55 protein-coding genes, 4 tRNA genes, 1 pseudogene and 1 riboswitch (1 of these 61 cut by a window edge) are annotated in these 55,831 nt (G+C 57.0%); of the genes and pseudogenes, 28 read left to right on the top strand and 32 right to left on the bottom strand.

Annotated elements, in window-relative coordinates; translation table 11 throughout:
- From flgD to BK658_RS00280, 5 genes are all read right to left on the bottom strand, one after another.
- Window positions 1-374, bottom strand: partial view of a flagellar hook assembly protein FlgD gene (flgD, locus tag BK658_RS00305; protein WP_123580158.1) — the 5' portion only. Its footprint begins 355 nt before the window's first position; only the first 374 of its 729 coding nucleotides appear in the window; it begins with the start codon at window positions 372-374; its stop codon lies beyond the left edge, outside the window.
- 15 nt (window positions 375-389) lie between these two features.
- Complete coding sequence (gene flgC / locus BK658_RS00300; RefSeq protein ID WP_054593596.1) at window positions 390-833, bottom strand: flagellar basal body rod protein FlgC; 444 nt, start codon at window positions 831-833, stop codon at window positions 390-392.
- A gap of 3 nt (window positions 834-836) precedes the next feature.
- On the bottom strand, window positions 837-1,244 hold the full coding sequence (gene flgB / locus BK658_RS00295) for a flagellar basal body rod protein FlgB (protein ID WP_123580157.1): 408 nt from the start codon (window positions 1,242-1,244) through the stop codon (window positions 837-839).
- A 373-nt stretch (window positions 1,245-1,617) separates the two neighbouring features.
- Complete coding sequence (gene cheR, locus BK658_RS00285) at window positions 1,618-2,445, bottom strand: protein-glutamate O-methyltransferase CheR (protein ID WP_123580156.1); 828 nt, start codon at window positions 2,443-2,445, stop codon at window positions 1,618-1,620.
- Window positions 2,446-2,490: 45 nt separating this feature from the next.
- Complete coding sequence (locus tag BK658_RS00280) at window positions 2,491-3,423, bottom strand: chemotaxis protein CheV (protein WP_103318704.1); 933 nt, start codon at window positions 3,421-3,423, stop codon at window positions 2,491-2,493.
- Window positions 3,424-3,504: 81 nt separating this feature from the next.
- Between BK658_RS00280 and flgA the strand changes: the two genes are divergently transcribed.
- From flgA to BK658_RS00260, 4 genes are all read left to right on the top strand, one after another.
- Entirely contained in the window at window positions 3,505-4,266 is a 762-nt protein-coding gene (gene flgA / locus BK658_RS00275) for a flagellar basal body P-ring formation chaperone FlgA (protein WP_123580155.1), read from the top strand.
- 151 nt (window positions 4,267-4,417) lie between these two features.
- Window positions 4,418-4,744: a flagellar biosynthesis anti-sigma factor FlgM gene (gene flgM, locus BK658_RS00270; protein ID WP_123580371.1), complete on the top strand. Its 327-nt coding sequence runs from the start codon at window positions 4,418-4,420 to the stop codon at window positions 4,742-4,744.
- Window positions 4,745-4,792: 48 nt separating this feature from the next.
- Window positions 4,793-5,260 (top strand): flagella synthesis protein FlgN, encoded by a 468-nt coding sequence (locus tag BK658_RS00265; protein WP_123580154.1) that lies wholly within the window; start codon window positions 4,793-4,795, stop codon window positions 5,258-5,260.
- 95 nt (window positions 5,261-5,355) lie between these two features.
- Entirely contained in the window at window positions 5,356-6,102 is a 747-nt protein-coding gene (locus BK658_RS00260) for a flagellar brake protein (protein WP_123580153.1), read from the top strand.
- Window positions 6,103-6,159: 57 nt separating this feature from the next.
- Here BK658_RS00260 and BK658_RS00255 read toward each other — a convergent pair whose 3' ends face one another.
- The 4 genes from BK658_RS00255 to BK658_RS00240 all read right to left on the bottom strand — a co-directional run bounded on the left by BK658_RS00255 (window position 6,160) and on the right by BK658_RS00240 (window position 11,383).
- Window positions 6,160-7,548, bottom strand: a complete 1,389-nt coding sequence (locus BK658_RS00255) for an MFS transporter (protein WP_123580152.1) — start codon at window positions 7,546-7,548, stop codon at window positions 6,160-6,162.
- Window positions 7,549-7,619: 71 nt separating this feature from the next.
- Window positions 7,620-8,861: a glutamine synthetase family protein gene (locus BK658_RS00250; RefSeq protein WP_185019759.1), complete on the bottom strand. Its 1,242-nt coding sequence runs from the start codon at window positions 8,859-8,861 to the stop codon at window positions 7,620-7,622.
- A 228-nt stretch (window positions 8,862-9,089) separates the two neighbouring features.
- On the bottom strand, window positions 9,090-9,782 hold the full coding sequence (locus tag BK658_RS00245) for a sensor histidine kinase (protein WP_123580150.1): 693 nt from the start codon (window positions 9,780-9,782) through the stop codon (window positions 9,090-9,092).
- Window positions 9,779-11,383, bottom strand: coding sequence for a tetratricopeptide repeat-containing response regulator (locus tag BK658_RS00240; RefSeq protein ID WP_123580149.1), 1,605 nt, complete (start codon window positions 11,381-11,383; stop codon window positions 9,779-9,781). The genes BK658_RS00245 and BK658_RS00240 overlap by 4 nt, the downstream gene beginning before the upstream one ends.
- Before the next feature lie 247 nt (window positions 11,384-11,630).
- Here BK658_RS00240 and BK658_RS00235 point away from each other — a divergent pair, with 247 nt between their 5' ends.
- The 5 genes and pseudogenes from BK658_RS00235 to BK658_RS00220 all read left to right on the top strand — a co-directional run bounded on the left by BK658_RS00235 (window position 11,631) and on the right by BK658_RS00220 (window position 15,040).
- On the top strand, window positions 11,631-11,963 hold the full coding sequence (locus tag BK658_RS00235; protein ID WP_123580148.1) for a hypothetical protein: 333 nt from the start codon (window positions 11,631-11,633) through the stop codon (window positions 11,961-11,963).
- A gap of 113 nt (window positions 11,964-12,076) precedes the next feature.
- The gene (locus tag BK658_RS30200) at window positions 12,077-12,202 is read left to right on the top strand and encodes a hypothetical protein (protein WP_259740031.1); all 126 of its coding nucleotides are present in this window, start codon (window positions 12,077-12,079) and stop codon (window positions 12,200-12,202) included.
- Window positions 12,203-12,685: 483 nt separating this feature from the next.
- Window positions 12,686-13,180 carry a hypothetical protein gene (locus tag BK658_RS00230; RefSeq protein WP_123580147.1) on the top strand — a complete coding sequence of 165 codons (495 nt, stop codon included), beginning with the start codon at window positions 12,686-12,688 and terminating at the stop codon, window positions 13,178-13,180.
- Between the two features lie 716 nt (window positions 13,181-13,896).
- Window positions 13,897-14,199 carry a hypothetical protein gene (locus tag BK658_RS00225; protein ID WP_123580146.1) on the top strand — a complete coding sequence of 101 codons (303 nt, stop codon included), beginning with the start codon at window positions 13,897-13,899 and terminating at the stop codon, window positions 14,197-14,199.
- Between the two features lie 224 nt (window positions 14,200-14,423).
- Window positions 14,424-15,040 (top strand): annotated as a pseudogene (locus tag BK658_RS00220) (recombinase family protein).
- Here the strand turns inward: BK658_RS00220 and BK658_RS00215 are convergent.
- A complete protein-coding gene (locus BK658_RS00215) occupies window positions 15,012-15,755 on the bottom strand; it encodes a hypothetical protein (protein WP_123580145.1) in 744 nt (247 codons plus the stop codon). The pseudogene BK658_RS00220 and the gene BK658_RS00215 overlap by 29 nt on opposite strands.
- A 377-nt stretch (window positions 15,756-16,132) precedes the next feature.
- On the opposite strand from BK658_RS00215, the gene BK658_RS00210 reads away from it, so the two are divergent.
- The 4 genes from BK658_RS00210 (at window position 16,133) to BK658_RS00195 (ending at window position 18,915) form a co-directional block, all read left to right on the top strand.
- Window positions 16,133-17,464, top strand: a complete 1,332-nt coding sequence (locus tag BK658_RS00210) for a tyrosine-type recombinase/integrase (RefSeq protein WP_123580144.1) — start codon at window positions 16,133-16,135, stop codon at window positions 17,462-17,464.
- Window positions 17,457-18,104: a hypothetical protein gene (locus BK658_RS00205; protein WP_123580143.1), complete on the top strand. Its 648-nt coding sequence runs from the start codon at window positions 17,457-17,459 to the stop codon at window positions 18,102-18,104. The genes BK658_RS00210 and BK658_RS00205 overlap by 8 nt, the downstream gene beginning before the upstream one ends.
- A gap of 120 nt (window positions 18,105-18,224) precedes the next feature.
- Window positions 18,225-18,479 (top strand): helix-turn-helix domain-containing protein, encoded by a 255-nt coding sequence (locus BK658_RS00200; RefSeq protein ID WP_123580142.1) that lies wholly within the window; start codon window positions 18,225-18,227, stop codon window positions 18,477-18,479.
- A 181-nt stretch (window positions 18,480-18,660) separates the two neighbouring features.
- Window positions 18,661-18,915 (top strand): hypothetical protein, encoded by a 255-nt coding sequence (locus BK658_RS00195; protein WP_123580141.1) that lies wholly within the window; start codon window positions 18,661-18,663, stop codon window positions 18,913-18,915.
- A 465-nt stretch (window positions 18,916-19,380) separates the two neighbouring features.
- Here the strand turns inward: BK658_RS00195 and BK658_RS00190 are convergent, their stop codons facing one another.
- From BK658_RS00190 to BK658_RS00150, 9 genes are all read right to left on the bottom strand, one after another.
- Window positions 19,381-19,680, bottom strand: a complete 300-nt coding sequence (locus BK658_RS00190; protein ID WP_123580140.1) for a hypothetical protein — start codon at window positions 19,678-19,680, stop codon at window positions 19,381-19,383.
- A complete protein-coding gene (locus tag BK658_RS00185; protein WP_123580139.1) occupies window positions 19,681-20,040 on the bottom strand; it encodes a hypothetical protein in 360 nt (119 codons plus the stop codon).
- Between the two features lie 1,353 nt (window positions 20,041-21,393).
- The gene (locus BK658_RS00180) at window positions 21,394-21,657 is read right to left on the bottom strand and encodes a PAAR domain-containing protein (protein ID WP_123580138.1); all 264 of its coding nucleotides are present in this window, start codon (window positions 21,655-21,657) and stop codon (window positions 21,394-21,396) included.
- 82 nt (window positions 21,658-21,739) lie between these two features.
- A complete protein-coding gene (locus BK658_RS00175; RefSeq protein WP_123580137.1) occupies window positions 21,740-22,108 on the bottom strand; it encodes a hypothetical protein in 369 nt (122 codons plus the stop codon).
- 158 nt (window positions 22,109-22,266) lie between these two features.
- Window positions 22,267-22,650, bottom strand: coding sequence for a DUF2750 domain-containing protein (locus BK658_RS00170; protein ID WP_123580136.1), 384 nt, complete (start codon window positions 22,648-22,650; stop codon window positions 22,267-22,269).
- Window positions 22,650-27,278 carry an RHS repeat-associated core domain-containing protein gene (locus BK658_RS00165; protein WP_259740030.1) on the bottom strand — a complete coding sequence of 1,543 codons (4,629 nt, stop codon included), beginning with the start codon at window positions 27,276-27,278 and terminating at the stop codon, window positions 22,650-22,652. Before BK658_RS00165 ends, BK658_RS00170 begins: the two co-directional genes overlap by 1 nt.
- Window positions 27,279-27,286: 8 nt before the next feature.
- Window positions 27,287-30,199, bottom strand: coding sequence for a type VI secretion system Vgr family protein (locus BK658_RS00160; protein WP_123580135.1), 2,913 nt, complete (start codon window positions 30,197-30,199; stop codon window positions 27,287-27,289).
- 134 nt (window positions 30,200-30,333) lie between these two features.
- Complete coding sequence (locus tag BK658_RS00155; protein ID WP_148049693.1) at window positions 30,334-30,747, bottom strand: hypothetical protein; 414 nt, start codon at window positions 30,745-30,747, stop codon at window positions 30,334-30,336.
- A gap of 45 nt (window positions 30,748-30,792) precedes the next feature.
- Window positions 30,793-31,122 (bottom strand): hypothetical protein, encoded by a 330-nt coding sequence (locus BK658_RS00150; protein ID WP_148049692.1) that lies wholly within the window; start codon window positions 31,120-31,122, stop codon window positions 30,793-30,795.
- A gap of 963 nt (window positions 31,123-32,085) precedes the next feature.
- Between BK658_RS00150 and BK658_RS30195 the strand changes: the two genes are divergently transcribed.
- From BK658_RS30195 to BK658_RS00125, 6 genes are all read left to right on the top strand, one after another.
- Window positions 32,086-32,214 carry a hypothetical protein gene (locus BK658_RS30195; protein ID WP_259740029.1) on the top strand — a complete coding sequence of 43 codons (129 nt, stop codon included), beginning with the start codon at window positions 32,086-32,088 and terminating at the stop codon, window positions 32,212-32,214.
- A 317-nt stretch (window positions 32,215-32,531) separates the two neighbouring features.
- A complete protein-coding gene (locus BK658_RS29770) occupies window positions 32,532-32,720 on the top strand; it encodes a helix-turn-helix domain-containing protein (RefSeq protein WP_148049691.1) in 189 nt (62 codons plus the stop codon).
- On the top strand, window positions 32,704-33,129 hold the full coding sequence (locus BK658_RS00140; RefSeq protein ID WP_123580131.1) for a hypothetical protein: 426 nt from the start codon (window positions 32,704-32,706) through the stop codon (window positions 33,127-33,129). The genes BK658_RS29770 and BK658_RS00140 overlap by 17 nt, the downstream gene beginning before the upstream one ends.
- The gene (locus BK658_RS00135) at window positions 33,126-35,918 is read left to right on the top strand and encodes a VapE domain-containing protein (protein ID WP_123580130.1); all 2,793 of its coding nucleotides are present in this window, start codon (window positions 33,126-33,128) and stop codon (window positions 35,916-35,918) included. Before BK658_RS00140 ends, BK658_RS00135 begins: the two co-directional genes overlap by 4 nt.
- 796 nt (window positions 35,919-36,714) lie before the next feature.
- Window positions 36,715-37,272, top strand: coding sequence for a hypothetical protein (locus tag BK658_RS00130; RefSeq protein WP_185019754.1), 558 nt, complete (start codon window positions 36,715-36,717; stop codon window positions 37,270-37,272).
- Window positions 37,269-37,751 (top strand): hypothetical protein, encoded by a 483-nt coding sequence (locus tag BK658_RS00125; RefSeq protein WP_123580129.1) that lies wholly within the window; start codon window positions 37,269-37,271, stop codon window positions 37,749-37,751. Before BK658_RS00130 ends, BK658_RS00125 begins: the two co-directional genes overlap by 4 nt.
- Window positions 37,752-37,766: 15 nt before the next feature.
- Here BK658_RS00125 and BK658_RS00120 read toward each other — a convergent pair whose 3' ends face one another.
- The 3 genes from BK658_RS00120 to BK658_RS00110 all read right to left on the bottom strand — a co-directional run bounded on the left by BK658_RS00120 (window position 37,767) and on the right by BK658_RS00110 (window position 39,625).
- On the bottom strand, window positions 37,767-38,408 hold the full coding sequence (locus tag BK658_RS00120) for a recombinase family protein (protein ID WP_123580128.1): 642 nt from the start codon (window positions 38,406-38,408) through the stop codon (window positions 37,767-37,769).
- Between the two features lie 314 nt (window positions 38,409-38,722).
- Window positions 38,723-39,154, bottom strand: coding sequence for a hypothetical protein (locus BK658_RS29890; protein WP_185019753.1), 432 nt, complete (start codon window positions 39,152-39,154; stop codon window positions 38,723-38,725).
- 48 nt (window positions 39,155-39,202) lie between these two features.
- Window positions 39,203-39,625 (bottom strand): hypothetical protein, encoded by a 423-nt coding sequence (locus BK658_RS00110; RefSeq protein ID WP_123580127.1) that lies wholly within the window; start codon window positions 39,623-39,625, stop codon window positions 39,203-39,205.
- A 114-nt stretch (window positions 39,626-39,739) separates the two neighbouring features.
- Between BK658_RS00110 and BK658_RS00105 the strand changes: the two genes are divergently transcribed.
- From BK658_RS00105 to BK658_RS00080, 6 genes are all read left to right on the top strand, one after another.
- The gene (locus BK658_RS00105) at window positions 39,740-40,543 is read left to right on the top strand and encodes a hypothetical protein (RefSeq protein ID WP_123580126.1); all 804 of its coding nucleotides are present in this window, start codon (window positions 39,740-39,742) and stop codon (window positions 40,541-40,543) included.
- A gap of 10 nt (window positions 40,544-40,553) precedes the next feature.
- Window positions 40,554-40,820 (top strand): hypothetical protein, encoded by a 267-nt coding sequence (locus BK658_RS00100; protein ID WP_123580125.1) that lies wholly within the window; start codon window positions 40,554-40,556, stop codon window positions 40,818-40,820.
- 217 nt (window positions 40,821-41,037) lie between these two features.
- Entirely contained in the window at window positions 41,038-41,379 is a 342-nt protein-coding gene (locus BK658_RS00095) for a hypothetical protein (protein ID WP_148049690.1), read from the top strand.
- Entirely contained in the window at window positions 41,376-42,884 is a 1,509-nt protein-coding gene (locus tag BK658_RS00090) for a hypothetical protein (protein WP_123580123.1), read from the top strand. The genes BK658_RS00095 and BK658_RS00090 overlap by 4 nt, the downstream gene beginning before the upstream one ends.
- A 508-nt stretch (window positions 42,885-43,392) precedes the next feature.
- A complete protein-coding gene (locus BK658_RS00085; RefSeq protein ID WP_123580122.1) occupies window positions 43,393-43,764 on the top strand; it encodes a hypothetical protein in 372 nt (123 codons plus the stop codon).
- Window positions 43,761-44,684 carry a hypothetical protein gene (locus BK658_RS00080; protein WP_123580121.1) on the top strand — a complete coding sequence of 308 codons (924 nt, stop codon included), beginning with the start codon at window positions 43,761-43,763 and terminating at the stop codon, window positions 44,682-44,684. Before BK658_RS00085 ends, BK658_RS00080 begins: the two co-directional genes overlap by 4 nt.
- Before the next feature lie 67 nt (window positions 44,685-44,751).
- On the opposite strand, the gene BK658_RS00075 is transcribed toward BK658_RS00080, so the two are convergent.
- Window positions 44,752-44,828 (bottom strand) — tRNA-Arg (locus BK658_RS00075).
- Between the two features lie 123 nt (window positions 44,829-44,951).
- Window positions 44,952-45,536 carry a phosphonate metabolism protein/1,5-bisphosphokinase (PRPP-forming) PhnN gene (gene phnN, locus BK658_RS00065; RefSeq protein WP_123580120.1) on the bottom strand — a complete coding sequence of 195 codons (585 nt, stop codon included), beginning with the start codon at window positions 45,534-45,536 and terminating at the stop codon, window positions 44,952-44,954.
- Between the two features lie 389 nt (window positions 45,537-45,925).
- Here phnN and BK658_RS00055 point away from each other — a divergent pair, with 389 nt between their 5' ends.
- A complete protein-coding gene (locus tag BK658_RS00055; protein ID WP_003178899.1) occupies window positions 45,926-46,252 on the top strand; it encodes an Arc family DNA-binding protein in 327 nt (108 codons plus the stop codon).
- A gap of 165 nt (window positions 46,253-46,417) precedes the next feature.
- Here the strand turns inward: BK658_RS00055 and mgtE are convergent, their stop codons facing one another.
- On the bottom strand, window positions 46,418-47,860 hold the full coding sequence (mgtE, locus tag BK658_RS00050) for a magnesium transporter (RefSeq protein ID WP_123580118.1): 1,443 nt from the start codon (window positions 47,858-47,860) through the stop codon (window positions 46,418-46,420).
- A gap of 319 nt (window positions 47,861-48,179) precedes the next feature.
- Between mgtE and BK658_RS00045 the strand changes: the two genes are divergently transcribed.
- Window positions 48,180-48,692 (top strand): cell envelope protein SmpA, encoded by a 513-nt coding sequence (locus BK658_RS00045; protein WP_123580117.1) that lies wholly within the window; start codon window positions 48,180-48,182, stop codon window positions 48,690-48,692.
- 19 nt (window positions 48,693-48,711) lie between these two features.
- On the opposite strand, the gene BK658_RS00040 is transcribed toward BK658_RS00045, so the two are convergent.
- From BK658_RS00040 to ltaE, 7 genes are all read right to left on the bottom strand, one after another.
- A tRNA-Arg gene (locus BK658_RS00040) sits at window positions 48,712-48,788 on the bottom strand.
- Window positions 48,789-48,860: 72 nt separating this feature from the next.
- Window positions 48,861-48,937 (bottom strand) — tRNA-Arg (locus BK658_RS00035).
- 108 nt (window positions 48,938-49,045) lie between these two features.
- Window positions 49,046-49,136: transfer RNA gene (locus BK658_RS00030), tRNA-Ser, on the bottom strand.
- Window positions 49,137-49,198: 62 nt separating this feature from the next.
- Window positions 49,199-49,387, bottom strand: a complete 189-nt coding sequence (gene csrA / locus BK658_RS00025; protein WP_003178872.1) for a carbon storage regulator CsrA — start codon at window positions 49,385-49,387, stop codon at window positions 49,199-49,201.
- Window positions 49,388-49,571: 184 nt separating this feature from the next.
- Window positions 49,572-50,813 (bottom strand): aspartate kinase, encoded by a 1,242-nt coding sequence (locus BK658_RS00020; RefSeq protein ID WP_054593612.1) that lies wholly within the window; start codon window positions 50,811-50,813, stop codon window positions 49,572-49,574.
- A 90-nt stretch (window positions 50,814-50,903) separates the two neighbouring features.
- Window positions 50,904-53,525 (bottom strand): alanine--tRNA ligase, encoded by a 2,622-nt coding sequence (alaS, locus tag BK658_RS00015; RefSeq protein ID WP_123580116.1) that lies wholly within the window; start codon window positions 53,523-53,525, stop codon window positions 50,904-50,906.
- 146 nt (window positions 53,526-53,671) lie between these two features.
- Window positions 53,672-54,676: a low-specificity L-threonine aldolase gene (gene ltaE, locus BK658_RS00010; protein ID WP_123580115.1), complete on the bottom strand. Its 1,005-nt coding sequence runs from the start codon at window positions 54,674-54,676 to the stop codon at window positions 53,672-53,674.
- Window positions 54,677-54,891: 215 nt separating this feature from the next.
- A riboswitch (FMN riboswitch) is annotated at window positions 54,892-55,062 on the top strand.
- Window positions 55,063-55,182: 120 nt separating this feature from the next.
- On the opposite strand from ltaE, the gene BK658_RS00005 reads away from it, so the two are divergent.
- A complete protein-coding gene (locus tag BK658_RS00005) occupies window positions 55,183-55,692 on the top strand; it encodes a 6,7-dimethyl-8-ribityllumazine synthase (RefSeq protein ID WP_019693156.1) in 510 nt (169 codons plus the stop codon).
- Window positions 55,693-55,831: the final 139 nt, after the last annotated feature.

Below are 55,831 nucleotides of genomic sequence, written 5' to 3'. Positions count from 1 at the left end.
TCGCTGATCTGGGCGGTGCCGGTTTGCGCAATGACCGAACGGCCAACCAGCGAAGAAGCCTGCAAGGCCTGGGAAGAGCTGAAATTACTGGCCATGGAACTCACAGTCGTATTGAGGGACGTGATCCCTTCAAGACTGCTGAACTGCGCCAGTTGAGCCACGAATGCGCTGTTGTCCTGCGGCGAAAGCGGGTCCTGGTTCTTCAGCTGGGTCACCAGCAATTGCATGAACGCATCCTTGCCCAGCGCCTTGCCGCCGGTCACGCTACTGGTTGCCGCGGAAAGGCCATTCGCGGCCGTACCGGTGCTCTTGACCGAAGAGTTGGCCAGAAGATCGGTCATGCTCAGGGTACTGGTGGTATCGGTAACACTCATTGAAGTCGCCCCTTATCACTGACCGAGGGTCAGGACCTTCTGCATCATGGTTTTGGCGGTGTTCATCATTTCCGCGTTGGTCTGAAACGAACGACTGGCAGAAATCATGTCAGCCATTTCCTCCACCACGTTGACGTTGGGGTAATACACATAGCCCTTGGCGTCAGCCGCCGGATGGTTCGGCTCGTAGCGTGCTTCGAGGTTGCTTTGATCTTCGACTACGCCGAGTACCTGCACGCCCTGCCCCGCGGCATCCTGATTCTGGAACAGCGAATTGCTGCCACCGGACTGACCGCCCTGGAACATGGTGGCAAACACCGGGTGACGGGCACGGTAGGTCTGATCGATGCTCGAAGAGACGGTCTCGGCGTTGGCGATGTTACTGGCGACGGTGTTCAAGCGAGTGGTTTGAGCACTCATGCCGCTACCGGCAATGTTGAATACACTGGACAGAGACATGGATTACTCCCCGCGCAGGGCTGATACCAGCCCTTTGAATTTGCTGTTGAGCAGCGTGAAGCTGGCCTGGAAGTTGACCGCGTTTTCCGCGTAGTTCGACTGTTCCAGTTGGGCGTCCACGGTGTTTTGGTCAATCGACGGTTGCATCGGCGTGCGATACAGCAACGACTCCTCACCACTGCTCATACCCTGGGCTTCGATATGACGGCTATTGGTCATGTTCAAAGCAAAGGTGCCGTTCTTGTTCTTGTCGTTCTGGGCGGCCAGCACCGACGAGAAGTCCAGATCCCGAGCCTTGTAGTTCGGGGTATCGGCGTTGGCAATGTTGTTGGCCAGGACTTCGGCGCGCTGAGCGCGGAAGCCCAGGGCTTGTTCGTGGATACCGAGCGCTTTATCGAAGCTGATGCTCATGTCGGAAACCTTTGGGTGACCTGATTTTTCGTAACAGGGGTATAGCAAGCCCCGTGCCAGCTTCTCAAACCCCGTAAACCGGGGCTTTGCGGGCGACGGCAAAGCGGCAATGCCAGAAAAGCGGCAACGGATTTCCGGCGCCTGCCGCTTTTCTGCCGCTTATCTCGATCTGAAAGAACAACACCGCCCCCCCCTGTGGGAGCGAGCCTGCTCGCGATGGCGTCGTGTCAGTCGACATCAATGCAACCTGCCACACCGCTATCGCGAGCAGGCTCGCTCCCACAGGGGGGCAGGTACCGGGAGAATTGGTGGACAAAAAAACGGGAGCCCGTTAGGGCTCCCGTTTTTTTATGCAGTACCGACTACTGGCCAATCACTTCGCCTGGTAGATGATCCCCGGGCTGCACTGAACCATCTGATAGTGATCCGGCAAACCGTTCAATGCTTCGGAAGCCCCCAGGAACAGATAACCGCCCGGCTTCAGCGTGCTGTGAATCCGCAGCAGGATGTCTTTCTTCACTTCGGCAGAGAAGTAGATCAACACGTTGCGGCAGAACACGATGTCGAACTTGCCGAGACTGGCGTAGCTGTCCAACAGGTTGAACGAGCGGAACTCCACCCGACTCTTGATCGGCGCCTTGACTGCCCAACGCCCCGGCCCTTTCGGATCGAAGTAGCGTTGCAGACGCTCCGGCGAAAGGCCGCGACCGATCGCCAGGCTGTCGTACTCGCCGGTCTTGCAGTTGGTCAACATGGTCCCGGACAGGTCGGTGGCAACGATCTGCACCCCCATCTTCAACTGCCCCATATTGACCCGCTCGAACTCGTCGATCGACATCGACAGCGAATACGGTTCCTGCCCGGACGAGCACGCCGCCGACCAGATCCGCAGGCGCTGCCCGGGACTGGCCTTGATAGATTCAGGCAGCACTTTGTTCTTCAAGACTTCAAACGGATAGGTGTCACGAAACCAGAGGGTTTCGTTCGTCGTCATCGCGTCCACCACCGTCTCGCGCAAACCACTGCGCGGTTGGGTCTGCATCCGCTGCACCAACTCACCCAAGGACTTGATGCCTTGCTGTTCCATCAGTTTGTTGAGACGGCTCGACACCAGATACTGCTTGTTCTCACCGAGCAAAATGCCACAGGCTTTTTCCAGGAAGACCCGGAACTGTTCGAAATCCAAATTACCCGTAGACAATGATGCCGCCTCTTAAATCGTGTTGACCGCCAGGAGCGAAGGCCACTAGCTGATATCTGCTGCTTTGATCCGGTCGACTACCCGGGATGCCAGGTCATCAGGACGGAATTTGGCAAGGAAGTCATCGGCACCGACTTTCTTCACCATCGCCTGATTGAACACACCTGACAACGAAGTATGCAGGATGATATGGAGCTTTTGCATGCGAGGGTCGCTGCGGATCTCGCTTGTAAGGGTGTAACCGTCCATTTCGGGCATTTCGATGTCGGAAATCATCATCAGAAACTCTTCTTCCGGCTTCTTGCCCTCATCGACCAGTTTGCGCAGGTAATCCAGCGCTTGCCGACCGTCGTTCAACGAAACGACTTCAACTCCCACCGTCTGCAGGCAACGCGTGATCTGCTTGCGCGCCACCGACGAGTCATCGACCGTGAGCACTCGCAACGAAATCGCCTTGTGTTGGGTATCGGCATCGATCACGCCAACCGAAATCGCATCCGACGTCGGCGCAACTTCCGCCAGGACCTTTTCCACGTCGATGATTTCGACTAACTGATTGTCGACTCGAGTCACAGCGGTCAAGTAATGATCGCGACCCGTGCCCTTGGGCGGCGGATGGATCTCTTCCCAGTTCATATTGACGATCCGCTCGACCGACCTCACCAGAAAACCCTGAGTCTTGGTGTTGTACTCCGTGATGATCACGAAGGGATTGCTTTGATCCTGCAACCCGCCTGAGCCGGTCGCCATTGCCAGATCCAGAATCGGAATGGTTGCCCCACGAATATTCGCCACACCGCACACGACAGGACTGGACTTGGGCATCAGGGTCAGTTTGGGGCATTGCAGCACCTCCCGAACCTTGAACACGTTGATCCCGTAAAGCTGCTGGCCGTCGAGACGGAACAACAACAGCTCCAGGCGATTCTGCCCTACCAGTTGCGTGCGCTGGTTAACCGAATCCATTACACCAGCCATGCCCAGACTCCTACACCAACGCTAAGTGTGTTGCGACGCACATTCATCACTAAACGGCACGGCGCTTGCTTTTTAACTGCCATGAACACAAAAACGACATTTTCCCGACGCCTGACATCAATGTGCCGTAAATTCCTCGGCGCCCTGTCAGCCGTATGCCTGTTGAACGTTGGCAGCCCTGCCTTTGCTGACCCGGTTACCTTGCCTGATCTACTTATCGGCGTCACTCAGGGCTTTCTTGAATTCACCGTAGAAGACTATCTGGCCACCAGTCAAACCGCAGGGCGTTACGAAATCGAAGTCAACAAGCTCGACCCGCGCATGCACATGCCGGCGTGCGACAGGGAATTGACAGCGACATTGGAGAGCCCCGCGATACCTCTGGGCCGGGTTACGGTGAAAGTCCGTTGCGATGGCGCCTCCCCCTGGACGGTCTTCGTACCCGCTCAAGTCCGCCTGTTTCGCGAGGTCGTCACGACCACCCGCCCCCTCAAACGAGCCGGAATCATCGACCCTTCCGATGTCATGTTGCGTGAGCGCGATATCAGCCTGATCAATCAGGGATATCTGACAAACGTCGATCAAGCCATCGGACAAAAACTTGTCCGACCAATGGTCAGCGATCAAGTGATTACGCTTGTTCATCTGGAGCAGGCAGAAGTCGTGCGCAAGGGCGATCAGGTGGTCATCACCGCCCGCAGCGGCACACTGAGTGTGCGAATGCCGGGTGAAGCGCTGTCCAATGGCGGCCTGAGCGAGCAGATCAGAGTCAAGAACCTCAACTCACAACGAGTCATCAAGGCGCAAGTCACGGCACCGGGCCAGGTGGAAGTCTCCATGTAGATAACTGGCGCACAACCGTCCTGTTCCCTAAACTGTGCCTCACGCAGGGCAAATACCGACGCGCCTGGACTCATGGACTATTAGGCCTAAAGTTTTTCCGGGTATGGCCGAAAACATGGCAAGCGTCCAAATTCCCAGAGGTTTTTTTATCATGGTCATCGATTTCAGCCGTTTAAACAGCTCCCCCACGCTCGCAAGCAGCACGCGGACCAGCGTCAGCAAGGACACCGGCGATGCCGGCAAATCCGCGCCGCTGAGCACCTCGACCGAACAGGTCGGTGCAACCCAAAGCGGGGAATCGGTACATCTCAGCAATGAGGCTCAACAGTTGCAGAAGATCACTGACAAGCTGCGCGATCAGCCTGCCGTCGACAACGCCCGCGTGGCCGAGTTGAAAGCAGCGATTGCCGATGGCAGCTATAAGGTCGACAGCAACCGTGTAGCCAGCAAACTGCTCAACTTCGAAGCCCAGCGCTAGCCAAAGGCCTGCGCCAGGCTTTTGGACGCTTAAAACCCAAGGCCAGCCATGCACGACACTAATTTACTGCAACTGATCACCGATGACTTTGCTCCAGCTCAACAATTGCTGGAGCTGCTGAAGACCGAATCCCTCGCCCTGCACGGCCGTGACATGCCACTGCTCGAGGATATTCTGGCGCAGAAACAGGCACTGATCATTCTGCTGGAACAGCATGGCCGCAAACGCAGCGAAATTCTCGCGAGCCTGAACCTTCCTGCCAATCGCGCAGGTCTGGAGCAGTTCGCCGCTCACTCAAGTATCGGCGATCAGCTGCTGACCCAAAGCGATACGCTGACCCAACTGCTTACAGATTGCCAAGCCGCCAACGAGCTCAATGGCCGCTCGATCCAGGTGCAACAAGCCACTACCGCCAATCAGTTGAAAATCCTTAACGGTGGCGAGCCACCAGCGCTTTATGACGCCCGTGGATCAACCTCCATGCTTGTGAAGCCCCGCGCGCTCAGTCAGGCTTGAACTCATAAATAAGCGTGCTCTATCAAGGCACGAAACATGCTGGCAGAATGCTGGCTCTTGCGTGTGATCGTATTCTGTCTGGAGATTGATAAACCGTGTTCAACGCCTCAAGCGCGGAAGATGCTCCGCAGCCACCCAAGGTGCTCAGCACCCCGCTGGAAATCACCGGCAACCTGCGGATGCTGCAAGAGAGCCATGATCCCCTGATCATCACGTTCCATGAACGCAGCCAACGATTTCAGAGCTACCTGATCGATATCGATCGCGACAGCAACATGATCGCCCTGGACGAAATGATCCCCCGCGATGGTGAACGCTTCCTGCTTGCCGGCGAAGCTTTTCGGGTTGAAGGCTTTCATGATGGCGTACGCATTGCCTGGGAAAGCAACGGCACACTGACCATCGACGAGTCCAACGGTGGCCGCTGCTACCGTGGCACGCTGCCCGATGAAGTGGTTTACCACCAGCGTCGCAATGCGTTTCGCGCAGCCTTGAAACTGGCACAACTGGTAAACATCGAACTCGGTGGCGAAAAGCTCAAGACGCCCGTCAAAGGCAAACTGCTGGATATCTCTGCGACAGGTTGCAAGCTGCGCTTTGAAGGCGACATTACCAGTGGGCTTCAACTGGGTCAGGTTTATGAACGCTTCATCGCCGCCCTGCCCTTCGGCAGCATGACCGCACCGGTCGAGCTGCGTTATCTGCACCACGAAGAGAAAATCGACACCACTTTCGCCGGCGTACGCTTTCACAACATGAGCGGGCTGGTGCAGCGTCAGGTCGAGCGCTTCGTCTATCAGTTGCAACGCGAAGCGCGCCGCTTCGACAAAGACGACATCTGATCCAGACGCTTGAAAAAAACGGGCAGTCCCTTGCGGTGACTGCCCGTTTTTTTTGCCCTAAGGTCTGGCCTCGGTAAAGCTTTTCGGGCGCTGCGCCTCCGGATCATCAGTCTGTTCATCAGCGTTGTCGGTATCCTGCGCTTCGGACTTTGCATCCTGCTCAGGATCCGGATCAGGGCTCGCGCCATTTTGCATCTGGTCATGCACGACCTGCTCATCGACCCGCGGGTCGAGAGCTGCCACCAGTGGCGAACTCGACATGCTGTCCGGCATCGCCACGTGATGCAGCGGCGCGTCTTCCACCTGATGCAGATTGGTCACCGCTTTCGGCCGGATGCGCCATACCAGCACCACTGCGAAGAAACTGAAGAACGCATACAGCATCTGACTGCCGAACAACTTCATCAGCACACCCGCCACCAGCGGACCGATGCTCGCCCCCACACCGTATGTCACCAGCAACATGGCGGTCAGCGATACCCGCCGATCACCCTCGACGTGGTCGTTGGAAAACGCCACCGCCAACGGGTATAGACAGAACTGCACCAGCGAGCAGGCGAAGCCAGCGATAAACAGCACCTCAAGCGGCACCTGCGGCAGGATCGCCAACGGCAACGCTGCCAGCGCCAGGCAAAAGGCAAAACTGCGAATCAGCAGCGCCCGATCATAACGATCCGACAACCAGCCCAGCGGCCACTGCACCAGCAACCCCGCAAAAATGCAGCTACCCATGAACAGACCGACCTGCTCAGTGGAAAGCCCTTGCTGGGACGCGTACAACGGCGCCAGACCATAGAACGAACCGACGATCAGACCAGCGCCGAGCACCGTACTGAGGGACTGCGGAACCCGCTTCATGAAAAAGCGCGGCTCCATCGGCGCCGGGTGCAAGGGCGCCGGGTGAATCCGCCGCGTCAGCGCGACCGGCACCAGGCACAGCGCAAAACACAACGCCACCAGCATCAGCAATTCCAGCCCCAGGGACGGGTGCATGACCAGAATCAACTGACCCAGCACCAGCCCCAGGTACGAAGCGATCATGTAGCCGCTGAACACCAGCCCGCGCTGCTTGGCTTCGGCCTGCTCGTTCAGCCAGCTCTCGATGACCATGTATTGGCACATCATGCCCAGACCAACGACCATCCGTAGCACCAGCCAAGCCGGTAGCCAATCGATCAGACCGTGCCCCAGCACCGCCGCACCAACGATCCCGGCACAGGCCGAGTAAGCCCGGATATGACCGACCCGGGCGATCAACCGGTGGCCGATTTTCCCGCCCAGCACCAGGCCGAAATAGTTGGCCGCCATCAGCGCACCAACCCACAAACTGTCGACATGGTCCGCTGCCAGGCGCAAGCCCAGGTAAGTACTGAGGAGGCCCGAGCCGATCAACATCATCAGCGAGGCGAAATAAAGCGCTCGAAAGGATTTCAGGATTTGGCGCATCGGCGTTCCGAGCGGCTCCTTGCAGTGAGTACCGGGCTACCGACAACGATAGCCCGACAGCGACGAATCGGTTAGGCCTGGGCGGCCAAAACACGCCGCTCCCAGGGAGTGATTTCATCAAGAAAACTGCTCAACTCCATGGTCTTCGAAGCGATGTAGCCTTCGATGAACTCCTTGCCAAACAGTTCCTTCGCCAATTGGCTACGTTTCAGACGCTCAAGAGCAGCATGCAAGGTACAAGGCAACGACAAACTGTCCGGCACTTCAAACTGGCCTTGAATGGCCGGCGTCGGCTCCAGTTTGTTTTCAATGCCATACAACCCGGCCGCCAGACTGGCGGCAATCGCCAGATACGGGTTGGCATCGGCGCCCGGTAGACGGTTCTCGACCCGACGCGCTTCTGACGAGCTGGCTGGAATCCGCAAACCTGCCGCCCGATTATCATAAGACCAGCAGGCATTATTCGGCGATGCGCAAGGATGGCACAGACGCTGGTAAGAGTTCACGTTCGGCGCAAACAACGCCGTGAAGTCCGCCATGCCGGCCTGCTGGCCACCGATGAAATGACGGAAGATTGCAGTCGGCTGTCCAGCGTCATCACTGAACACATTTCGGTCCGTGCCCGCCTCGACGATGCTCTGGTGAATGTGCATCGAACTGCCCGGCGTATGCGCCAATGGCTTGGCCATGCATACCACCGTCAGATGGTGCTTGAGCGCGACTTCCTTGAGCAGGTGCTTGAACAGGAATGTCTGGTCGGCCAGCAGCAGTGGATCACCGTGCAGCAGATTGATCTCGAACTGGCTGACGCCCATCTCGTGCATGAAGGTATCGCGCGGCAAACCCAGGGCCGCCATGCATTCGTAGACTTCATTGAAGAACGGGCGCAAACCGTTGTTGGAGCTGACACTGAATGCCGAATGACCTTCCTCGCGACGACCGTCCAGCCCGACCGGCGGCTGGAAGGGTTGGGTCGGGTCAGTGTTCGGTGCAAAAACAAAGAACTCCATCTCGGTCGCCACAACGGGCGCCAAACCGCGAGCGGCATAACGGGAGATCACCGCCTTCAATTGACCGCGAGTCGAGAGACGCGAGCTTTCCCCGCTCAACTCATCGGCATCGCAAATGGCCAACGCGCGGGGCTGCTTGCTCCAGGGCAAACGGTGAATCTGTTTCGGATCGGCATTGAGCGCCAGGTCGCCGTCTTCATTGCCGTAAAAACGTGCCGGCGGATAACCGCCCATGATGCATTGCAGCAGCACGCCACGCGCCATCTGCAAACGCCGCCCCTCAAGGAACCCTTCTACGGTCATGACCTTGCCACGCGGCACGCCATTGAGATCCGGGGTGACGCATTCAATCTCATCAATGCCGGTCAATCGCTGTGCGAGTGAACGCTGGTCATCGGTCGTCATGACTCTATCCTTGAAGTTGTGCAAGCCGCGAACGGCGACATGTACAAAATAGGCACCCGCTGTTCGGAATATCAAGCACCGGGACATAAAAATGTCCTACAAAAATGCTGCGTGCCGTGGCGGATATCAGGGCAGGTAGAGATTGAACAACCCGCCTCCCAACGGGCCGCCATTACGGATTTCGGTGCGCCCGTGCACGCCGCTGCGCTGGTGCAGTTGTGCAATACGCGCGGCGAAGTACAGACCCAGGCCGGTGCTGCCACTGGCCGGATTGATGCCCTGTACGTAATCCGTCTGACGCTCGATCATCTGGGCCGGAAAACCCTCGCCGTCGTCATTGATCGACAACAGCAACTGCCCGGTTTCCTCACCGATGCTGATCAATAGCGAATGCCGGGCATGACGAATGGCATTGTTGATCGCATTGGCCAGTACCGTTCCAATCAGCTCCCGGTCGAAGAATCCGAGAGGGCTCAAGGGATCGATCTCATAAGTCACTACAATGCCGCGACTCTTGAACACATCCTGATGAGCCGCCAACTGCGCTTCGATGAAATCGTCCAGTTCGTGATAGTCCGGACGCAACGGCAACTGGTTGACGCCGAGCTTGTAGAGCCCCAGCAACTGCACCAGCATGCCGTTCAGATGAGCGAACTCATAGTCGATCACGCCCTGCTCGGCGGTTTGCTGCTGAGCAGCAGGCAAGCGCGCAAGCCACTGTCCGTGGGCCTGCATCAGCAAAGCCAGGGAGTTCTTCATGTCGTGTACGGTGGAGGCGATCACCGTGGAAAAGTCGAGCCCCTCGTCAACATCATTCATTCGCCAAACGCCTTGCTTCGCAGCTTCTGATAACGCGGATAACGCGCATCGCTCTCGGGCATCATGCCCACCATTTTCAGGCACGTACGGCACTCTTCCAGCAGCTCTGAATCGAGGCTGGCATCGGCCCCGTGCAACAGCGATTGCGCCATGTTGAGGGCAATACTGATGTTCTTCGGCTGCAACAACAGTGCGCCGCGGAAAAGCTCTCGCGCCTCGGGCAACGCGCCCGCCTTGTAACTGCGCACGCCCTGGCGGTTGAGATCTGCCGCCGCGTTGCCGGAGTTGAGAATCGCCGGGTCGTCGGTCTGCTGGGCAATGCCTTGCATCACCACCGGGTCGTCGCCGTAAATCTCGGCGCAGTTTTTCAACATCGAATTACCGGCATCAGCCTGTCCCAGCATCTTCAACTGTTTGGCAACCAGCAACGCCGCTTCGGCGCTCATGAACTGCTCCATGCCATCCAGACGGGCCAGTGCTTGCTCCGTCAGCTTCTCAGCGGTTTCGGCATCGTTGAGCAGCAGGCTGGTGGCTTTCATCAAGCGCGCCCGGATCTGCAGCCCCGGATCGTTGATGTTTTCCTTGGCGACGGCGCTCAGGGTCTGGTTGATCTCCAGTCGAGTGCGGGTATCCAGACCTTTTTCACTGCCTTTACTGATGAGTGCATGAGCCAGGCCCAGATTGCTTTCAGGGTCTTTGAAACGTGACTGCGCCCCTTGGGAGACCGCTTGACGATAGGCTTTCGCCGCACCTTCGAAGTCTTCGTTGGCCATCGCCAACTTGCCCAACAACGATTGCCTGCGCACCGCCAATGGCGACAGGCGAACAGCCTCTTCCAGCACATTCTGCGCAGCCTTGGTGTCGCCTTCAGCGACCAGCACTTCGGCCAGGCCGTCATACAGCGCCGGCATCATCGGGAAAGCCTTCAGCGCCTTTTCGTAGACGGCTTTTGCCTGAGCGATCTGGCCGCGCTTGAACATCAATCGCCCCAGACCGACATAGGCCCAAGGCAACGGACGATCCGCCAGAATGCTGTTGTACAAGCGCTCCAGCGCCTCATTCTGATTCATGTCACGCAGCGCATCGGCACGATAGCGCAGACACAGCGGCGAATAGCGCGGGTCCTGCTTGCACAGCTCGATACAGGCATTGAGGACTTCAACAGGCTTACCCCGATCCAGCGCCTGCAGAATCGGCTTGAGCAACGTCTTGCGCTGCTCCAGTCGCTCCAGCCGCTGGGCCAGGCCAGCGCGGTTGAAAGGCTTGGTCAGATACGCATCCGGCTCATGCTCGAGCGCACTGAGCACCATCGCCTGACTGCTCTCGGCAGTGACCATCAGAAACACACTTTCATGGCTGATCAGCTTCTCGACCATCAGGTCTTCAAGCACCTGCTGACCGTTCTTCTTGCCATCGCCAAGGTGATAATCCTGCAAGATGAAGTCATAGCGTTTCTGCGCGCACATGCGCAGCGCCACCTCACCCGTGTCGGCAGTGTCGACATCCTTGACACCCAACTCACGCAACATCGACCTGACCGAACTACGGAAATCCGAGAAATCATCGACGATCAAAAAGCTTTTTTGGTGGTACGCCAGCATCGAAGATTCCAGGCAATTAAGAAGATGAACCCAAAGACAAATGCAGGGACCAGCTCGACTTCGCCGCCCATTGAGGCGTCGCGCAGGACAACGGCCCATCGGGTTATCGGCCAGTTGTGGCGTTCCGTTATAGGGGCCGACAAACAATTGTGGGTTTACGTGGATGGACTGCAAAAAAAAGTCAAAAAATTACCATCCGTACCCGCTGTTTTAGCGGCGTGCCAGCGGATCAGAGAGGCATTCAGATATGACCACCAACGATGTGCACAGCCTGATGAAAGGCGGAGAGATCTTGCAGCGTGACGTGTTCTGCACTCCAGCAATGAGAGCTTTGAGTCTGACCGCTCGCGGTGTCCTTGTTCAGCTCATGGCCCAATGCGACGGAACGAACAACGGCGAGCAGATGGCCACGCACGAGATGGCCAAGGAGTGGGGAGTGAAATCGAAGACAACGCTTGCCATGGTGCTTCGCGAACTGGTCGACGCCAAGCTGATCGTTCAGGCGTACAGCAAGCCAGGTGAGCGCAGTCGATATGGGATCAATTTCCCGCCGTACTCGGACTATCTGAAAACGGTCTGAGCTAGGGGATATTCAATAAACCGATGGAGGGTAATTAGAAAGCAATGCGGCTCTCAAAAAAACGTCTACGGTTTTCGTAGACAATTTTGTCTGAGCTCGACATGAGGTGCTTCATGACTATAGGAAAAAAGCCGGCGTCTAATGCGGGAAAAATTCTGAGCGACTCTAAGTCTACCAAACGCGAAAAAGACGTGGCTGCTAGTGATCTGGCGCAACGAAAAGAAAAGAAAGGTAAATAGTCAGTAGTTGTGTAATTCGAGGGCAAACCACGATATTGAAGTTGGGTCATCAGTCAACACGGAGTTAATTGTGGTCTGCCCCTAGCTTTGCACACTCACCTTGAGCCAAATCTCAAGTCAGCCCCTTCTGGATTTCAAATCCGAAAGGGGGGATGGTCCAGAACTGGACCATCGTCGGTGTACTCAAATCTGAGCACATCTCCACTGCGGCGGGTTTGGTGCCCTCCCCAGCTTTGTTTACCCCCCTTAGAAAATGCATAGGCATCATGCTTACTAAACAACCATTAAAACCAATATAACCATTATTCCAATTAAATCTATCATCCCAAAACACCTAACACTATACACATAGAGCCAGACTCTTAAATAACGAGTATTTGACAATACCCAAAGGACTGGAGCAACGACCACTTCTAACACTACTTAATACCCCTCATATAAAAACCCACAATAGTGCTTTCCGCAATTTTCATGGAGCTAAAGATGATAATCAAGGCAGATCAGAAAGCAGGCTGGCAGAAAATAGGCAGTGTTATATCCGAATATACAAACAAGGGCTTCGTCATAGACGTTTCAGGCACGTGGTGCTTCAACACAAACGAAAGAGATGGGAGAACTTGCGAAGCTGATGGCCGGAGCGGCGCGGGGAATTACTGGCCAATGAAAGTGCCTGGCGAAACAAGTTATATTCTCCACGATCAAGATGCGGTCCTGGGAGAGCTAGTTGGCCGTATCGGAAATAACGGAACGCCATTTAGAATCGGCAAACATCTTTCTGGTGTTTTCGATGCCAGTGACGTTGGCAAAGACATCTTCGTGAGCATGAATCACGGGTGGTACACGGTAAACAGTGACGGCACTATAGAAGTTGGTATTCGGATAAAACCTGACCCACTGCCAGACCCAGTGCAGGAGGGAGAAAAGCGCAAAGAAGAGTATTGGTCAGGGCATTTGCACGAAAAAGACTGGAATCACTAACAGTCCTTTAGAGTGTTGATAAATCGCCAGCAATTATGAGCTGGCACGGCGATTCTATTGAGCGCTCTCCAGATGCACTCAGTTTTGAGTGCATCTCTCTCCCTAGGTAAAAGCCTTGCGATACTCCGCTGCCACAGCGGAATATCGCGATGTGTGACGATTCGGTCTCACTGATCGGCGCAGCTTTCCGCCGACCTGCTGGATGGGTCGAATCTCTAATCTGCCCCTTCTGGATTTAAAAGTCGAAAATTTGGACTGTCCAAAGCTGGGCCTTCTTCGGTGTGCTCAGATCTGAGCGCATCTCTACCGCGGCGTGAAAAAATGGCTTTTGGCCATCTCTTTTATAGCCAATGAATCTAAATATTAAAACGCATATTCGTGAAAGGCGGCTAGCCTCGTAATCGAGCAGCGGTAGTGAAGATGTCACTACGCGCTCTCTTACTTACGATTAAAAGGAAATAACTCCCCATGGAAGGCTTCGCTATCGCAGCGTCTCAGATTCAATGCGTCAATACTGAACGCTGTTCTGCGCTTTGCTTGGCGACCATGAGGAAAAAAGGTTCAGAACTAACCTGGCGTGATATGTAGATTATAAAACGCCGGGCTAATGCTGGAACGTGTCACCCGCAACATTGCTCATGCTGTCGTCGTTTCGTCTTCGAAGAGGCGAGATATGACAATTCAGAAAACACTAAAACTTATGAAAGGAAAATATCTTGCCATATCTCGTCGAATTTCATAACAGAGCCGGGTTCGCCTCGTCCTTCAGCGTCCAGTGGGACGGTGGCGAAACCAATAGAACCAATGTAATCACAGCCGGTGGCGTTGAGAAAATCAACCTTCGCACTTGTGGTGTTCCTGAAGGCACCTCCTGCTGGGCCAGGGCCTACGTTCAGGGCGGGCCCAATCACGACTCGGGTGACAATTTCGACTACAGGGAAGGCGATAGCTCCATCGCCTCTTACTCGATCACCGGCACTACACTCAATCCGTCCTTCAGCCTGGACATCATCGACTAAGCATCCAGCCCCGCCACTTTGCGTGACGGGGCATTTCCTGCACTTACCTCCCCCCATAACGTTAACCCACCGTTATCTAACGTTGGCTTGGCCTGACAGCAGGCTGGAGCAGGCGCATTTAATTGTGATAGTGGCTCACATTTGAGCCGTCTGGACCAAAGTGAGACTCCATCACTTTGCCCTGGCCTCAGCCCCCCTCATCTTATTCTGCCCCTAGGACAGAGATCAGTGAAAACCTCCGAGCATCGACCGAAGAGCAGGACGCCGGCCGCGCCCGGAAATCGCTCGAGCAGTTCGCCAGCGATCACAACAAGGTCATTGCCAGTGTGTACCTGGAGAATGCCAGCGGTGCGACCGCAGACCGGCCTGAGCTGCTGCGTCTGCTCAAGGATGCGCTCAAGGGTGATGTGTTGCTGGTGGAGTCGATAGACCGCCTCTCACGCCTTCCTGTAGAGGACTGGCAGAAGCTCAAGGCTGCGATTGACTCCAAGGGACTGCGCATCGTCGCGCTCGACCTGCCAACGAGCCACCAGGGGATGCAGGACACCAAGGGCGACGAGTTCACCGGGCGGATGCTGGGCGCGATCAATTCGATGCTGGTGGAGATGATGGCCGCAATTGCTCGCAAGGATTACGAGCAGCGCAGGGAGCGCCAGGCGAAAGGTATTGAGAAGGCTAAGGCGGCCGGCAAATACCAAGGCCGCCCGGTTGACGCGGATCTGCAAAACGGGTGCGGGAGCTTCTGGCCGCCGGACTGGGTATCCGTGCTACAGCTAGGCACGCCGACTGTTCGACCACTACTGTACTTCGAATTAAGACATTACTTGATTTGACGCCCTAACCGCCGGTTGCGGTAGTTCTTCTCCGTATTCTCGAATTGTTTGAGCACAACGTTTCCGCATGCTCTGCGATTGGATAAGAGAGACTTCAGCCATTGCCTTATCTATTACTTCTTTTGCCTCAGTGAAAAAACCTGAAAATCGTTCAGCTGCCGCCCAGCGAAGATAAGTTTCCACGCGATGATAGCGTCTTTGATCGCTGGTACCAGCAATCAAAGCAACACCGCTCTGAAAGCGGAATCGCCCCAATTCGGGGTAACCTTCGCCGAACAAATACCCCCCAAATCCTCGACTGTGCATCCCTCTAACGTGGTCGCTAGGCGAGCGCTCAAGACACATCTCCCAGTAATGACAGGCTAGTTCGTGATCCCCTATAGCTCCCAATGCCTTTGCTACAAGCCCAAACTCGGAATCCGAAACGTGATCAGGAAGCTGATCCATAAGATACCTGGCCTGACCTACCAAGAACGCCCTTTGGTCATTGTAGAAGCTAAACATCGCCCTTTTTTCAGGGTTTAAGCCGCTTTCAGCGGTCTCAATTCTATATTTCCTAGATTCGGCATTTACCACATTCAGGCGCGCGAGCACGTCTGTCAGCTGCGATCTAATGGTGCGGCGATTTTCTTCGCCCTTCATGAACAGCGTTATTAAAGAGATCACTAGGCCGGCAACACCTGCCAAGCCGGCTGCGATGGCAGCATAATCCTTAAACACCATGAACAGGTCCTTACGGGGCGAGCCGCACCAAACGATAGAAATGGGTCGTAAAAAGCCCCGCCAGGCTAACCTGTGCGGGGCTTTCTTTTGCCTGCTACTGCCACCCTGCTGTCACAGGATAAATTGCCATTTTGCAAATTAAGCTGCAGGCCTTGATTTATATGGTGTCCCAGGGCAGGTTCGAACTGCCAACCTTCCCCTTAGGAGTTTGAGGGTCCATCAAAGCACCACCCTTTACCAATGTTGTTCAACCTATACAAAACAAGGGTTTAAGCCGATACTTGCCTTCATTGGCTATCACCAATTTACACGAATTTTGATAGCCCATGCTAGCCGGGTGATAGCCCAGAACAGATAGCTATAGGCGCTGATGATCAATGGAAAGGTTCAAACTCACCAAGACCACCGTGGCGGCACTCCCACACCCTGAAGCCGGCAAGCGCTTAACCGTGTACGACACGCAAATTCCCAAACTGGCGGTACGAGTGAGCGCCAGCGGATCAAAGTCGTTCTATGTCGTGAAGCGCGCAGGAACGTCGATGGCGTGGGTGAAGCTCGGCACATTCCCGGACATGACAGTCGAGCAAGCGCGTACAGAGGCCACGCTAATCCTTGGCGAGTTCGCTGCCGGGGCCGACCCTGCAAAAGCCCGGCGCGCTGTGCGGGGCGAACTGACATTCGAAGAGACGTTCGAGCGGTTCCTCGCCGAAAAAAAGAAACGGGATGGCACCCCTCTGAGTGAAAAAACAAAGCGCAATTACGGCGATGTCATGCGCATCTACCTACTTCCGATCAAGAATCGGAAACTGAGTGGAATTACCAGAGCCGAGGTGAAAGCAATCCATGCCAAGGCAAGCAAAGCAAGCCATGCGCAGGCTGATCGTGCCGCCATCCTCATTTCGTCGATATTTAACTTCGCTGCAGACGTTGAGATCTTCACTGGCGTAAATCCGGCCAGCCGCATTCAAAAAAACCCAGCCCCATCACGTGATCGGTTCGCCCAGGCTGACGAACTTCCTCAGCTTTTCGCCGCAATTAACGAGTCGACTTTGAGCGACTTCTTCCTGATAGCCTTACTTACCGGAGCTCGCCGCTCAAACGTACAGACCATGACATGGCGCGACCTTAATCTCGATGAAGGCGTATGGCGCTTGTCGATGACAAAGAACGGCACACCACAAAACGTAACCTTGTCTCCCGAAGCGACCGAAATCCTGCGCATGCGTAAAACACATGCGGAAAAATCACCCTTTGTTTTTCCGGGCACCGGCAAAACCGGCCATTTGGTCGAACCCAAAAAGGCCTGGGCTACCGTTCTGAAGCGAGCTAGCGTCCGTCGCTTGCTTGATCTTTTGCAAGCCGAAGACAAACTCTCCCATGAAGAGAGGCAGAACGCCGACCAACTACTAGCAAAGGCACCAGCCAAGGCAGAAAAACTCTACCGGCCCCTTGCCGATTCGCAGGGTATTCACCTCGCAAACTATGACCTGACCGACCTGCGCATCCACGATCTGCGTCGTACTCTTGGCAGTTGGCAAGCGAAAACAGGTGCGTCACTGGCTATCATCGGCAAAAGCCTGAACCACAAAACACAGCAAGCAACAGCAGTCTACGCTCGACTTGATCTCGATCCGGTACGTCAGTCAGTAAACACCGCAACCCTGGCCATGCTCGCCTCGGCAGGCATAAAGGAGAAAGTCAGTGAGTAAGCCATCTGCCTACCGCCTCCTCCATCGACTAGACCACCGCCAGGCGACTGCTTGGTTTTTCGAACACACCGGTGTGGAGCTGGATCCTGCGACACTGGGACAGGCTTGCATTGATGCCAATACACCTCCAGAGATCGACACCACAAGGCTATACCTCAGAGCCGGCCAACAATCGGTTGCGGCAATCGGAATTCACTCAGTTGTTAGCGCTCACCTCTCCGACCAGTATGCTCCGAGCATCCGATTGGTAGTGGAGTTGGAGGATGGCCTATTGGCAGAGGGCACCGCAGACTTGCGCTCCACTCCCCTACTGTTTCGGCCGGCAGCGATTGAAGATTTGGTGAGTCGCATGGGGGGCGCCTCTCAGAAGAACGAGGTCGAACTATTGCAACATGAACTGGAGCTAGAACGAGCCGCTCGACTTGCAGCAGAAGCATCCCCCAAACCATCACACCTTCTTGTAATCAGCGCATTGCTGGAGTTACTAAAAGCTCCGGTTGAGCATCCACGACTGAACGGAATGCGCCAGAACGCAGTAGTTGAAAGCATTTTGGACCGATTCCCTTTGCGCGGGCTCAGTAAGCGCAATCTGGAGACGATCTTTTCAGAGGCAAATACGGCCCGTAAAGAAGTCGAGTGATACACCGCAAATATGGATGGTAAATATCGACTGCGGTGACGCCTACCGCAGTTGCGGTGAATCGAAGCCTCGATTTACCGATCATAGCCCCATCACACCAGTAAACACGGGGCTTACTTAATGACTACCACAAATATCGAAGCGATCAAACTCGAGATAGCCATCGCTCTCGGCTATGACCCTGCCAAACCCCCACATCAAATTGACGATAAGCAGGCTGCAGCGGCTCTTGGGGTGAGGGTCGGCACACTTGCGGTCTGGCGCTCCACCGGACGATACAATCTCCCCTTCGCCAAAGTTGGTCGCCTGGTGCGATACCGACTGGCCGACCTCGCCAAATTCATTGACAGCCGCACCGCCGGGCACACCGCCTAAACATTCGTGACTGCACAATATTAAAGCCAGCATTCCGCTGGCCCGGAGCTTGGTCGTTTCGGCTGGGAGATGCGTGGTCCGTTATGTGGCTGCGCGGTGGACGCCTCAAGGCGTGCCGGTTCTCCGCCGGTCGACCAGACACCGTCGCAGCTGCTCCCTTGATCGGGAGCCGGAGATCATCTTGAACGCAAAAAATCTCAACACCTCTCTCTCCCCTCGCGGCCTCGCGCTGCATCCACACGTACTGGCGATCGCTGTCAGGCATAACTGCATTGCGGAGTTCCAAGGCGATCTGCGCCACCTCGGCCCAAAAAACATGGGTGGATATCGAATAATTGACGGAAACGGAAAGCTCGTCGCAGGAGAAAACTTTCACCTCAAAGCCGACGATGTCTTCGTCCATTTCGGAGAGCCCGTTCCCGAGGTGAGCCTGTGAACCTAATGGCCGCGTTACGCAGTGATCTGTCTCCACTCGACTGGTAGCTGCGAAATTGCATGGATTTGCACACCGAATTGCATTCGACTTGCACACCCAGTTGCATTCCCACTGAACAGCAGTTGCATCACTTGCACACCTGGGGATCAGGGAGCTGTCTGGGGATCTACAGAATTCGGGGAAAACCATTCGCTAATCGTCAGGCGATTACCCGGAACGTTCTGCTGCATTGACAAACAATGTGAAGGTTCACTGGCGCAAGCACCTCGCAGCCCCTTGTATTTAGCGGGCTTCAGCCCTCATAAATGTGAAATAAAATGTGCACGCAGGCCTTACCGCAGAAACTGGATGCAGTGATCCGTCCTGCTCACTAAGCAAAGAGGTATTGTCCTTAAGGCGGGTTTACGTTGCTAAAGAAAAGATTCCTTTTCTTTGCATTGGATATTTCTGTGCAGAATGGTTGGCTTAGTAAATGAGCGTGATGTCCTCGTTTCGAGCCCGTGCCTCAATGATCTCGATCAACTCATGATGTTTGGGGAGCTCCCGCTTGAGCCAGTTGCTGGGGACAAAGTGATGATTGAGATGAACCGCAGTAGCCTGACCCTCATTGGCCGCGCAGAGCATCACGTGGAGTTCAGGACTGTCGCCGGCCATGGCGGCCGGCACAAATACAACACCTTCATCGGTAATCCCGAAGGATCGCCGCCATTCGGGGTAGCGCTTGTACTCGGGGTTGGAAACAGCAAACCAGCGAATATTGCTCATCTATTTAATCTCGAAGGGCAGCAATGTCGAATACGGCAGAGGGCATCCCTCGACCGCTGCAAAAACTTGATCAAGCACATCCTCAGGGGCATCGAGTGCGCCGAGGATCACATAGAGCTCTGATAGCAGGTTAACCTTGGTCGCTCGCTCGAAACCCGCATCCCCACCAACTGATTCGGCACTATCGAAGGCCTTGGACACCGTGTCTTCGGCAATGAGGTAGCGAGCCCCGCAGTCACAGAGAAAAGGGTGTTTGGCGTTATAGAATTGATCCCGAGCCTCCCAGCCATGCAACCTGATGTCTATAGGTTTCCCGCACTGGGGACAGCAGGTCGGTTGTGCATTTGTAAGATAGAGCATCGGGTGAATACCTTTCTTGGATAGCCCCTTCTGAGTTGGGGGGCGTGATGCGCCGCATTGTCGAATGCCTGATTCAGCCATGTCTAGGAAAGGTACAAATGTTCCTCACGATCAAAGTGTCGGCAGTCGTCAGGCATATCATCTAGGTGCAGCCGTATAACGAACCAAGGCTTTGGACTTACGACTACGGATTCGCGCAATAACAGCACATTGCATACACCAATGACCGGCTCGTATCGCAGCTAAAGGTGCCAGCCAGCAATGACCTCGGTGACACAGCCACTGCATATATGTAGCGTTATTCTCATAGGTCGTCGAAAGACATTGCCCTCCGCGTGCAGACGCTGTGCTCTGCGCATCCGCCAGCGTCAACCGTCGTTTATCGATGCTGCATATTGGGCACCATGAGCCACGGAGCACTCGACTACCAAGCGCTTTCCACTCATGCCCCTCTTTGCAACGAAAAAGGACGTGTTGCCGAACACCTTGATACGCCCCCTTATCCAAACAAACCCCGCCATGGCTGGCAGCAATGACTCGCAGGCGCTCAAATCCTTGGGCTTTCAATTGCTGCTTAGCTCGTTCTTCTGTTGCGCAGCGTTTGCACCATGAACCGCGTAAAATCTCATTGCCCACGGCGTACCAAGTATGTTTTTGAGCGCAGATGAAAGAATAACTCTGGCTCGTCCCCAGATAGGTTTCACTCAGACACTGACCGCCTCGTTTTGCCGCCACCTGTTGGAGCCTTTCCAGGCCATCGGTCAAACGAGCAGTCTGATATCGCTGCCGTTTACCACATACCGGGCAACCAGGATGACGCAAAGCGTTCTTTCCGCTTCGCTGCCACTGATGGCCACAAATACAGGAAAAGGTATACAGGGCTTTTTCACCCAGCCACTCTGTGCAACTGCACATCACACCTTGCAACTGGGCAGTGTCCAGCAAGAGCTGCATGTGTTGCTGAGCGATGCAACTTGGGCAACCTTTGGCTCTCGGGCTGACCAATGTGGAGGGAGTTGTGCTGAAGCGGTGCCCATGGGCGCAAGTAAATTGGTATTTCGCATGCCAACCCGACCACTGGGTTTCATCGCTCGACAACGCCAAACGATCTACGGCTAATCGCAAACGAGTGGAGCGGTCGAGAATGGCATGAAGCTGGGGGCTTTTGGGCATCAAGAGTTTACTTTATCTGACAGGGTCCGAACTGCAGTATCCGGTTACTCAACAAGCCACTTACGGTGAAGCAGCCGGAATAGGTTCACAACCTTCGGCACCATGTGAATAGCGCCTTTGGGGGAAGTATTCCTACGCCTTATCACGCGAATATCAATGCTTGCGCTTATGGTGTTGCGGTTAGCTGCTCACCGCACCTTTTGGGCCGCTGGCAATAAGAGCAGCTCCGCAAGCGGTTTTCATACCGTCCAATGCCACCGGCGTGCCGTCTACTGTGTACGTGCTGCTGCCCTCGGCAATGGGGAAAACACCCTTGCACAGCGGGCAGCTGACTTTGTGACCAACTCCCGCAATCGGCTTCCCGTTTAGGTCGGTTTGGGAGAACGCCTCAAGTACCACTCCACCATGGCTAGTGGAGTCACCCAAGCGGATGATGTCTTTCATTGTGCGACTGCCCTCATCCTGTTTCTATCTTGAATCAACAAGGGCCAATAGCTCCTGTTGATCTCATGCTCTCATCTGGGTATCAGGAGCCAATGTACTTGTAATAAACCGCCAGTTGGCCATTGCTTTCGGAAACTTCAATATGAAGGATGGCCTCACTAGGTGTGCCATCAGCAAAAATGACGCATTCTAATCCGAGTGCTTTGTCGTTTGTTTCGTAGGCATCAATGAAAGGACGCTGTTGCCCGAACGAATCAAAGGCTGTCTCTTCGGGGGCGATGGACAATTTTGTGCCTTTGTCGAAGTAGGCATCGATGGATTCGTAAATTTCATCAGCTACGGCGTTGGTAATCCTAAAATCTTGCTGTAGTGCCTCGGAGTCTCGCAGACCTATGGCTTCAACGAGCTCTTTGGCCTTGGCATATACCTGCTGATTTGTGGGCGTACTCATTTAATACCCCACAGCGATCCAGCCGAAACTGGAGGGTAATCATCCTCGTTAGATATCAGCTCAAAAGCAATCTTGTGAAATCGATCGGTCATTCTGGATATGCTCACGGCCTAGTCGCCGCCCATATAAAGTGGACGGCGCAACGTCAACCAATAAGGTTATTCATACTGCTCAAGTTCTTGCTTGATGGCGCCCAGCAAGTCTTCGGGTGGTACGAGAAGACCTTGTTCATCAGGCGTCGAAAATACTTGGCAGATCCTACCATCACCCTGCATTCCGGGAAGCCAACGCATTAGGAAATCGTCCAACTCAATGGATTTTGCTGTGAACCCCTTCCATTCAGCACTTGCACACAGAGTCGCGAAGTCCTCCTCGGGCCAGAATGGAACAGCTGTTATCTTTCCGGACTCAGCAGTCGCCCACCCATTGTCGAACAAGCCCCAGACGACCTCGAAGTCTGCAACCTTTCGGATGAAGTAGTCGTATCTAGCTTGAGGCTCTAGCTTCAAGATATTTTCGATTTTCTTATGATGAGCAGCCATCAGTACCCTCCGATTTTGTGTTGAGTCTTGTGCAAGTCAGCATCTTGCAACTCCGAATGACGATAGCAGTATCCGTCCTTCGCCTCAGTTCCGCGACCGTGAGCAAGCTCCTTACCCGGTGTTCGAGAATTGCGCGAGTTTCCTGGAAGCCTGATTGAGGTACGGTTTTTGGTTTTAATATGCCGCATCTCATTTCTCACCCAGCCTCTGACCCAACGCGGTTGCTTGGGATCGTCAGCCAGAGCTCTCAGTTTTGCCTGTTTATTAGACCTGCCGTGTGAACCGTCGCAGCAAATTGGGCATAGTAACTTGGCTGCCAAACCAAGAGGATCAGTCCAGAGAGTCGGGTTCTTAGCATAGAGGTAGATGTTGATGTCACCAGCCAACCCAATAGGGTCTTTGCTGATGAACCGTCCGGTCTGCGGATCATAGTACCGGTGCCGGTTGTAATGTAGCCCCGTCTCATGGTCGTGATATTGCCCTTGGAACCGAATGGGATTGATCAGTCTTTGCTGCTGCGCCCACTCAGAACGCTGCTCACGCACCTCCCCCCAAGCCTTGTACTGCGCACTCCAGGCGATGTCGCCATTCTGGTCAGTCAGTTCTTGCGGTGTGCCCAAATGGTCGCACTGATACCAGGCCAGCACATCGAACGGTTGCGCACTCGGCTTGTGATTCCACAGCGGGTCGTCATCCTGGCTGTAGTCGCCACCGTAGTCGGGTAAGTCCGGCAGGTGGATCGACTTGTGCCGCAGAGCCTGGGCCACCGGAACGAAGGTGCCGGGTTCGAAGATGTAGTGCACGGTACGACCGGCGCTGCCATCGAGTTGGGCCGGGCTGCTTTCCCAGGCCAGGTTATCGCCGTCCCAGCCATAAAGGGTGAACCCGCAGCCGTACTCCCGTTGTTTGCGCGCATGTTCGTTGCGGTTCCATTGAGAACCGGCCTCCGGGCGTTGTTTGTAGTGCGCGCTGGAGTTTTTGTGCAGGCGACGACCGAGGGCATCGTAGGCGTAGTCCACCGCCAGGCGGGCGTCTTCAAAGTGCACCAGACGGTCGAACAGGTCCCATTGCATCCGGCTGTGGCTGCCATTGTGCCAACGCTGGATCTGGTTACCGCGCTCATCATATTCGTAGTGAGTACCGGCGTACTCACGCAGCAGGTTATCGAGCAACTTGTTGCGCGGCTGGTCCTGATCCAGCGGTCGTCGGATTTCCGTGGCGTTGTCATTCAGCAGGTTGCTGGCCGGATCGAAAGCAAAGGTTTCCACGCCTAAGCGACTGGTAGCGCTGAGCAGGCGGCCGACCGGATCGTAACGGTAGGCCAGGGGACCACGGCGGCTGTCGTTGATATCGGTCAACTGGCCGGCGGCATCGTAGTTGTATTCGCGCTTGAGCAGCGTGGACTTGTCGTCGCTACGTCCCAGCAGTTGCTCTTGCAGACGCCCGGCCGGGTCCCACTTCTGGGTTTGCAGCAGGCGGTTGCCCTGATGACGGGTGACTTCGCGGTGCAGGTCATCGCGCTCATAGCCCACTAATTCGTGTTCATCCAGGCGTAGACCCAGCAAGTGCCCACTGCCGTAGGTCAGCCAACTGACGCGATGGCCATCCGGACGAGTAGTGGCTATGCGCTGATTGAGTACGTCGTACTCGTGTTGCCAGACTGCAACCATTGGCTTTTCCAGGCCCAAATAGTGCTGGTGCTCGCGCAGCAGGTTTCCTGCTGGATCATAAAACCACTGCAAACGACTCTGCTCGTTGCTGGCCAGTATCAGATTGCCGTTGCCGTCATAGGCGAAGCTTTCTCTTTGGGATTCATCACCTATCCTGGCGCGTCGTTCTGCAAGTCGGCCCGCTCGGTCAAAACTGACTTCGACTACACGCTTACCGTTGACGGTTCTGGCCAATCGACCGCTTTCGGGGTCGTACTGATAGCGGGTATTTCGTCCATCAAAATCTATTTCTTCCAACAAACGACCCACAGGATCGTACTGGAACTGTGTGCGCTGTTCGTTTTCGTTTTCCAGCGCGATCAATCGACCGAGGCGGTCCCAGCGGTAGCGCAGGGTTTGTTCGGCGGCATCAACCCGTTCGGCAACCAAACCAGCGCCGGTGTAACTCCAAGTAGTGCAACGATCCAGGCCATCGACATGAGCCAATAAACGCCCCTCGGCATCACGTTCGAAACGTTCCTCGGTCTTGTCCGGATGTTTGATCAGCGCCAGTTGCCCGGCCTTGTATTGGTACTCGGTGCTCTGCCCAGCCGCGTCGGTAAAGCAGATCATCTGCCCCCGCTCGTTGTACTCCCAAGCACTGGCCTTACCGGAGCAATCGGTGTACTTCACAAGCTGGCCGGCGTCGTTGTATTCGAGTTCTTTTTCGTTGCCGTTGGCGTCCTTGATCGCCGTCGGTAGGCCCGCCGGGTTATAGGCGTACTCGGTCTTGTTGCCTAGCGGGTCGATGGCTTCCACCAAGTTGCCGCCCAGATCATATACTCGCTGCCACTGACCGCCTTCGGCGTCGCTGATCTTGATCAGTTGATCCTGATCGTCATAAGCAAAGTGCACCACGTTGTCATCAGTGTGAATGTGTTCAAGCAAGTTACCGCGTTCGTCGTAGCTGTAGCGGTCGGTACTACCATCGGAGTGGACATGGCGGATCAGGTTCTTGGCATCATCACGGAAGAGCCACTCTGAACGCCCATCGGCATGCCGGATACGGTAGGTGTAGCCAAGGCTGTCGTAGTAGTGCCAGGTTTCGTTGCCGTGAGCATCGGTGACATAGGTCAGGCGGATGTTTTCGTCCCACTCCAGGCGGGTGTCGAAACTGCCGTCATCGGCCCATTCACGCACCGCTTTGGCATCGGCGCCGTGGCCTTGCCATTGCAGGTTCATCCCGCGATCGGTGCGGTCGGTGTAGCGGGTGATCAGGTGATGCTCGTACTGATAACGCCAGGCGGCGCCGTTCTCGTCCTGGGCCAGGGTCAAGTCGCCGTAAGCATCGTACTGATAGCTGCACAGTTGGCGCTGAGGGGCACCATCGCGGATGTCCCAGAGACCAATCAGCCGTCCGTGATCGTCAATCAGTGTGCCGAGGTGCAGATGCACCTTGGTCACGTCGTCCTGATAGGTGATCAGGTCCGACAGCACCGACAGTTCGCCATGGCGATGCTCGTAATGCAGCATGATCCCCGCGCCGTTGCGCAGCACCACGCCGGTCAGCAGGAAACGCTGGCCACGGCGAACGTAAGTTTCCTTGCGCTCGAAGCCACGGCAGAGCAACAACTGATCTTCACTGACGCGGACTAGGGTCAGATTTTCGATAGCGTCGTAGTGAAACAGGCCAACCTTGGGTAGAGGGTAATCATGACTGCGGCCGTCAGCGTCGTGGAAGACTAGACCGTCGTCAACGTTGTCAAAACGGGTGGTGAACGCAGTGATCCAGCGTGCACCGAGTTCACTACAGTCAAAAGCATCGAGACCCGAGCTGTAAGTGCGAGTCCATTCAATGGGAAACGGCCCATCCAAGCTGAAGTCAGTATGGCCAAGGGATTCAGAACCCAAGGCAAAGCTGATGCTGTGATCGGTACAGGGGCAGACTCCGTTCTTCTCGGCACTGGGACGACTTGTTGCAGGTTCCTCGTCTCGACTAACCTCCGTCTTGCCTTCTCCCGCCTTACGTTTTGCCTGGCTGGTCGTGCCGGGTTTGACGTTGCCACCTTGACCATGAGCGTTGCGCAGGCGCCAGGTCGCGACAGCGCCGGCCAGTACCATCAGCAACGCGCCGATGGAGTTCTGAATCTGGGTGTCGCTCAGACGGTTGAGCTGAGTCCGCAGCTCCGGGCCTAGGGCGCGCAACGAAGCCGTGTTAGCCAGTGCCTCTTCCTTCGCCTTGTCAGACAGCAGGTGCTCGGCGGCGCTGTTGGCGACGCCTTTACCGGCGGCCTTGTAGACATTGGCGACAGCGCTGAAGATGTTGCTGATGGCGGCCTTGGGATCATGCAGCAACTGATCGCTGGCGGCGCTCGCCAGTTGTTCCGCCTCGTGCAGATTGCCCTTGGCGTCGAGCTTGCCGTTGAGCACTTTCTCCAGGCCCGTGGCAATCTCGTTGATCACGCTTTCCCCGAGCTTACCGGCGTCGTCGAGGATCTCCTTGAGCTTGGTCTGAGCCTGTTTCACGAAGTCATCGATGGTACCGACGATATCGGCGTTCAGGTGCCCGACCACGATCTCGATCAGCGAATCACCCAATAACATCTTGCCGGCCTGGCTCAGTTCCTGGCGTACCAGAAACAGCGTCGGGCGCAGGCTCATGCGGGCGGCAGCCATGCTCGGCGGCATGGGCAAGACACCGATCAGGTTGATGCCCAGGCTGACCCAATCGAGCACTTCCCGTTTTTGGCTGGTGGACAGGGTAATGATGTCATTCAAGGCATCGACCAGCGCCATGATGTTGCCGACCACCGGCAGCGCACCAGCGACGTTCTTGATCCGGTCGAGGGTGACCACACCGCCGCTGGTGGATTGCAACCATGCGTCGAATTGTGCGGCGCTGCGTCCGACATCCCCGACTTTGATGAGGTTCAGCGGCACGACCGCCACCTGAGGTTCACGTTTTTTTACAACAGCCATTTCAGTCGTCATGAAAGCATCTCACCCGCCCGCAGGCCCGGGGTTTTGAGGGAAGTCTTAGGAGCGGTCGCGGCCGGCAGACGCGGCAACTTGCCGCTCTTGCTCGCCGCGCCGAGGAGTCGCGACGCCGTCGGCAGCGTTGCACTGGCGAGCTGCGGTACCCCGGCCGATCCGGCTTGCAAAGCACCGCGCACCTGTTGCGCGGTCTGCACGGCACCGAGGCCGGTTTGCACCGCGCCGATACCGCTCTGCGCCAGGGCCGGGGCGTTTTTCAGCAGCCCGGCGCTGCTGCCGCCACTTGGCAGAGCCTGGGCGACCATCGCCTGCACTTGCGCCGGAATACTCTCGGCCCCCGGTTGTTCGCGTGGCCACTCGGGCTTGCCGATGTAGCTGCCATCGCTCCAGGTGTTCGCCGGGTCCTTGCCGAACAGCACGCGTGCCGGCCCCGGTGCCGCGCCGGAGACGCTGGCGAAACCCTTGGCATCAAGCTTGCCCTTGAGACTTTTGCCCAGCGCATCGATGACTTCGAAGTCGCCCTCCTTGATGCCCTGACGCCCGGCGTACTGGTTGAACAACTCCAGATTGCCCTTGCCCGGTTTCGGCGGCTCGGGGAAGGCGCCGGCCAGACTCTTGGCCCCGGTGTAGGCGAAGTTCGCCGCATGCGCGGTGTAAGGGCCGGTGGTCGCGTGGGTGATGCCCCCGGCGTTATAGGTGGTCGCGCTGCCGCCGCCCTGGATTACCAGCTCGGTCTTGGCCGTGATGGTGATGCGGTCGGCGTTGGCGGTGATGTTGAGCTTGGCCAGCAGGTTGATGCTGTCCTTCAAGGCGCGCATGTCGATATCGCCGGACGCCGCGACCAGGCGCCAGCCCATGCTCTGCACGAACAGGCGCATGCCGCGACTGGCGCTGGCCAGCAGGCGTTTTCCGATCGACAGGCTGGTGTGGCCGGTGCTGCTCAAGGCCAGGTGTTCGCCGGTGGCAATATGGCTGGAGCGCGGGGTAGTCAGCGCGATACCGGCCGGGCTGGCGAGCACCAGATGCGGTTCGGTGAATTCCGGAAACTCGTTGGCGCTCATGTTCGCCGGGCCACTACCGAGGATGCCCTGATGCTGGCTGTGCAGGGCCTTGGCCACGTCATCCTGATCGCCCGGTTCCTGGGCTTGCAGCTCCTTGGCCTGCATCGCGAAGCCGTCCTGCTGATCGCTGGCGGTGGCCAGGCGTTCGGCGGTTTCCGGCAGGTCCTTGTGGTGCTTGGATTCGTTCGGCCGTGGCTCGGTGGTGATCAGCAACCCGGCGGCGGCGCGCACTGCGCCATGGCGGTCGGTGCGCAGCTCGAAACCTTCGCCACGGGGCTGGCCGCCGGACGGGCGCGGATGGGTTAGATAGCCGAGGTTCAGGGCACTGGCGCCATGGTCACTGCGCAGGGCGATGCTGATTTCGCTGGTGGTGTCGTCGATGCGCAGTTCGTTGCCGCGACTGCCCTTGTATTCCTTGCTCTTGACCGTGGCCAGGGTCTTGAAGTCTGGCAACTTGTACGGAGGCAGGTGAACAGAGTGGTAGAGGCAACTGGTAATCAGGGGTTGGTCTGGGTCTCCTTCCAGGAAGGTCACCAACACTTCCATGCCTACACGCGGTATGGAAATCGCCCCGATATTCTGCCCAGCCCAATTCGATGCCACGCGTATCCAGCAAGTGGTCTTATCGTCATGCTGGCCTTCGCGGTCCCAAAAGAACTGGGTTTTCACCCGGCCCAGGGCGTCAACGTGGATTTCCTCACCTTCAGGCCCAGTAACCACCGCGCTTTGACTGCCGAGGATGCGGGGCTTGGGGTGTTCCAGCGCAGGACGGTATAGCGCGTCCCAGGGAATGGCACTGAAACTGTTGCGATAGCCCTGGTGAAAGTCATCCTTATTGTCGGTGGTGTCGCTGGTTACCGACTCTTCCAGCACCTGCGGCTGCTTGGCCTCGTGAGTGATCTCAGTGAGCAGCCATAGATCGTTCCAACTGGCGTTGCCATGCTCGGTCAGGGGCAGGAAGTGCCCGCTGACCAGCAGCGACTGATCGCTCTTGCCTTCGGCCAATCGGAAGTCGCTGCGATGACGTTCCAGGGCCCGGGTGGCGAGTTGCTTGCCCCGAACACGGTCAGTGAAACGGCCGGGGTAGTCGTAATCCTCCAGATCCGGCTGGGCTGTGCTTTTGGCGTCGCTTTCCAGCTGGAACAAGGGTTTGGTGTAATCGTAATCGCGCCGCGTAACCCGGCTGGTACGGGTTGCTAGGCGCAATCCGAAACGCTTGATCACTGGCGTATCGGCCACCAAACCGGTGTCTTGCTGATAAGCCACGGGGGCAAGCTTGGGGAACACTGTCTGGTCATCACCGAACACCAGCAAGTGGCCCTGCTCACTGTGCTGGAAGTGGTAGCTCAGGCCTTCTTCTTCCGCCAGGCGCTGGATGAAATGCAAATCCGTTTCGTCGTACTGGGTGCAGTAGTCGCGTTCGGGATAGGTAGTGCCGAGATGAAACCGATAGGCATCGCTTTGGATACCATGCTCTTGCAGGACCTGGGCAATGATCTGCGGCACGGTCATCTGTTGGAAGATGCGCTGGTTGACCCGGTGAGCCAGGTAGGCCAGTTGCGGACGCAGGGAAATGTGATAGCGCGTCAGCCGGCGGCCGGTTTCGCCTTGGCCAATGCTGTACACCTGACCGTGAATCTTGCCCTGGCTGCTGGAGCCGAACGTCAGGAATGCCGGCTTGTGCAGCAATTCTTCGAGGGCAAGACCCGGATTGGTGCTGACCAATTCAAGATCAAAACAGAAAGGCTCATTCAGGGCCTCGCGTCCCTTGAAACTGAGTACCTGAAGATCGGTGGAGGCGCCTTCGATCACCAAGGAAATATGCGCAGCATTTGCATCCAGCATGCGAGCGAGTTCCATTCATTGCACTATTGGTCGGTGAATGATGACCGATAGTCACCAGCTCTCACAATAGGGGAATGGATTAGGACAGAACCAGAACCCTCCTACACGACAATGATTACGCTGATATCTCGGGACTACAGAAGAAGCTCTGACGGCGGAAATTTTTCACACCGACCGTTCACAATCTGCTCCCAACCCCACTCGCGTAGTCGTGTTGCACGCCAGTAATTCTTGGCGGTAACCTCTGGGATATCCAGTTCATTATTGAGCTCGAATTGTGGGGCCATGGCGAACTGCACATCCAGCCCAAAATCGCCTTTGAGCAAGCGCTGCATGATCTTGACCCGTTGCAGCCAACTTAACGAGCGCTTGTAACCGTGCTTGGTGTTGTAGACCAGCAGATTGAGGTGTGCGGATGCCTGCATAAAGTCGCTTTCAATCATCCACATCTTGAGATGCTGCTCAAGCCCAAGCGGCAGAATGTCTCGGATAAACAAGCCTAACAGTGGTAAACCGATTTTACGTGTATGTAGCTCAACGCTCACCATCAACAACACGTTGTAGAGTGAGCGGGCTACCTTCAGCCGGGAATGTTAGCCTTGTGCGACCTCAACATTGCAAGCGAACATAATCCAATCGATTTTCTGTGAAGCACGTTCAATCAGTTGGTCAAACTTGGCAGAAAGTTCAGGATTGCCAGTGCCACCTTTTGAGCTGTTACTCCACCCAGCAAACCAATCGGAGAGTAAGTCTGCCTCGCTTTGACTTGCCTTGTGCGGGATGGAGAGTTGCAGATTGATGCCAGTTTGCGTGAGGAGAAAGTTTACGAAAGAAACTCCAAGAGCCCTGTCCTCACCTTCTGGTACATCGGCGCAAAACCAATCGCTGTAAATGAACCCTGTCAGGTTATTTACTTCCTTCATGTATTTAACGCAAAAATATATCCAGAGTAGCTTGGCCGCCCTCAATGCGGGCATCTTTATGGTCTATTGCTGGTTTATCTTAAATACGAGACAATTTCGATCTTTGGAGTCCAGTTCCTGTGTGATGCTCTGGTTGTAATGGAGAAAGAATGCCTGAGCGAATTGAGAGATTTGCGCCTCAGTTGACGATATGCAATGGACCGAAAAGTCCATTTGGTCGTATAACGCACTCACCCGTTCAGCGAACTGGGTCCTTCGGTCAAGGTTACGTGTTGTGCGGCCTTTGGCAGACCACTTGAGGAGTTGGCCGTTTTTGTCTCGCGGTACGAGCCGATGAACCCACTCTCTAGCACTGACAGGATCGCGAAAACAGCATACACAGAGCGTGTGAAGCAGCTCCGGGTCGTGCTGAAGCCATTCCTGCGGTTGTGAATCCAGCGTGCTAAACATGGCTAACCCTAAATAAGTGGGGATATAGCGCCTTCGCGGGCTTGACGGATAACATTGCCTGCCCTCTGACCAGACTGGGCATTGTGACAGCCTAGTGACCACTGAAGGCGCGTTATAAGCCATGGCCGGAAAGCCCCCAATCTGCTCCGGCAGTAGAAGGAAGCATAGCAGCTCATTGCCATCGCTCCGTCCACCGGCTGCTTTTGGCTGTTCACTGCCGGTCGCCTTTTCAGCGAGAAATGGTCAAGTCGGATGCAAGCGATGGTCAGCACCAATGCAATTGGCTGGTCAGTGGGAACGCAAACAGGTGCGTCAGATGGGATGCAATTGCGCACCTTAACGAATGAAAGGGCCCCTCCTATCCCGAAGCCACAGCGAAAGTCGCGAATCGGTATGCGCCACGCCCATTGCGCCAGAAGCGTGCATCCACAATCCCCAGCTGTGCAAGTGATGCAACTGCTGTTCAGTGGGAATGCAATTGGGTGTTCAGGTCCAATGCAATTCGGTGTTCAGATGAATGCAATTACGCAGGTAGCTGACTGGACGCTGCTGGATGACAGTCAGCGTCTGCTGGTGATTGCGCTGCTGCCATGTACCTGGTGGAGCTCGGGACAGATGATCCGGCTAGCCATCGGCACCTGATAGCCACGCAACAGCTACAAGCGGGCCGGGGTGCGGATGGAGCATGGCTATCGCATGGAGTCCAAATTTGGAGTTATAACCAAGTCGAAACTAATGACAACTATGTCTATGTCTCGTATTTGAGTAACTCCGCTCTAAACACCCCGCCGTATATAGAAAACCACTTAATACCATGAGAAGCGACTCATATCTGATCATGGCGCCAGAGTCCAGCTTTGCGGTATATAACTCTCATCGACAAACATCTACTGGCATTGCTGCCTGACTGTCGTAACAGAACACTAATCGAATAGATCCAGAGTCCGTGAGGGCAACTAATGAACCTGATGACACCGCTCGACGTTGAACGTGAAGCGAAAATCCCAAGGGCTACACAAGCTCAGTGGCGATGGAACAACCGCTATGGCTTTGGTGACTTAGCATTGAAGGCTGGAAGAAGCGTTCGGTATCGACGCGAGGAATTTGAGCGCTGGCTGGAGGCACAAAAAAATGCAGAACTTCGATAAAACAAAGCCCGTCTTGGCGGACGGGCTTAGTAATAACAGCACTTTGGCGAGTGCTTCTGTCAGCAAGAGTGAGTGCTCTAATATGAGTAATTGTGCCTGTACCGTCGCAACACCGCAACCCCTTCTCGACAACCTGAACGATTTTGATTTTTTGAATTCGATGATCGCTCTTTTCCGGTTCGGCGATGCCCTGGCGCCAAGCGGAATCGACGTGTGCGCATACTCTGGGCCGGACGGCTCAAGCGTAGAGGTGCGCGGCCATGCGGCGCCCGAGGACCTTCGCGGACTTCGTCAGGTTGGCCGGTTCGATGAGCCTCCGACTCTTGGTTGGCGCGACCAGTACAACCGTTTGTACGAGTTGCCGGATCTTCACCACCTGGCCGGCCTGGCTGCTGGAGACCTCGCATGAGCGTCGCTCGCTGCCAGGAAGCAGCCCATCGAAAGATTCCCGAGTCAACATTGGAGCGCGCTAAGTCCGACATCGTCGGTACAATTTCAAAGTACGTAGAACTCGAAAAGAACGGTTCAGAATTCACAGCATGCTGTCCGTTTCACAAGGAAAAAAGCCCATCATTTTCAGTCGTGCCTGATAAAGGCATGTACTACTGCTTCGGCTGTGGCGCTGGCGGTGATGCCATCGACTTCGTCGTGGACTTCGAGCAGGTCGGTTTCCGTGACGCCGTGAGTCGCATAGTAGGAGACCTGCTTGATGCTACGGCGGTTCCCGCGCAGCGATCAACGGTCAAGGCTGAAGTGAAGCCAGAGTGGGTGCCAATCGTTCCTGTGCCGGCCGACACAAAACTCAAACCGAAGGATATTTACAACATCCAGCGTGATGGCGAATGGAAAAAGCTGATCGCCAGCAAGCGCTGGGACTATCTGGACGCCAACGGCGCGCTCATTGGCTGCATCAGTCGATTCGAGAAGCCTGGAGCTGGGAAAGAAGTAATACCGCAGGCATTTTGCGTCAATACCGAGACCGGCGAGATGTCATGGCGCTGGCAGTCGTTCTCGAAACCTAGACCTATGTACGGCCTGAACAAGATCGCCAAACACCAGAACGCGCAAATCGTAATCGTCGAGGGTGAGAAAGCCTGCGATGCTGGCCAGCAGAAGTTCCTCGACGCGGGCATCAGCCTCGACCAGGTCATCGTCATTTCATGGCCCGGTGGCGGCAAGGCAGTCCCGTTCGTTGATTGGACGCCGCTGACCAACCGCAGCGTGGGCCTGTGGCCGGACGCCGACCAGCAGGTCTATGTCGACACCCATCCGAAGGCCGGTCAGCTTGTTCCGTTCCTGGAGCAGCCTGGCACCGCGGCCATGCTCGACATCTTCGATCACATCGCCGACAAGGCGTCCGCGGTTAAGTTCATCGTTCCGCCTACTGGCGTCGCGTGCGGCTGGGACTTGGCCGACGAGAACCCTGAAGGCTTCCAGCTACTCCCGTTCCTGAAGGCGAACGCCATGTTGGCGGCAGACGTGCGCGAGCGCTTTGCTCCGGCCGCAAATGATGACGCATCGCCAGTCACCACGCCGTCTCGCGCTGTCGAGGCCGCCCATGAAGAGGCGGCACCGGTTGCCGAGTTTGAGCCGATTGAGGGGGAACTCCAATCTCCTTGGCTTGGGTCGATGAGCCCGCAGAAAGATCAGATGCCGGCTGAACACAGTGGCCTGCCCCCATCCGCAAACCTTGATGGAGGCGTCAACGAACTTGGGATCTTCCCGCTCGGGCGTCTTGGTTCGGTATTTGGGTTTTGGCGCTGCGACAGCGCGACCGTTGAGCTGCTTCGAGCTGCGGATCTTGAGCGTGTGCACGGCCTTGTCCGCCTGGCGAGTCTTCAGCGCTGGGAGCACTGGTCCGAGGGTAAACTTGATAAAGCGATGGCCGCGAACGCTCTGACCCAGCGGTCTATTGCGATCGGGGAAATTGACCTTTCAAGAGTGCCCGAGGAAATCGCTTCGGCCGAGTATGTTCGGGCTCAGTACAACCTAGCCATGCTCCACACAAGACCATCAGGCGCAGCGCTCGCTGGCATCCTCAGCGCTCGCGAAGATTGGTCGACCGCAGTTCACTTTGACGAGTTCGCTCAACGTGTTGTGGTGGAGAAAGAGCTTCCTGGCGGCGGCAGTCTTGGCCCTTGGACTGACAATCACGATATGATGCTAGGCGCTTGGTGCGCCAGCATTTTAGGCGTGACGCTGCCTATTAGCATTATTTCCGATGGAGTCATGACTCTTGCTAGGCAGCGGTCACGTCACCCCGTGCGGGATTACCTCAAAGGCTTGGCATGGGACGGGGTTCCTCGGTTGAGCAAGTGGCTTATCGAATGCGCAGGCGCTGACGACGATGCATACCACCGCGCCGTCGCAGCCAAAACGCTGATAGGTGCTGCAGCTCGCGTCCTCCAGCCAGGATCGAAGATGGACACAGCTCTAGTCCTTGAAGGCCCGCAGGGTTTGAAGAAGTCATCGTTGATCCGCGCCCTGGTGCCCGACGTTGGTTGGTTTGCCGAAAACCTCGGCTCCGATGATCTCGCTAGCAAAGACGCCATGCTTGGCCTGCAAGGGCGCTGGGTCGTCGAGCTTGCAGAGCTGTCGGGCCTGCGCAGGTCGGAGGTCAACACAATTAAATCGTTTCTCGCACGCCGCGTTGACACCTACCGAGCCCCGTATGGCCGGCGAACAGAAGAGCATCCTCGGCAGGCGATATTCATCGGCTCTGTGAACCCCGACGCAGACGGCGCATACCTGAGAGACTCGACGGGTGGCCGCCGCTTCTGGCCGGTTGCCTGTAAAAAGATCGATGTCGAACTGCTCATCAGCAATCGAGACCAGCTGTGGGCCGAGGCCGTAGCGCGATTCAATGATGGCGAGCCTTGGTGGCTCTCTCATGACCTGGAGACAGCAGCTACCGTTGTGCAGGCAGAGCGGCTGGAGACGAATCCATGGAGCGAGCACGTAGCGAGGCACATCGACTATTTAGAGCCGTCCGACCGAGGCCTTCCATGGACCAACAAGCGCGCCGTGCCACTTGAGGACTTGACCTCTGGCGAGGTCTTCAAGGCCTCCCAGGGACGAGACCCTAACGGCAGGGACATGGCCGACCTCAAGCTGATTGCCGGTGCACTCAAGGAGCTTGGCTGGTCGTCAGGCCTGATCCGTAGGCATGGGCGTCGGATACGCGGCTGGAAGCGTTGAAATCCTACCCGCTCTAAGCTGAGCAATCCCAACCCGGCCACTGTGCCGGGTTTTTTGTGCCTGTCTCAGGGCCTTGCGCTGGAGCCTTGTCCGGAAGGCTGGTCAGGGTGACATCTGGCGCGGACTTGGTCATGCATGTTGCCGCCATGGTTGACTGGCAAGCAGGCCGCTGAGCGGCATGCCTGTAGCCTGTCTTCAACTGGTGTGCGGACATGTCCATGGCTGGACAGGCTGGAAGCGATAACCCGGCGCCGCCTTGACTGATACGCGTGTCACACGTGATACGTGCATCTTCAGAAAAAGCCCTGAGCAATGTCTTGGCTTTTTGTGTGCGACTGATGCAGGTGGTACGCGTGCGAAATTTTACCCGTATCAGCCGAAAGCCCCGTAATCCGTGGTCTGCAACATAAGATACAGCTGATACACCTACTTTTAAAACTTTAAGGGTTTATATTATATTTATGGCTTGATAGGGCAGGATATGACTACAGCCTCTATCCCTCTATAAGAGCTCAGAGAGTTTGAGAACAACGCGCGTACGTGTAAACCCGTATCAAAAACGCTGGAAGCCACGTAATCCGCGGCCTCCAGCCTGCATCAGGTCCAGTTCAGCATGTACAGCTCCCGTATCAAAAGGCTGAAGGCCGCGTAATCCGTGGCCTCCATCTGATACGGCCCCGTTCGGCGGTGCGTGTGAGCAAATCCTCGCCTCTAGCGGCACAGGGGATCCCTACTCAGGATGCAACTCGAAGTGAAACGGTGACACGCTTGCATGGCGTGACGGCAAAATGCTCGCATGAACGAAAATACCTATACCCAGCCTTCAGACAGCGCCGCGATGCGCCAGGCCGCTCGCTGCCTGTACGAAAGCACCCCCTCCAGCACCTTTGAGTCAGTCGCTTCAGAGTTCGGGGTCAGCGCACGAACTCTGAAGCGATGGGCCTCTGCCGATGGCGGCTGGCGAAAACTGGACAGCCCCCTCCTGACGACCCGTGCTCATGCGGCGGCTGATCGCGCCAAGGCTGTCATCGCTGGAACCCCGCCCGAGCAGAAAGAGGCCCAGGAAGCCGCACTCGCTGAGCTACGCGCTGATGTGGCGGTGGATGAGCGTGCCCAGCTGCTGGTCAAGCACCGTAAGCAATGGGCGATTGTCGACGGCCTGGTCGCGGAAGCGGTCCGTGGCCGGAACCAAACCGCTGCCAAGCTCGCCGAGATCGTTGCACGGACGATCACCCTGAAACAGACAGGCGAGCGCAAGGCTTGGGGCATGGACGGCCCGAGCCCCACGGCGGGCACGGTGGTAGTGATCGACCGCGACTATCCAACCGAAAAATCAGAGGATGCACCAGAATGAGAATTAATTCAGCTGTGCGTTTAGCACTGTTTGCTGCCACTCTCCTGGCGCTGCCGGTCGGCGCCAATGAGTTGAAGCCACCTTCGCGAGCTTTGCCGAATGCAGAGTACGCAGCGGCACTCGTAGCCACCTATGGCAAGCGGGTTCATTTTGCGGATGACGAGTCGTACCTGCGGACCGTGGCGTTCAAGATCGACTGCCGCGCGCAGGACGGGCGAGTTCTTCCGCTGGGCACACTTCTGCTCGCCCGCGTGGCTGATTCGAGCCAAGACGCTGTATGGCTCGAATCATACGTAGTGTTGCGCGGCGATGAGCTTCGCGTTTATGACTACCTGGTCCGGAAAGACGGTTCAGCCACTCAGCCGACACTGAGATTCGAAGCCAATCGTTGGGGGGAATTTCGGGCTCACGGCGTCAGAGTCGAGGCCGTCCTCAACTCCTGCTTCGGTTCATACGGGCCTATCTGGAGGGCGCGCTAGGACCGTTATGGCGCGTTATGCAGTTTCCCACCGGGCGATCATGGCTTGCGCGGCAGCCTGATCTGCACGGATCCGGTGGACAGTCTGTCGACTCAATCCGGTAGCAGTACTGATCGCGCTAGGACCTGCGTCCTTGCTGAGCAGGTCCAAGACCTGCTGGAGTTGTTCACGGGTGAATCCAGGCTTTCGGCCACGGTAGGCGTCCGTCCGCCCCTTAGCGTGATCTATCCCCGCCCGCTGGGCTTCTTTGGTGGCCTCTGCCTGGGCTTGCGCGGTAGCGGCCATAAAACCAATCAGGGCGTCGCGTACTGCCTGCTGCATCGGATCCGTGGTTGCACCATCGAATGTAAGGCCATTGATGACCGTCCGGATCAACACTCCGCGCTTCATGAGTTCGCGGATGGTCTCGCACACGTCGGTATAATTCCGTCCGAGGCGATCGACCCAACGCACCACCAGCACGTCGCCTCTGCGCAGCATGTCGAACAAACGTCGTCCCTGAGGGCGGTCGGCCAGGCGGGTACTTACACCTGAGACGCCGTCATCGGCGACGACCTCATCAATATCGAAGCCGGCGGCACGAGCCTGTTTTTCCTGGTGGGCAATCGTTTGATCTGTGGTGCTGACACGCGCGTACAAAATGGTTTGGCTTTTCATGAACGACTATGTCCGTATGAGTAGTATCCATATAAAGCCATATCCGAATTTGATTAACAACCCTTGCGGACACTCATTTATCGAGGATTTGCTTCGTACGCATGGGTATACCCTAGCGGTCGCGCGAAAGAGTCCCGGCACATGGCCGGCATCGCGCAGCAAAGGCTGAGGGCAAAGCACTGGGAAGGGAGAAGATGATCGACGATGATCAGGTTGCCACGTGGCGTAAGGAGAACGGCGCCAGCATCGCCGCCACGGCTGTGCAGTTCGGGATATCGGCTGCGAGCGTCAAGCGGGAGTGCCGGCCGGGCGGCCTAAGCTACAGGGCAGCGCAGACCTCGTTCGGCCACTTCCCCATGACGCAGGCGATCAGCTTGTCGCACCGGACCTCCCACGCCGCTGATGGGTACCGCTGAGCATCCTCGGCGCTGAGTGGCAGCCGTATAGCTTTTTGCCATGAGCAGGTGCGCCCTGGCGATAGTACCTCGCAGCTCAGGCCGTTCGAGGGCCTCTCCTGAAGCGATCCAGAACACCGGCAGAACGTTGCGCAGATCGTCGACTGCCTCCACTGGAGCTTTCGGACCGACGTCGACCAGGTGCACGTACTCGATCACTTCCACCATGCGCTCAGGCATGGCCTCGGCGCCGTAGAGGCGGCCGGTGAGTAGGTTATCGGAAGCCTGCACAGTGCCGACGGTGAAAAGCAGCGCCATGACGGCGGCCATGTGATTAAAGCGGTTGGGCATGATGCACCTCGATTGAATGCTGCTTGCAATCATGCCGTCACATGGTCGTTACCTGGGTGCAAGACTGCTGCATGCTTCGAGCTTGCTGGCGATTATCCCGAGCGCTCCGGACTGGATGGCCCAAAGCACCAGGCTCCCCCAGCCCCAGTTGTGCCGCTCGCACCGGTAGAGCGCGTGCACGTACCGACAGACCTCGCTGTATGGCAGGGCGCTCAGTTGCGCCTGAGGCCTGGCGTTGATCACGTCGAAGTCGAACCCTTGGTGTGACAGGTCGCCCCGCACGAAGCCGCTCGCGTAGGCCTCTTCCAGCAGCTCTGCATACTCGGGCAGCTCGTAGACCAGGGCGGCATCACTGACGCTATCCTCCCCCCATAACTCCCGCCCGATCGCCCGCTCCAGCCGCCTAATACCGGCTGCGAACGCCTGCGCCTGTGTGCTGCTGGGCAGGCCCCCGACTGCTGCTGGACTCATGTTCGCTACCCTCGGGGACCGTCGTGACGCGATGATCTGAATACCGGAGTTTAACGGCGGATAACCGCTAAATAACGGGAAGACATCAGATCAGATTAAACAGAGGCTCCACCAATGTCGACGATTGCAACCCTGATTTCGCAGCTCGAAGCTGCTCAGATCGAGCTTAAACTGGCGCTTACCGATGGCGAAGATACCGCGCCCATCCGCACCGAGATTACCCGCATTGAGGCCGGGATCACCGCTGCCCGCAGTGCCGAGGCCCAGGCTCAGCGCGAGCAGGCCGAGCAGGAAGCGGCAGATGTGCGTAGCGGAACAGCCTCCCTGACCGAAAGCCAGCACGGTGCGATTGAGGCGGCAACTGCATCCCCTGAACTGGCTGAGCTGATTGGCGAGGATCTGCCGGCGGTCGAGCGCGACCATGCCATTGCCAAGGCATGCCATGACGTGGCCCTGGCCACCGCAGCCGTGAACAAGGCGTCGGGCGCCCACCAGTCGCTGCTCGCGAAGGCCGCCAAGATCCGCGAACGCCTGAACGCCAAGCAGGGCGAGATTGCCGCGATCCAGCATCGCCGTGCCTCTGGCGACCAGCACCCCGACGACGCCGGCGCCGTGACCCTGATCCAGGGCGATATCGGCGACCTGCAGCGTCTCCTGTCCGACGCTCAGTTCAAGGCCGACAGCGCCGAGCCGAACGCCGCCCGCCAGGCTCTGTGCACCGCTCAGGCCACCCTTGACCACCTACGCAGTCAAGCCGTGCTACGCGCCGCCGAGCAGCGCATGCAACTGGCCGAGAAAGTGTTCATCCAGAGCCATCAAGCGCTGGTGACGGCCGCACTCGCAGCCGGCAACAGGAACGCGCAGGCTTCTGCGTACAAGGCGAGCAGTGCCGTTCGCCAAATAACCTACGGCGTCTGAGGGGTCTGACATGGCTACCAACCGTGACGCGAATGGCCGTTTTGGCGCTGGAAACAAGGCGAGCCCCGGCCGCCCGAAGCTGACCGAGACGGAAATCGCCGCCCGCGCATCGAGCGCACTGATCGAGCGGCGCCTACCAGAGTTGATTGCTCATGCAATGGGCCGAGCTGAGACCAACGACGAGGTGCTGGCCGGTGTTTGTCATCTGCTCGCCGAGCGCCTTCGCAGCCAGAACCTGGTCGCCGAGCGCCTTCTGCTCGACGGCGCAAAACATTAATTGACACGGCCGCCGCCGCCAAGCGAGCGGTCCGAGGTATCCCCCCATGGGTAAATTTCAACAGCTTCGCAGAACCAGCGGTACCAAACCGCGCACAGTTCCCGCCCCGAGCGATGCAAATGGCGACGAAACCATCGAAGAGCTTCGTGCGCGCCTGGCAGCGCCCAAGAAGCGCACTGTCGTCCTAGCGAAGGCAGTGTCGACCGATTCAAGGCACATGGCCGAGCTGCGCCGTGAGCTGGACGAGGCCGTGGGCGCTGGCAAGATCACCGGCGCCGACGCTCGGGACATCTGCCACCAGCTCGCCGCCGGTCAAACCCTTCCGGATGACCTAGCGGTCAAACTGGCGACTGTCCTGAAGGTTAAGCCGAACGCTCATAGCTACGACGACCAAAAGCGCACGCCTGAAATGAAGGCTGAACTGCGCAAAGACCTTGCCCAGGCCGTTGCGGAAAAGAAAATCACGGCTGCACAGGCTGCGAAGGCTGAGCACCTGCTGAACGTCGGGGTTGAGCTGACCGACGACCTCAAAGTCATTCTTGGGAAGCACACGCGATGAACCCGATCAAAGTCTACGAGCCTAAGATCCAGGTGCGGCTGATAAAAACGATCAAGCGCAAGACCGTGAACGGGACTGAGCCGACTTCAGAGCGTTTCCAGGGGGCACAGGGCGCCCTGAATCTGAACAAATGGCTTGGCGATGGATCATCAATCAACACGATGAAAAGCGTCAATGAACCCGCAGGCGGCTTCTCGATAACCGTTCCTGACCAGCCTACCGACAGCGGTGGTCTGGATAGCCTGTATGGCGTAATCGAGCCGATGGATATGATCGAGATCCGCATCCGCCATGGGGCACCTACGGGCGCAGACTCCAGGCCTCCAATAGTGATGCGCGGGTTCGTGTCGTCAGTCAGCCGCGACGAGACCATGGGTCCGGATGGACGACCCGCCAGGTCAGTAACCATACAAGGCCATGACTACGGAAAAATCTGGCAAATGATCCAGATTTTCTACGGGCCGTCATACATCATCGGCGAAGATATTCTGTCCGCCTTCAAGCTGATGGATCTGTTCGGCGCGGGCGCGAGTAATGCCCTGAGCAACGTAGATTTCCTGAAGCTGGGCGTTCAAATGGTCAATGAATATCTGGCGAAGTTGTTGCCGAAGGGTGCTGAGTTTCCGCAAATCACGGTGCGATCTGAGAACGTGATCGAAGCGGCCGTCGGCATTACTGCCATACAGTCAGCCGAGGGGACGATCCACGAGCTTATGACGCGGTACCTCGATGTCGGCCCGTTCAACGAGCTATTCCTGACCGAGGATGACGATGGCGTGTATGCCGTCTACCGACAGAATCCTGTGCTCAGCCTCAGCGGCGCACCGCTGTACCCGAAGGTCACAACTGCCCCCTACGGCGGCAACTTGAACGTCGATGCCGGGCAGTTGACTATCATTGACCTGTCGGAAGATGACATTTTCTCGATCAAGGTTCAGCGAACGGATGCCAACGTAGCGAACTACTATTGGGTGTCCGCGCCAGCATTCAGCCTGAACAGCGACGTACTCATGCGACAGATGGGGGCAACTGACAGTCAGGAGGCGAAAACCGTCGATCTCGGGAGTTATGGTAACTCCAACCCCGGTCTGTACGGCCATCGCCTGATGAGGATTGAGACGAAACTTGGCGGCCCATCGGTCACTAACGTCAAATCCGGCCTGACCGAGCAGGAACAGGAAGCGCGCGACGCCAATATTTTCGACTGGATCAAGGACCGTCGTGGGTTTCTGGTCGCGCAGAACAAGGACAACAGCATCCTGGAAATTGGAACGCTTCAGATCCGCGGTAACGAGAAGATCCGCGCGGGAAATTACATCAGGGTAAGGCGCGGCACGACTGCATCCCTGTATTACGTGACTAGCGTGGCCCATCGCTTTGTGCCTTTTAGCGGCTTCACGACCACGCTCACCGTCGCTCGCGGCCAGGGTTTTGCGGATCGTATCAGGATGGGCGGAGGTGTGGACAGCCCGTACCTGGCGGAGCTTGCCAACCCTCGCCACTGACCCATTAGGCGCCAAGGGAGGCGCCGTACGCTGACCCCGCTGGGCGCCATAGCGCTGGCATGCGCCGCAGTATTCCCGGCCAGATTCTTCGCCTGAGCTGATAAACCTCCCAAGCAGGCAAAAAAAAGCCCCGCCAAGATCACAAAATCTGGCGGGGCTTGTGCGGCTGAGTCTATGAACGAACTGCCGCAAATACCGGAGCAACGGCACGAGTGAAATATTGATATCACGACGCTTTCGCGAGCACCTCACCCATGGCGAGAGGCCTTTCCGGCTGCTGGCAGGATGGCGCGGCGTGACCAGGGCTCCTGATTGGCCGGTCTGGTGCGGGTCGCAGTGCTGAGCAGGTCGACCCGCACCACTTCTGCCGGCGCGTGACCATGTAACGGGACTGCGTTACGTGGTCACGGGATATGTGACCAGGTCACGGGATTATGCGACGTGACCTGGTCACGTAATCCCGTCGTGAGCAGATCATTATCCCTTCTGTAGCTGATTGGAGCACGGCATGAAAACCTCGCAAACACCGAATCAACGTCAGAAGAAACACCGGGACAACCTGAAACTTACGGGCGTCGTCCGCGTGACTATGGAGCTGGGCAAGACCACGGCTCAGATCCTGCGGGAGATCGCCACCGAACACGGCAGAACCCACGCCGAGGTGATCGAGCTTGGGATCAAAATGGCGCGCAAGGCCCTGCAGGATGCAGAGGAACGCCAAGCGCCTATCATTGCCCCGCCGGTGCCCGCTGTTCCCCCGGTTGCCCCGCTGGATGAGCTGACGGCTGATACCGCTGCGTCCGGCTACAGTCGGTCGCGCATGAGCGCATCGGAAGCGCGAGCCGTTCGCCTTGGCCTCACTGGCGAGGTGCAGGCATGAGCGAGGCCGCTGCCTTTCATGATGCAGACGCCAGCTCGCAAGGCGTCATCTACCTATCGGACCTGGTGCCGAGCAAGAGGCACTTCGAATGCAAAAAGATCCATGGCCTCCTGGACACCGGCACATGTGCAGCGCGCTGGCTGCGCGCGAAGAGAGACCGCGAGGATGCCCGGTTCATGATTTGCCGCGGATGCGTGATCGGCGAGATCCATGCCACCGGCGTCGATCCCTTGAAGGCATTGCGGGCTGCTGGTCAGCGGGCGATAGTCGGCTCGCCAGATGAGGGGCGTCGGTGCACGCGTTGCAGCCGTAGCGGATCGCGGATCGTCGGAGGCACCCTGTGCGTGTCATGCTGGAACCGTGAGCGTGAGTTCGCCAAGGGGGTCAACGGAAAAGGCACCGCGCCGATCACCTTCGTTCCACTGGAGGACCGGCGGGTCGGCATCATGGTGGAGGGCCGGCCGGCATGGATGCGGGTGGAAGGCACGCAGAACGACCGAGAGCCCGTCACCAGGACCATCCGCCAGCGTGAGGGTGCTCGCTTTCATGGTCAGCACCCTGGCATTTCTACCTGGAACGAGTGGGCGCAGCGCTGGGAGTACCGTGATCACACAGATCAGACTCAGGTGCTACTGTCCGTCGAGTACGATGGAGTGATCGATCATATGGCGGTGCCTGCTGCCGGCCTTCGACCGGGCGAGACGCCAGTCACCCCTAGCCTACCGACGCAGCTGCATGGCGTTCATTTCGTGGCGGCGGTGCTCTCTGACTGCGATGATGAGGACATCGACTGCCCTGGTCCCGACTGGAAGCCGACGGTGTACGTCTGCAACAGCTGCTGCGTCGCCCTAGTCCAGGCGCGCACCTTCTCGGGCAAAGTTGAATGTCGCTGCCCAGCTTGCGCCGCCAGTTCAACTTGATGCTAGCCCCGCGCTAGCCAAGCCTTAACATCCGGCTAGCGCTAACGGCTGAAAGCCTTGAATTATATGGTGTCCCAGGGCAGGTTCGAACTGCCAACCTTCCCCTTAGGAGGGGGATGCTCTATCCAATTGAGCTACTGAGACACATGCCGGCCGCAAGGACATGCGGCGCGATGGACGGCGTGCATGTTAACGGGCAGGCCGGGTTTTGTCATGTCGTCTGTAGGGCTTATTAAGTGTAGGCAAACGCCGGCTTCGCTCACGGGCTCAGATTCGATCCGCTTTTGCGCTGATCCCCTCTCGCATCAATAGAGCCAGCAAGTTGTCGACGGTAGTGGAAAGCTCGCCAGAATTGTCCAGCTGAAAAACCCCTTCCGGGTCTTCTCGAGCAGCATCCGTTGAAAACAGGGTATTGCGCTCAAGTCGGGCTTCGATTTCCTCAGCGCTCTCGCGCCCTCGCCGCTCAAGACGTTTGCGCAGGGCATCGGTTTTGACCGTCAGCAATATGGGCAACAACGAGGGATAACGTGTCATGGCTTCGGACAAATGACCTCTTGAGCCGTTGATCAGCACATGGCGACCGTCACTCAACCAGCAATCGATCTCTGCCGGGATGCCGTAATCAAGCCCATTGGCACGCCAGCACAGCGCAAAACCACCTTCGCGCCTCATTTGAGCAAATTGCTCCCTGGAAACACTCAAAGCGTCTTCGCCAACCGATTCAGCCGACCGGGTAATCACCCTGCGCACCACAACGCAATCAAGGCCAAGCAAAGAGTCACGGGCCGCATCGATCAGGCTGTCTTTGCCGGAGCCGGACGGCCCCATCAAATAAATAAGTCTGCCGTGCATCCCTATATCACCCCCCATTGCGTGCTCGCCCTAGTAAATCGGCCATTTGCCACTATCCTGTATCTTGTAAGGAACGAAGATCGTATCCGCATAGCATGCACGCTCAGGGGCGCCCAAGCACCCACCTGTCGGGCAAAGAGGACGCGGTCAGATGTACGGGCCCGGCAAGTGTTTTCAAACCAGTCCGCATTTCTGATAATTGGTGCTGGCATAACGCCTGCTTCCAGTTCAATATTTGTCACAGAATTGACGCCAATGATCTGGCAATTTTGAGGCATGATGCGGGCCTCATATCAATTCAGGTTGAACATTTGGTAACGAAGCTTGTCCTACATGACATCCTGCGGCCAATTCCGAGAACCGCTCCCCTGAACTAACCGGTTAAATATATGCGCCCATTGAAACAGGCAATTTATTCCAGCCGTACGGCTGACAAGTTCGTCGTACGTCTGCCAGACGGGATGCGTGAACGCATTGCCGAGGTGGCTCGCAATCATCACCGCAGCATGAATTCCGAGATCATCGCCCGCCTTGAGCAGAGTCTTATTCAGGAAGGCGCGCTGGGCGAAGAATTGAGCATGCGCCTGGACAGCCCCGAGCTGTCACTGCACGAACGCGAACTGCTTCAACGTTTCCGTCAACTCTCCCACCGCCAGCAAAACGCACTGGTTTCGCTGATTGCCCACGACGCTGAAATGGCCGCAGACGCCTCCTGATTGCATCCCGTAAGCTCTAGCCAGCCATGTGCTGGCTTTTTTTTGCCTGAAATTCAGCCAATCGCCAACTCAACGGCAAGTTCAGTTGCCATCGACATTACGCTAATAGATTGAAAAATGAAGGTGCGCGGCCTGCTGGCTTGAGCAAGACCGCACACTAGAAACTCAGAGCAGGAAGATTGTCGCCAGCCCGAGGAAGATGAAGAAACCACCGCTGTCGGTCATGGCCGTGATCATGACGCTCGCGCCCATCGCCGGGTCGCGCCCAAAGCGCGCCAGGGTCATCGGAATCAAAACCCCCATCAATGCCGCCAGCAACAGGTTCAAGGTCATGGCGGCAGTCATCACCACGCCCAGTGACCAACTGCCATACAGCAGGTAGGCCATCACGCCGATTACCCCACCCCAGACCAGGCCATTGATCAAGCCAACCGCCAGCTCCTTGCGCATGAGACGCGAGGTATTACCAGTGCTGACCTGATCGAGCGCCATCGCACGAACGATCATGGTAATCGTCTGGTTGCCGGAGTTACCGCCAATACCGGCAACGATTGGCATCAACGCCGCCAGGGCCACCAGCTTCTCGATAGAACCTTCGAACAAACCGATTACCCGCGATGCAACAAACGCGGTAATCAGGTTGATCGCCAGCCAGGCCCAGCGGTTGCGCAAGGATTTCCAGACTGACGCGAAAATATCTTCCTCTTCACGCAGACCCGCCATGTTGAGAACTTCGCTTTCGCTCTCTTCACGAATCAGGTCGACCATCTCGTCGATGGTCAGACGACCAATGAGCTTGTCGTTCTTGTCGACCACCGGGGCCGAAATCAAGTCATAACGCTCAAAAGCCTGCGCGGCATCGTAGGCGTCTTCATCCGGGTGAAAACTCACCGGATCGCTGGCCATGACTTCCGAGACCTGCTTGTCTGGATCGTTGACCAGCAGTCGCTTGATTGGCAGCACACCCTTGAGCACGCCATCGTAGTCAACCACGAACAACTTGTCGGTATGGCCTGGCAGCTCTTTGAGGCGACGCAAGTAACGCAGAACCACTTCAAGACTGACATCCTCTCGGATCGTCACCATCTCGAAGTCCATCAATGCACCGACCTGTTCCTCGTCATAGGACAACGCGGAGCGAACGCGCTCACGCTGTTGACCATCGAGGGTTTCCATCAGCTCGTGGACGACGTCTCGCGGCAGCTCGGGGGCCAGGTCAGCGAGTTCGTCGGCATCCATCTCCTTGGCCGCCGCCAGGAGCTCCTGATCGTCCATGTCGGCAATCAGGGTCTCGCGAACCGAGTCGGATACTTCAAGCAGGATGTCGCCGTCGCGCTCAGCCTTGACCAACTGCCAGACAGTCAGACGCTCGGCAAGCGGCAAGGCTTCAAGAATGTAGGCAACGTCGGCGGAGTGCAGATCATCGAGCTTGCGTTGCAACTCGACGAGGTTTTGGCGGTGGACCAGGTTCTCGACCAGGTCGTGATGATGACCTTCCTGGCGATGAGTCAGGTCTTCGACCACCCGCTGGCGATGCAGCAGCTCAACGACTTGAGCAAGGCGATCTTGCAGGCTTTCTTGCGTTTTCTTTACTTCAACTTCAGTCATAGGCGAACTCCACTCCCAGCAGCGGGGCACGCCGGAAGGATCAATCAGTCAATTCATGATTGGTAAAACGGGGTACTGAGTAACTACTGGGTAAGTCCATGGAGGTATTCCACAAGCCCCGGCGGGGCTGACGGACGCAATCATACACCGCCTGAGGGCTTTAAACGTTAAAAATCCAGCCTGAAACAAGCGCTTGCAAGATAAACCTGAACGCTGTCCGCATCCGTGAAACTGCGACGACTCATCCTGAAAAGAAAACACACCCCCACTGAGAAATGTACTGACTACCCTTGATCGTGACCGTCATGGAGGACGCCCAATGCTCTGGAAAACACTCACAACCCTGTTGATCACCCTGCTCTGCCCGCCTCTACAGGCCACTGCAACAACTGTGCATCGATGTGAAGACGCCAAGGGCCGTATCACCTACACAACGCTGAGCTGCCCCCATGGAGAGTCACTGTCACGGCAGAACATTTACAACCCAGGCGTTTTCAAATTCGAGGCAATACTCCCCGGCGCCAACCACCAGGAAACATCAGGAATTAAAAGCGCACCGAGAGATCCGACCGTTATCGGCCAAATGAATGACAAATGCGCAAACGTGCTCAGCGCCAAGGAGCGTCGCGAAGCAATCATCAATCAGCGGATTGTTCCTGGCATGAGCCAGCAGGAAGTTGAAAGCGCGCTGGGCAAACCCGACAAGATCAGCATTCGAAACGCGACAACGAATTATCGCTACGACAGCAAGAAAGGTCGTAGCGCGCAAATCGTATTCGACGAGAAGGGATGTGTAAAAGGCAAATCCCAGACAGCAAAAAGCCCGCGTTAGACGCAGGCTTTTTGGTGTTTGGTGCACTCGACAGGATTCGAACCTGTGACCGCTCGGTTCGTAGCCGAGTACTCTATCCAGCTGAGCTACGAGTGCAATTTGTGTTTTTAGACCAGATCACAACTGGTTGAAACCAGGTTACCTGCATTACTGCAAACAACCCTTAAATGGTGCACTCGACAGGATTCGAACCTGTGACCGCTCGGTTCGTAGCCGAGTACTCTATCCAGCTGAGCTACGAGTGCATTTGTTGCCGCGCATTATAGGCCGTTAAATCTTTTTGTAAAGCGCTTTTTTCTAGTAATTTCAACAACTTACCGAAGAAGCCAGATTACAACGTACTAAATAAATAATGGCGGAGAACGGGGGATTCGAACCCCCGACACCCTTTTGAGGTGTACTCCCTTAGCAGGGGAGCGCCTTCGGCCACTCGGCCAGCTCTCCGCAACACGGGGCGTATCTTAACCAACCTTTTCCCCGTTTGCAAACATAAAAAACGATAAAAATTAATGGCTTGGTTCGTCGTCCTTCTCTTTCTTGATCCGCAGGTAGATTTCCTCACGGTGAACAGCCACCTCTTTAGGCGCGTTAACGCCAATACGCACTTGATTTCCTTTGACGCCGAGCACGGTCACGGTGATTTCGCCATCACCAATAATCAGGCTTTCTGCGCACCGACGAGTCAGAATCAGCATACCTTTCTCCTCACGCATTTCATTTCAGGGACAACAGTCTGCAAAAAAAAGGCGCTCGACCTACAACCAGAACGATCGCAGCCCTACACGCCTAAGTATTGACCAGCACGAGCAAAAGAACAGGTTTCAGTCGCGCCACTCAAAAAAACAAAGGGCGCGGTCAGACCGCGCCCTTAGTGGAGCATCACTCGCCCTGGCGGGCCGGTGCGTCCAGTTCGAAAGCTGTGTGCAGAGCGCGCACAGCCAATTCCAGGTACTTCTCTTCGATTACCACGGACACCTTGATTTCCGAAGTCGAGATCATCTGGATGTTAATGGTTTCTTTAGCCAGAGCCTCGAACATACGGCTGGCAACGCCTGCGTGAGAACGCATGCCAACACCGACGATCGACACCTTGGCGATCTTGGTGTCGCCAACGACTTCACGGGCACCGATCTCGCGAGCGGTGTTTTCCAGCACGGTCTGCGCCGCCTGGTAGTCGTTGCGGTGCACAGTGAAGGTGAAGTCGGTGGTGTTATCGTGCGCAACGTTCTGCACGATCATGTCGACTTCGATGTTCGCGGCGCTGATCGGGCCGAGAATCTTGAAGGCCACGCCCGGAGTGTCTGGCACGCCACGGATGGTCAGCTTGGCTTCATCGCGGTTGAAAGCGATGCCGGAAATGATCGGCTGTTCCATGGATTCCTCTTCATCAATAGTAATGAGGGTGCCCGGACCCTCCTTGAAGCTGTGCAGTACGCGCAGCGGAACGTTGTACTTACCGGCGAACTCGACCGCGCGGATCTGCAACACCTTGGAACCGAGGCTGGCCATTTCCAGCATCTCTTCAAAGGTGATCTTGTCCAGGCGCTGAGCCACGGACACCACGCGCGGGTCGGTGGTGTAGACGCCGTCGACATCGGTGTAGATCTGGCATTCATCAGCCTTCAGGGCCGCTGCCAGCGCCACGCCGGTGGTGTCGGAACCGCCACGACCAAGGGTGGTGATGTTGCCGTGCTCGTCGACGCCCTGGAAACCGGCAACGACAACCACGCGACCGGCCTTCAGGTCACCGCGAATCTTCTGGTCATCAATCTGCAAGATACGCGCTTTATTGTGCGCGCTATCCGTCAGAATCCGTACCTGGTTGCCGGTGTACGACACCGCCGGTACGCCGCGCTTGATCAGCGCCATGGCCAGCAGTGCAATCGTCACCTGCTCACCGGTGGAGACGATGACATCCAGCTCACGGGGAACCGGTTGATCGCCGCCACTGATTTGCTTGGCCAGATCGATCAGACGGTTGGTCTCGCCGCTCATTGCAGACAGCACGACCACCAGGTCATCGCCGGCCTCGCGGAATTTCTTAACCTTGTCGGCGACCTGCTCGATTCTCTCGACAGTGCCGACTGAGGTGCCTCCAAATTTCTGTACGATCAAAGCCATTTCAAAGCCGCCTCAGCCCATGAAGGGCGCCCATTAATCACTCAAACAGCTGCGAAGCCCGCCACTAGACGACGGGCTCGGCACGCAGCCTTAAATACCCTGCTCTACAAACGGCACGGTCAGGGCCAATGCAGCATCCAGTGCGCCAGCGTCGGTACCGCCGCCCTGCGCCATGTCTGGACGACCACCGCCCTTCCCGCCCACTGCCGCAGCGGCTTGCTTCATCAAATCACCGGCTTTGAGTTGGCCAGTCAGGTCCTTGGTCACACCAGCAACCAGCACGACCTTTTCCTCATGGACACTGCCGAGCAGGATCACTGCGCGGCCGAGTTTGTTCTTCAGTTGATCGACCAGCGCCAGCAGCGCCTTGCCGTCCTGACCGTCGAGACGCACGGCCAGTACTTTCACGCCTTTGACGTCCTGGGCAGAAGCCGACAGGTCGTCGCCCGCCGCACTGGCGGCCTTGGCTTGCAACTGCTCGAGTTGCTTTTCCAGCAGACGGTTGCGCTCAAGCACAGCCGACAGCTTGTCGATCAGGTTGTCGCGGCTGCCCTTGACCAGGTTGGCCGCTTCCTTGAGTTGCTCTTCCGCAGCATTCAGGTAAGCCAGTGCTGCAGCGCCTGTCACCGCCTCGATACGACGCACGCCAGACGCCACGCCGCCTTCGCTGATGATTTTCAGCAGGCCGATGTCGCCGGTACGATTGGCATGGATACCACCGCACAGCTCGACGGAGAAGTCGCCCATGCTCAGTACGCGCACGCTGTCGCCGTACTTCTCGCCGAACAGCGCCATGGCGCCTTTCTGCTTGGCGGTGTCGATATCGGTTTCTTCGGTTTCAACTTCGGAGTTCTTGCGAATTTCGGCGTTGACGATTTCTTCCAGCGCTTTCAGCTGTTCAGGCTTGATCGCTTCAAAGTGGCTGAAGTCAAAGCGTAGACGCTGACTGTCGACCAACGAGCCTTTCTGCTGAACGTGCTCACCCAGCACCTGGCGCAATGCCGCGTGCAGCAAGTGAGTGGCGGAGTGGTTCAGCGAAGTGGCATGACGTACATCGGCATCCACCTGAGCCTGAACCGGCGAGCCGATGGTCAGGCTGCCCGAATCCAGCACACCGTGGTGCAGGAACGCACCGCCAGTCTTGGTGGTGTCGCGCACGTCGAAACGCGCAGCGCCTGCCTGCAGGTAACCGCAATCACCGATCTGACCGCCGGATTCCGCATAGAACGGCGTCTGATCGAGAACGACCACGCCCTCTTCGCCTTCGCTCAATACGTCGACCGATTGCCCGCCTTTATACAGAGCCACGATTTTTGCGGAACCACTGTGAGCGGTGTAACCGGTGAACTCGGTGGCCACATCAACCTTGACCAGGCTGTTGTAGTCCATGCCGAAGGAACTGGCCGAACGGGCACGGACGCGCTGGGCTTCCATTTCGCGCTCGAAGCCCTCTTCGTCGATGGTCAGGCTGCGCTCGCGAGCGATGTCGCCGGTCAGGTCCATCGGGAAACCGTAGGTGTCGTACAACTTGAACACCACGTCGCCTGGCACCACGTTGCCTTTGAGTTCGGCCAGATCCTGCTCGAGGATCTTCAGGCCCTGCTCCAGGGTTTTGGCGAACTGCTCTTCTTCGGCTTTCAGCACGCGCTCGATGTGCGCCTGCTGGGATTTCAGCTCAGGGAAGGCTTCACCCATCTCGGCAACCAGTGCGCCAACGATCTGATAGAAGAAGCTGCCCTTGGCGCCCAGCTTGTTGCCGTGACGGCACGCACGGCGAATGATCCGGCGCAGCACGTAGCCGCGACCTTCGTTGGACGGCAGCACGCCGTCGGCGATCAGGAAACCGCAGGAACGGATGTGGTCAGCCACGACTTTCAGCGAAGCCTGGTTGTCGTTGGTGCAAGCGATGGCCTTGGCCGAAGCGCTCAGCAGGCTCTGGAACAGGTCGATTTCATAGTTCGAGTGAACGTGCTGCAGCACGGCACTGATCCGCTCCAGGCCCATGCCGGTATCCACCGACGGCGCTGGCAACGGGTGCAACACGCCATCGGCGGTGCGGTTGAACTGCATGAACACGTTGTTCCAGATTTCGATGTAACGGTCGCCGTCTTCTTCTGGCGAACCCGGTGGTCCACCCCAGATGTCGGCGCCGTGATCGTAGAAAATCTCGGTGCAAGGACCGCACGGGCCGGTATCGCCCATGGTCCAGAAGTTGTCGGACGCGTATGGCGCGCCTTTGTTGTCGCCGATGCGAACCATGCGCTCGGCCGGAACCCCGACTTCCTTGGTCCAGATGTCGTACGCCTCGTCATCGCTGGCGTAGACCGTGACCCAGAGCTTTTCCTTCGGCAGGTTCAGCCACTTGTCGGAGGTCAGGAAGGTCCAGGCGTAGGTGATCGCATCACGCTTGAAGTAGTCACCGAAGCTGAAGTTACCCAGCATTTCGAAGAAGGTGTGGTGACGAGCGGTATAACCGACGTTTTCCAGGTCGTTGTGCTTGCCACCGGCGCGAACGCACTTCTGGCTGCTGACGGCGCGGGTATAGGCGCGCTTTTCCTGGCCCAGAAAGCAGTCCTTGAACTGGTTCATCCCCGCGTTAGTGAACAGCAGGGTTGGGTCGTTGCCCGGAATCAAAGAGCTGGAGGCTACACGGGTGTGGCCTTGCTCTTCGAAGAAGCGAAGGAAGGCTTCACGGATTTCTGCGCTTTTCATTAGGTTCTTCCACGGAGGCTGCGGCCAAAGGCCTGTGCGAATCGTCAACAGACGAAGCGACGGCAAAGGGCCGCATTATATCGGCGTTAGTGAGCAGGTACAGTGTGTTTGTACGATACAGACAGTCAATTGGACGGCTAACACCTTCAGTTTTGAGAAAACTCGACGAAAGTCGCGATCACCTGCTCGATCTGCGCCCGGTTAACGTCCATGTGAGTGACCATGCGCAAACGTGAAGCGGCGCTGAGCTTGATCCCGCGCTCACCGGCAAACGCCTTGAGCGCCTCGCATTTTTCGCCCATTTGCACATAGACCATATTGGTCTGTACCGGCTCGACTTCATAGCCCGCCTCTCGCAGACCTTCAGCCAGAAACTGCGCGTTGGCGTGGTCGTCCTCCAGGCGTTGCACGTTGTGATCCAGCGCATACAAGCCTGCCGCCGCAAGAATGCCGGCCTGACGCATGCCGCCACCCACCATCTTGCGCAGGCGCCGGGCCTTGCCGATCAACTCGGCCGAACCGCAGAGCACTGAACCGATCGGGGCGCCGAGGCCTTTGGACAGGCACACCGACACCGAATCGAAGTGCCGGGTGATTTCCTGCGCATCGACGCCCAGCTTGACCGCTGCGTTGTACAACCGCGCGCCGTCCAGGTGCAGCGACAGACCGTGCTCACGGGTGAAGCGGCGAGCCCGCGCCAGATACTCCAGCGGCAATACCTTGCCTTGCATGGTGTTTTCCAGCGCCAGCAGCCGGGTCCGGGCGAAGTGGAAATCGTCCGGCTTGATCGCCGCAGCCACCTGAGCCAGGTCCAGCGAACCGTCGGCTTGAAATTCCAGAGGTTGCGGCTGGATCGAGCCCAACACTGCGGCCCCGCCACCTTCGTACTTATACGTGTGCGCCTGCTGGCCGACGATGTACTCGTCACCGCGCTCGCAGTGAGCCATCAATCCCAGCAGATTACTCATGGTGCCCGTCGGCACGAACAGCGCCGCAGCAAACCCCAGACGCCTGGCCAGCTCAGCCTCAAGCTGATTGACCGTCGGATCTTCGCCGTAGACGTCATCCCCGGTGGCCGCGTTGGCCATCGCGTCGAGCATCCCTGCGGTCGGCTGGGTGACGGTGTCGCTACGAAGATCGATAACACTCATGAATCAGGCCTCGGAATAGGACGCTAACGTCGCTGCTGATAAGGGAAATCTCTTTCGAAGAGGATTACTGCGGCCAACGCCGCGATTAATCAAGGCCTGCGCCAGGAAAGGCTGCTCAAGCCAACGGATAAACCGATGTATATCATCAGAAAGCAGCCATGCGCAGCCCACAAATATGTGTTAAAAACTCTCCGCCGCCAGAAAACCTGGCAGCAAAACGTTCTCAGGGCGGGGTGCAACTCCCCACCGGCGGTAATTGCGCGCAATGCGCATAGCCCGCGAGCGCTTGGTGTCACTGATGCTTCGGCAGCAGGTGACGGCAAGGTCAGCAGACCCGGTGTGATCCCGGGGCCGACGGTCATAGTCCGGATGAAGAGAGAACGGGATTGGCACCAAAGGGCCGTCCGTGGGCAACGCGCAAACACTGCACGGCTGACCTGCACGCACCCTTAAATCCCATTCGATTCATAACGCCCTGTTTTTCACACAAACAGGAGTCAGAACAGATGCAACCCACCGCAATCGATAGCAAAAGCAAAAACCATCAGGGCGAACGCGTAGCGTTTATCCAGGCGTGCTGGCACAAGGAAATCGTTGATCAAAGCCGTAAGGGCTTCGTCAGCGAGATGGTCGCTCAGGGCTATCAGGAATCGGATATCGACTTTTTTGAAGTCGGCGGCGCCTTTGAAATTCCACTGCACGCCAAGCTGCTGGCCAAGTCCGGCCGTTACGCGGGCATCGTCGCTGCAGGTTTAGTGGTTGACGGCGGCATCTACCGCCACGAGTTCGTCGCCCAGTCGGTGATCAGCGGCCTGATGCAGGTTCAGCTGGAAACCGAAGTGCCGGTGTTCTCGGTCGTGCTGACCCCACATCACTTCCATGCAGGCGAAGAGCACCAGAAGTTCTTCTTCGAGCACTTTGTGCATAAAGGCCAGGAAGCGGCGAAGACCTGCGCCGACACGCTGCACAAGATGCGTGCCTTGCGTCGCACTGAACACCGCGCGGTAGCCGTTTAAGCTCTGGCACTGATCGTTCCCACGCTCTGCGTGGGAATGCCTCAATGGACGCTCTGCGTCCGCTTCGGTAGGGACGCGGAGCGTCCCGGGCTGCATTCCCACGCAGAGCGTCACTAGTGTCCGGTAAAAACTGAAGGGG

The organism is Pseudomonas brassicacearum, from assembly GCF_003732175.1.
Classification (GTDB): domain Bacteria; phylum Pseudomonadota; class Gammaproteobacteria; order Pseudomonadales; family Pseudomonadaceae; genus Aquipseudomonas; species Aquipseudomonas brassicacearum_G.
The sequence above is the reverse complement of the archived record's forward strand: the minus strand, read 5'-3'. Positions and strand labels throughout refer to the sequence as shown.

Excerpts from the sequence above, each read along its gene's own strand:
- BK658_RS00160 (WP_123580135.1), bottom strand. The coding sequence starts at position 30,199 with ATGCTGGATGCAAATGCTGCGCATATTTCCTTGGTGATCGAAGGCGCC.
- BK658_RS30195 (WP_259740029.1), top strand. The coding sequence starts at position 32,086 with ATGAATGCAATTACGCAGGTAGCTGACTGGACGCTGCTGGATGACAGT.
- BK658_RS00085 (WP_123580122.1), top strand. The coding sequence starts at position 43,393 with ATGAAAACCTCGCAAACACCGAATCAACGTCAGAAGAAACACCGGGAC.
- BK658_RS00005 (WP_019693156.1), top strand. The coding sequence starts at position 55,183 with ATGCAACCCACCGCAATCGATAGCAAAAGCAAAAACCATCAGGGCGAA.
- BK658_RS00130 (WP_185019754.1), top strand. The coding sequence starts at position 36,715 with ATGAACGAAAATACCTATACCCAGCCTTCAGACAGCGCCGCGATGCGC.
- BK658_RS00155 (WP_148049693.1), bottom strand. The coding sequence starts at position 30,747 with ATGGTGAGCGTTGAGCTACATACACGTAAAATCGGTTTACCACTGTTA.
- BK658_RS00045 (WP_123580117.1), top strand. The coding sequence starts at position 48,180 with ATGCTCTGGAAAACACTCACAACCCTGTTGATCACCCTGCTCTGCCCG.
- BK658_RS00185 (WP_123580139.1), bottom strand. The coding sequence starts at position 20,040 with ATGCTCTATCTTACAAATGCACAACCGACCTGCTGTCCCCAGTGCGGG.
- BK658_RS29770 (WP_148049691.1), top strand. The coding sequence starts at position 32,532 with ATGAACCTGATGACACCGCTCGACGTTGAACGTGAAGCGAAAATCCCA.
- BK658_RS00140 (WP_123580131.1), top strand. The coding sequence starts at position 32,704 with ATGCAGAACTTCGATAAAACAAAGCCCGTCTTGGCGGACGGGCTTAGT.
- BK658_RS00135 (WP_123580130.1), top strand. The coding sequence starts at position 33,126 with ATGAGCGTCGCTCGCTGCCAGGAAGCAGCCCATCGAAAGATTCCCGAG.
- BK658_RS00180 (WP_123580138.1), bottom strand. The coding sequence starts at position 21,657 with ATGAAAGACATCATCCGCTTGGGTGACTCCACTAGCCATGGTGGAGTG.
- csrA (WP_003178872.1), bottom strand. The coding sequence starts at position 49,387 with ATGCTGATTCTGACTCGTCGGTGCGCAGAAAGCCTGATTATTGGTGAT.
- BK658_RS00125 (WP_123580129.1), top strand. The coding sequence starts at position 37,269 with ATGAGAATTAATTCAGCTGTGCGTTTAGCACTGTTTGCTGCCACTCTC.
- flgB (WP_123580157.1), bottom strand. The coding sequence starts at position 1,244 with ATGAGCATCAGCTTCGATAAAGCGCTCGGTATCCACGAACAAGCCCTG.
- flgA (WP_123580155.1), top strand. The coding sequence starts at position 3,505 with ATGAACACAAAAACGACATTTTCCCGACGCCTGACATCAATGTGCCGT.
- flgM (WP_123580371.1), top strand. The coding sequence starts at position 4,418 with ATGGTCATCGATTTCAGCCGTTTAAACAGCTCCCCCACGCTCGCAAGC.
- BK658_RS00265 (WP_123580154.1), top strand. The coding sequence starts at position 4,793 with ATGCACGACACTAATTTACTGCAACTGATCACCGATGACTTTGCTCCA.
- BK658_RS00095 (WP_148049690.1), top strand. The coding sequence starts at position 41,038 with ATGGCCGAGCTGCGCCGTGAGCTGGACGAGGCCGTGGGCGCTGGCAAG.
- BK658_RS00250 (WP_185019759.1), bottom strand. The coding sequence starts at position 8,861 with ATGACCGTAGAAGGGTTCCTTGAGGGGCGGCGTTTGCAGATGGCGCGT.
- BK658_RS00090 (WP_123580123.1), top strand. The coding sequence starts at position 41,376 with ATGAACCCGATCAAAGTCTACGAGCCTAAGATCCAGGTGCGGCTGATA.
- BK658_RS00080 (WP_123580121.1), top strand. The coding sequence starts at position 43,761 with ATGAGCGAGGCCGCTGCCTTTCATGATGCAGACGCCAGCTCGCAAGGC.
- phnN (WP_123580120.1), bottom strand. The coding sequence starts at position 45,536 with ATGCACGGCAGACTTATTTATTTGATGGGGCCGTCCGGCTCCGGCAAA.
- BK658_RS00240 (WP_123580149.1), bottom strand. The coding sequence starts at position 11,383 with ATGCTGGCGTACCACCAAAAAAGCTTTTTGATCGTCGATGATTTCTCG.
- BK658_RS00200 (WP_123580142.1), top strand. The coding sequence starts at position 18,225 with ATGACTACCACAAATATCGAAGCGATCAAACTCGAGATAGCCATCGCT.
- BK658_RS00235 (WP_123580148.1), top strand. The coding sequence starts at position 11,631 with ATGACCACCAACGATGTGCACAGCCTGATGAAAGGCGGAGAGATCTTG.
- ltaE (WP_123580115.1), bottom strand. The coding sequence starts at position 54,676 with ATGAGTGTTATCGATCTTCGTAGCGACACCGTCACCCAGCCGACCGCA.
- BK658_RS00280 (WP_103318704.1), bottom strand. The coding sequence starts at position 3,423 with ATGGCTGGTGTAATGGATTCGGTTAACCAGCGCACGCAACTGGTAGGG.
- BK658_RS00170 (WP_123580136.1), bottom strand. The coding sequence starts at position 22,650 with ATGGCTGCTCATCATAAGAAAATCGAAAATATCTTGAAGCTAGAGCCT.
- BK658_RS00120 (WP_123580128.1), bottom strand. The coding sequence starts at position 38,408 with ATGAAAAGCCAAACCATTTTGTACGCGCGTGTCAGCACCACAGATCAA.
- BK658_RS00190 (WP_123580140.1), bottom strand. The coding sequence starts at position 19,680 with ATGAGCAATATTCGCTGGTTTGCTGTTTCCAACCCCGAGTACAAGCGC.
- BK658_RS00020 (WP_054593612.1), bottom strand. The coding sequence starts at position 50,813 with ATGGCTTTGATCGTACAGAAATTTGGAGGCACCTCAGTCGGCACTGTC.
- BK658_RS00230 (WP_123580147.1), top strand. The coding sequence starts at position 12,686 with ATGATAATCAAGGCAGATCAGAAAGCAGGCTGGCAGAAAATAGGCAGT.
- BK658_RS00150 (WP_148049692.1), bottom strand. The coding sequence starts at position 31,122 with ATGAAGGAAGTAAATAACCTGACAGGGTTCATTTACAGCGATTGGTTT.
- mgtE (WP_123580118.1), bottom strand. The coding sequence starts at position 47,860 with ATGACTGAAGTTGAAGTAAAGAAAACGCAAGAAAGCCTGCAAGATCGC.
- BK658_RS29890 (WP_185019753.1), bottom strand. The coding sequence starts at position 39,154 with ATGCCCAACCGCTTTAATCACATGGCCGCCGTCATGGCGCTGCTTTTC.
- BK658_RS00110 (WP_123580127.1), bottom strand. The coding sequence starts at position 39,625 with ATGAGTCCAGCAGCAGTCGGGGGCCTGCCCAGCAGCACACAGGCGCAG.
- BK658_RS00175 (WP_123580137.1), bottom strand. The coding sequence starts at position 22,108 with ATGAGTACGCCCACAAATCAGCAGGTATATGCCAAGGCCAAAGAGCTC.
- BK658_RS00105 (WP_123580126.1), top strand. The coding sequence starts at position 39,740 with ATGTCGACGATTGCAACCCTGATTTCGCAGCTCGAAGCTGCTCAGATC.
- BK658_RS00255 (WP_123580152.1), bottom strand. The coding sequence starts at position 7,548 with ATGCGCCAAATCCTGAAATCCTTTCGAGCGCTTTATTTCGCCTCGCTG.
- BK658_RS00215 (WP_123580145.1), bottom strand. The coding sequence starts at position 15,755 with ATGGTGTTTAAGGATTATGCTGCCATCGCAGCCGGCTTGGCAGGTGTT.
- BK658_RS00055 (WP_003178899.1), top strand. The coding sequence starts at position 45,926 with ATGCGCCCATTGAAACAGGCAATTTATTCCAGCCGTACGGCTGACAAG.
- BK658_RS00210 (WP_123580144.1), top strand. The coding sequence starts at position 16,133 with ATGGAAAGGTTCAAACTCACCAAGACCACCGTGGCGGCACTCCCACAC.
- BK658_RS00245 (WP_123580150.1), bottom strand. The coding sequence starts at position 9,782 with ATGAATGATGTTGACGAGGGGCTCGACTTTTCCACGGTGATCGCCTCC.
- BK658_RS30200 (WP_259740031.1), top strand. The coding sequence starts at position 12,077 with ATGACTATAGGAAAAAAGCCGGCGTCTAATGCGGGAAAAATTCTGAGC.
- flgC (WP_054593596.1), bottom strand. The coding sequence starts at position 833 with ATGTCTCTGTCCAGTGTATTCAACATTGCCGGTAGCGGCATGAGTGCT.
- BK658_RS00100 (WP_123580125.1), top strand. The coding sequence starts at position 40,554 with ATGGCTACCAACCGTGACGCGAATGGCCGTTTTGGCGCTGGAAACAAG.
- BK658_RS00165 (WP_259740030.1), bottom strand. The coding sequence starts at position 27,278 with ATGGCTGTTGTAAAAAAACGTGAACCTCAGGTGGCGGTCGTGCCGCTG.
- alaS (WP_123580116.1), bottom strand. The coding sequence starts at position 53,525 with ATGAAAAGCGCAGAAATCCGTGAAGCCTTCCTTCGCTTCTTCGAAGAG.